Consider the following 55,585-nt stretch of genomic DNA (forward strand, 5'->3'; position numbering starts at 1 on the left):
CGTCCATCTCGCGCTGGCTGCGGCGCTCGTCGGCCTTGCGTTCCTGGGCGCGGTAGCTCGCCGCCAGCTGCTCCAGCACCGCCTTGTCGCGGCTGGCCAGCAGCAGGCGGGCACGTTCGGCCTCCAGCCGCTCGCGGCTGCGGTCCACGTTCCGGCTCTGCTGTTCGACCGCGCTCTCCAGGCGGTCGAGGAAGGCGCGCCGGTTGGCCAGCTGCGCCGGGCTGATCGCGGACATCTGGCTGGCGGCGTACTCGGCGGCGTAGCGCCGCAGCTCCTCCAGCCGCGATTCCTGCAGTTCGTGCGCACGCTGGCGCTCGGCCAGCTCGCGCGCCACGGCATCCTCGTGCTCCTGCGCGCGGCGCAGCAGCGGATCGATGCGGCGGGACTGCATCATGCGGCGTTCTCCTTGTGCAGCAGGTCGGCCAGGGCCTGGCGGCTATGTTCCAGGTCGGCCGAGCGGGCCACGTCCTGGCCGAGGAATTCGACGATCTGCGGCCAGCGCGCCAGGGCCTCGTCCACCAGCGGGTCGTTGCCGCGCTGGTAGGCGCCGATGGCGATCAGGTCGCGGTTGGCGTTGTAGGCGGCGACCAGGCGCTTGAGCGCGCGGATGCGCTCGCGCCAGGTCTCGTCGGCGATGTCCTGGACCACGCGGCTGACCGAGGACTCGACGTCGATGGCCGGGTACAGGCCGGCGTCGGCGATCCGTCGCGACAGCAGGATGTGGCCGTCGAGGATGGCGCGCGCGGCGTCGGCGATCGGGTCCTGCGGGTCGTCGCCTTCGGTCAGCACGGTGTAGAAGGCGGTGATCGAGCCACGGCCCTTGGCGCCGTTGCCGGCGCGCTCGACCAGCGCCGGCAGCTTGGCGAACACGCTCGGCGGGTAACCGCGGGTGGTCGGCGGCTCGCCCACCGACAGGCCGATCTCGCGCTGGGCCTGGGCGAAGCGGGTCAGCGAGTCCATCAGCAGCAGGACGTTCAGGCCCTGGTCGCGGAACCACTCGGCGATGGCGGTGGCGCGGTAGGCGCCATGCAGGCGCGCCAGCGGCGGGCGGTCGGCCGGGGCGGCCACGACCACGGCGCGGCGCAGGCCTTCCTCGCCCAGCGTGCTCTCGACGAAGTCGCGCACTTCGCGGCCGCGTTCGCCGATCAGGCCGACCACGATCACGTCGGCCGCGGTGAAGCGGGTCATCATGCCCAGCAGCGTCGACTTGCCGACGCCGGAACCGGCGAACAGGCCCACGCGCTGGCCGCGGCCGATCGGCAGCAGGGCGTTGATCGCGCGCACGCCCACGTCCAGCGGCTGGGTGATGGGCTCGCGCGCCAGCGGGTTGATCGCGGCGCCGGCCATGCTCACGCTGCCCTCGGCGCGGACCGGGCCCTTGCCGTCCAGCGGCACGCCGTCGGAGTCGATCACCCGGCCAAGCAGGCCTTCGCCCACTTCCACGCCGCCGCGCCGGCGCACCGGCACCACGCGGGCGTTGGGCAGCAGGCCGTGCAGTTCGGCGCTGGGCATCAGCGAGGTGCGGTCGCCGGCAAAGCCGACGACCTCGGCCTCGACCCAGCCGCCGTCGGCCACTTCCACCCGGCAGGTGGCGCCCATCGGCGCCGCGCAGCCGGTGGCTTCCAGGGTCAGGCCCACGGCGCGGCGCAGGATGCCCTCGCGGATCAGGCCGCGGCCGGCGGCCGGGTCCGGGGACAGGGCGCCCAGGCGCATGGCCAGGCGCAGGTTGCGCGCGGACAGCCAGTCGGCCGGCACGGCGCCGCCGAGGGCGGGATTGCGGTCGGGGGCGGGGTTCATGCGCTGGCTCCGGCCTTGTGGATCACGCTTTCCAGCGCGCCGCGCAGGCGCGCCTCCAGGGTGCCGTCGATGCGCACCGCCTCGGCGTGCACGCGCAGGTCGCCGCGGCCCAGGGTCGGGTCGGGCACCAGGCGCGCCTCGGACACCAGCGCCAGCATCGGGGCCAGGGTCTCGATGTCGTCCGGGTGCAGGCGCACCTCGACCTCGCGGCTGGCGCCGCCGACCGCGTCCAGCGCCTCGGACACCAGTTCCGACAGCAGTGCCGGGTCGGCTTCGTAGGCGCGGCCCACCAGGCTGCCGGCGATGCGCACGGCCAGCTCGCCCAGCGCGGCGGTGACTTCGTCCTCGAGGCGGGCGAGGGGGCGGGTGAAGTTGTCGAGGATGCCCTCGATCTGCGCGGTCAGCCGGCGCACCTCGGCCTGGCCCTGGGCGAAGCCGTCCTGGTGCCCCTGGGCGAAGCCGGCCTGGTAGCCCTCTTCGCGCGCTGCGTCCTGGATGGCCTGGATCTCCTCCAGGGTCGGCGGAACCGGCAGCGGCACTTCCTCCACGATCTCCGGCTCCGGTGCCGGGGGCGGTGCGATCTCCAGCTCCGGCGCCATCCAGCGCACGACGGTGCTCATACCAGCTCCTCGCCGCCGCCGCCGCTGAGGTTGATCACGCCCTCATCGGCCAGGCGGCGGACGATGGTCATGATCTCCTTCTGCGCCGCCTCCACGTCGGACAGGCGCACCGGTCCACGCGCCTCCATGTCCTCCAGCAGGATCTCGGCGGCGCGCTGGGACATGTTGCGGGTGATCTTCTCGCGCACCTTGATGTCGGCGCCGCGCAGGGCGATGCCCAGGCGCTCGCCGGAGACCTCGCGCAGCAGGGTCTGCAGCTCGCGGTCGTCCAGCTCGACCAGGTCGTCGAACACGAACATCAGGTCCTGGATGCGCTGGCACAGCTCGTTGTCGACCTTGCCGATCTCGCCGAGGATCGACTGGTCCTGGCCGCCGTCGAGGAAGTTGAGGATGTTGGCCGCGACCTTGACGCCGCCGATGTTGGACGACTTCAGGTTCTGGTTGCCGGCGAACTGTCGCTCCATGATCTCGTTGAGCTCGTTGAGCGCGTTCGGCGGGATGCCGTCGAGGGTGGCGATGCGCAGCAGCACGTCCGAGCGGGCGCGGTCGGGCAGGAACTTCAGCGCCTCGGCGGCCTGGTCCGGGTCCAGGTGGGAAAGCACGATGGCGCAGATCTGCGGGTGCTCGTTGCGCACCAGGTCGGCCACCGCGCGCGGGTCCATCCACTTGAGCGTGTCCAGGCCGGTGGTGTTGCGGCCCAGCAGGATGCGGTCTATCAGGCTGCCGGCCTTGTCCGCGCCCAGCGCCTGGATCAGCACGTTGCGGATGTAGTCGTCCGCGCCCACGCCGAGCGAGGTCTGCCGCTCCAGCGCTTGCTCGAACTGCTCCATCACGTCCATGACCTGCTCGCGGCTGATGCCGCTCATGGTCGCCATCGCCAGGCCGAGCTTCTGCACTTCCTTGGCGCTCATGTGCTTGAGCACCTCGGCCGCGTCGCTCTCGCCCAGCGACAGCAGCAGCACGGCGGCGCGCTGCACGCCGGTCAGTTCGGACTGGAGACTAGGCTGCTTCATTTCCCAACCACTCCTTCACCACCTGGGCGACCCGCTTGGAGTCGGCGCGCACGGCCTCGCGGGCGTTGCGCAGGCGGTCCTCGTAGGCATCGGAGGGCAGCGCCGCCGGCGGCTGCGGGCCCTGCAGGCCGAGCTGGGCCGTGTCCTCGGCCAGCGCGGGCAGGTCCTCGCCGTCCTCGACCAGGGAGACCTCGGTGGTGGCCGGCTCGGCTTCCTCCTCCTTCTTTGGCGCGGGCGGGGCGACGATCTGGCGGATGCTCGGGCGCAGCACGCCGAACAGCAGGGCCAGCACCACCACCGCTCCCACCAGCAGGCGCAGGGCGTCGCGCACGCGCGGGTCCTCCCACCACTTCGGCCCCTCGACCGCCGGCGCGTCGTCGCGCACGAACGGGGCGTTGACCACCGAGACCTGGTCGCCGCGGGCGGCGTCGAAGCCCACCGCCTGGCGCACCAGCTCCTGCAGGCGCGCCAGCTCCTGCTCCGACAGCGGCTGCAGGGCGACCTTGCCGTCCGGGCCGGGGCGCGGCACGTGGTCGACCACCACCGCGGCGGTCACCCGGCGGATGCGGCCGGCCGGCTGGCGGGTGTGCTGCAGGGTGCGGTCCAGCTCGAAGTTGCGGGTGGCGCTGCGCGAGCTGGTGCCGGCGGGCGCGGCCGCGGTGGTGCCGGGCAGCGGGGGGCCGTCGGCCTGCTGCTGGGCGACCGCGCCCGGCGGGGTGTTGCTGGTGGCGCCGGGGATGCCCTGCGGGCCCTCGCCGGCGGTGGTGTTCTCGCTGACCTGCTCGCTGCGCAGCTTCTGCGGCTCGGCGTTGAACAGCTCGCGGGCCTCCTCGGTGACCGAGAAGTCCATGTCCACCGTGACCTCGGCGTTGACCCGGCCGGTGCCGGTCAGCGGCTCCAGCAGCTCGCGGATGCGCTGGTTGAACGAGGTCTCCTGGCGCCGCACCTGCTCGAACTGGGCGGCGCTGAGGGCCGAGGCGCTGTCCTGGCCGTTGCTGCTGAGCAGGCGGCCGTTCTGGTCGACCACGGTCACCCGCTCCGGGGCCAGGTCCGGGATCGAGGAGGCGACCAGGTGGACGATGGCGTCCACTTGGTTGCGCTCGAGCAGGGCGCCGGAGCGCAGTTCCAGCACGACCGAGGCGCTGGCCACCTCGCGCTGGCGGGTGAAGGCCGAGGGCTTGGGGATGGCCAGGTGCACGCGCGCGTCGCGCACCGGGCGCAGGGTGGCGATGGTGCGCACCAGCTCGGTTTCCAGCGCGTGCTGGTAGCGCGCGTTCTCCACGAACTGGCTGACGCCGAAGCCCGGGTCGCGCTCCATCAGTTCGAAGCCCAGGCGGCCGCTCTCGGTCAGGCCGGAGCCGGCCAGCTTCAGGCGCGCGTCGTGCAGGTTGGCCTCCGGCACGGAGATGGCGCCGGTGGCCTGGTCGAGCTTGAACGGGATCTGCGCGGCGCGCAGCAGGTCGGCGGCCTCGGCCGTGGCCTTGGCGTCCAGCCCGGTGTACAGCGGGGTGTACTGCGGCTTCTGCGACCAGAAGAAGACGTACAGGCCGGCCGCCACCGCCAGCGAGATCGCCAGCAGGGTGCCGAGCTTCCGGCCCAGCTGCATCTCCTGCAGCTTGACCACCGCCTGGGCCGCCTTCTCGGTGGCCTGCTCGCGGTTGAAGCTGTCCTTGGAAAGAGTGATCGCCATCGTGTGTCAGTCCCTGGTCACAGCGGCATGTTCATGACGTCCTGGTAGGCCTGCACCAGCCGGTTGCGGACCTCCACCGTGGCGCGGAACGCCACCTGCGACTGCTGCGAGGCCACCATCACCCGGGCCAGGTCGGCGCCCGGCTCGCCGCGCTCGAACGCGGCCTGCAGTTCGCCGGCGCGGGCCTGGGCGGCATTGACCCCCTGCATGGCATTGGCCAGGGTCTGGGTGAAGCTGGGCACGCCGGAAACGCCGGCGGTCCCCGGCGCCTGCATCCCGGCCAGCCCCTGGATCGCGTCGCCGCGGGCCACGTCGCCGGTGCGCGCGGCGGCCTGGCCGAGCTGGCCCTGGTAGGCGCGGATCTGCGACAGGATGGAACTGATCGAGTCGGTCATGGGTTTCCCTGCGGCATGGGCCGGTGTCGTCGCAGGCGATGCAAGCGGTGTGCCACGGCGCCGGCGGGGCCTTGCGCCGGAAAACCGGCCCGGCTGCCGGCGGGGCGGGCGCGGCTGGCCCGGAAAACGCGAACGCCCCGCATCGCGGGGCGCTCCTGCGGGCCGGACGGGCCCGCGCGGGGGGCACGGAGGATCAGCCCATCACCTCGCTGTGCTCCTTCTCGATGCCGTACTTGCGCAGCTTCTCGACCAGGGTGGTGCGGCGCAGGCCGAGCAGCTGTGCGGCGTGGGCCACCACGCCCTGGGTGCGCTCCAGCGCCTCGCGGATCAGCTTCAGCTCGATCCGCGCCATGTGCTCGCGCAGGTCCAGGCCGTCTTCCGGCAGCTCGACCGCGGCAGGTGCCTGTGCGGCCGGCGCGGCCGGCGTGGTGGTGGCAGCGGCAGTGGCGGGCACGATCGCCACCGGCTCGACGCCGGCCGGGACATGGGCGCGGTAGCGGGCCGGCAGGTCCTCCAGGCGCACCAGGCCGCCCGGGTTGAGCACGGCCAGGCGCTCGACCAGGTTGGTGAGCTCGCGCACGTTGCCGGGCCACGGGTAGCCGGCCAGCGCCGCCAGCGCGGCGTCGGCGAAGCGGATCTCGCCGCGGCCGGAGCGGGCCAGCTGCTCGGAGATGGTCTGCACCAGCGCCGGCAGGTCCTCGGCGCGCTCGCGCAGGGCCGGCATCTCGATCGGGAACACGTTGAGCCGGTAGAACAGGTCCTCGCGGAACTGGCCTTCGGCGATGCGGTCCTCGAGGTTGCGGTGGGTGGCGGCGATCACCCGCACGTTGCACTTGATGGTCTGGTTGCCGCCCACCCGCTCGAAGCTGCGCTCCTGCAGCACGCGCAGCAGCTTGACCTGCATCGGCAGGCTCATGTCGCCGATCTCGTCCAGCAGCAGGGTGCCGCCCTCGGCCATCTCGAAGCGGCCCTTGCGCGCGGTCAGCGCGCCGGTGAAGGCGCCCTTCTCGTGGCCGAACAGCTCGCTTTCAAGCAGGTCGGGCGGGATCGCGCCGCAGTTGATGGCCACGAACGGGCCGTCGCGGCGCGCGGACTGCTGGTGGATGGCGCGCGCGCACACCTCCTTGCCGGTGCCGGACTCGCCCAGCACCAGCACCGTGGTATCGAACGGCGCCACCTGCGCGATCATGCGGCGCAGGCGCTGCACCGCGGGGCTGGAACCGGTCGGGCCGTCGCCGTCGCCGGCCGCCTGCTGCTCGGCGTCCAGCCGCTTGAGGCTGGCCCGGCGCAGGCAGGCTTCCAGCTGGGCGTGGCGGATCGGCGATTCCAGCGGCCACACCCCGGCCTCGTGCAAGCCGTGGGCGGCGGCGAAGGCGGCGGTGTCGCCCTCCAGCAGCAGCACCGGCGGCGGCAGCTGGGCGGCGCCCAGCCAGGCGAAGAACGCGCGCGCGGACTCGTCGTCGTCCAGGGTGCCGACCACCACCGCCATCCAGTCGCTCGGGCGCTGGCGGCCGGTGTTGACGTCGGACGGCGAGGCGGCCCAGCGCGGGTTGAGGTCCATGAACTCGAGCAACCCGCACAGGTGCTCGGCACGCGGCCCCTGGCTATCGAGGACGAGGATGCGCGATTCGCTCATGACGCTTGGACTCCGGCTAGGCGCTCCAGGATCGGTACCACTTCCTGGAGGTAGGACAGTTTGCTGACGAAGCCGTCGGCACCGGCGCGGGTGGCGTGCTCGCGGTGCTCGGCGTCGTCGAAATGGGAGGCGATGACGATGAAGGGCGGCTCGTCCTGGGCCTTGATCAGGCGCGTGGCCTGCAGCCCGCCCATCTCGGGCATGGCCAGGTCCATCAGGACCACGTCCGGGCGCAGGGCCTCGGAGCGCTCGATCGCCTCCAGCCCGTTGCCGGCGGTGCCGGCCACCTCGAGCCACTCCAGCTTGCGGAAGTGGCGCAGGACGGCATTGATGAATCCCTCGTGATCGTCGACCAGCAGGACGCGGATCTTGCGCATCGGGCTACTCCGGGGGGGCGGGGGTCAGACGGCGCGCGCCAGCGCGGCGGGGGCGGCGGCGCGGCGGCGCTCGCGCGCGGTGGGGATGGAAAGCTGTTCGCGGTACTTGGCCACGGTACGCCGGGCGATGTGCACGCCCTGGCGCGCCAGCAGCGCAGCGATGGCGTCGTCGGCCAGCGGCCGGCCCGGCGGCTCGGACTCGATCAGGCGCTTCACCATCGCCCGCACCGCGGCGCCGGAGACGTTGGCGCCCTCCAGGCGCACGGCGAAGAACTGCTTGAGCTCGAAGGTGCCGCGCGGGGTCTGGATGTACTTGCCGCTGGTGATGCGCGAGACGGTGGACTCGTGCATGCCGATCTCGTCGGCCACTTCCTTGAGGGTCAGCGGGGCGATCGCTTCCTCGCCGCGGGCAAGGAAGGCGGCCTGGCGCTCGACCAGGACCCGGGTGGTGCGCAGCAGGGTCTCGTAGCGCATGGACAGGCCGCGGGTCAGCCAGCGCGCCTCTTGCAGCAGTTCGCGCATGGCCGCGGCGCCTTCGCCGTCGCCGGCGTGGGCCAGGGCGCGCTCGTAGCCGGCATTGATCGCCACGCGCGGGGCGGTGGCGGGGTTGAGCGCCACCCGCCACTGGCCGTCGGCATGCCAGGCCACCACGTCGGGGACCACGTAGCCGTCCGCCGTCTCCACCGCCTCCTGCAGCGGACGCGGCTGCAGCGACAGGATCAGGCGCACCGCCTCGGCGACATCGGCCTCGTCGGCATCCAGGCGGGCGGCGATGGCGGCATGGTCGTGCGCGGCCAGCGCATCGACGCAGGATTCCAGGATCCGCGCGGCCAGCGGCCGCCCGGGGCAGGGCGCGGGCAGGGCGGCCAGCTGTGCCTGCAGGCACTCGCCGACGTCGCGCGCGGCCAGTCCGGCCGGCTCGCCGTGCAGCAGGCGCTGGCGCACCGCCTCGATGCGCGCGGCGGCCACGTCGAAGCGGGCGGTGGCGCGCAGCAGCAGGGCGGAGTGTTCGCCTTCCAGGTAGCCGGACTCGTCGCAGTGCTCCAGCCAGAAGGCGGCGATCTCCAGCTCGGCTGGCTCCAGTTCCAGGGCCAGGGCCTGCAGCACGCGCACGCAGGGGTCGCTGGAGCCGGGCTCGGCGATCCGCTGCATGCGGTCCTCGCCTTCGCCGCTCCAGCTGGCGCCGGGCACGTCCCACATCGAGGGTTCGGGCAGTTCGTCGAAGGCGGCGGTCTCGACGCCGGCCACCGCAGCCGGCTCGACGTCCCCGGCGGCCGGCGCCTGGGCTTCGGCCTGGGCTTCCTCTTCCAGCTCCAGCAGCGGGTTCAGTTCCAGCGCACGGGTGACCTCCAGTTGCAACTGGAGGGCATTGAGCTGCAGCAGCCGGATCGACTGCAGCAGCTGCGGCGTCAGGTTGAGCTGCTGGCCCAACTGCGCGGACTGGATGGCCTTCATCTTGCTTTTCCCCATTCGGCGCCGGTTTCGTTACGCCGATGTGAAGCATCCTGCCCCGGTTGCGTCGGCGGAAGAATCGGGGGGTGCCTGATTCCTGAGGGGGTAGCCCCTACAGCGTGTAGGGTTTTTACCTACAGCGTCGTTGAAATCCTGACGCAGTGCGCATTTCGGGGACGGTGGCGCCGGAATTTCGCCGCGCCGGAACGGCTCAGCCCAGCTCGTGCTGGTGCTTGACCGCCAGCAGCACCAGTTCGCTGGCGCGGCGGCAGCCCAGGGCCTCCATCATGCGCGCCCGGTGGGTCTCCACCGTCTTGACGCTGATCCCGAGGCTGCTGGCGATTTCCTTGCTGCTGAGGCCGCGGCCGATCTGGGCCAGGATCTGGCGCTGGCGCGGGGGCAGGGCGGCCACGCCCTCGGGGCGGGCCTGGCGCGAGCGCCCCAGCAGCGGGGCGATCATGCGCGAGGAGATGCGCGGGCTGAGGAACACCTCGCCGTTGGCCGCCGCGCGCAGCGCCAGCTCCAGTTCCAGCGGGGCGGCATCCTTGACCACGAAACCGGCGGCGCCGCGGTCCAGGGCGTCGCGCACGTGCAGCGGGTCGTCGTGCATGGACATCATCACCACCCGCGTCTCCGGCACCTTCTCGAGGATCCCGCTGAGGGCCTCCAGGCCGGTGCGCCCTGGCAGGGACAGGTCGAGCAGGACCAGGTCGGGGCGGTGGATCGCGGCCAGGTCGATGGCCTGGTCGGCGTTGGCCGCTTCGGCGACCACGTCCACCCCTTCGAAGGTCTGCAGCAGGCGGCTGAGGCCCGCACGGACCAGGGTGTGGTCGTCAACGATCAGAACTCGCACGGCCTGCTGCCGATCCCCGGGAAAATTCCTGCCACCTTAGCCCATGGGCGTGGGCTTTTGTAGCCATCCGCGACCGCGTTCGCGGTTCAAGCCTAGCGGCGGCGGGCGTCGGCGACCTGGCGGCGGTGCATGCGGAACAGGTGGCGGCCCATGGCCTCCTCCAGTCCCGGGGGCAGGGCGGGGAAGCGCAGCCAGACCCAGCTGGCCTGCGGCCCGCGTGCGGCGGCGCTGACGATCACCGGCAGCTCGACGTCGTCGGGCAGCCAGTCGGCCGGCTGCAGGCGCACGCTGCCGGCCGAGTCCGGCTCCGGCAGGGCGGCGTCGGCCGCCAGCTGCAGGCGCAGCCCGCGCACCGACCAGCGCAGCGGCGTGGGCGGCAACGGCGGATTGGCCTGGCGCACCAGCCGCCCCAGCAGCACCAGTACCAGGTCCAGCTTGGCGTCAAGGCGCTGCGCCAGCAGTGGCAGTTCGCCGCGCTTTTCCTCGGCGTTGTCCTCGGTGCGCAGGTCCTCGACCTGGGCCAGGCCGAGCAGCAGGGCCTCGGCCTGGGCGGTGCGGGCGGGTACGCCGGCCAGGAAGCAGGCCGGCAGGACCGCGTCGCAGGCCAGCACGTCGCCGAACAGGCCGTGTTCGGCGGCCTGGGCATGGGCGGGCCAGGAAGCGTTCATGCGCTGCCTCCGGTCAGGGGGCCGTCGTCGGACAGCATCAGGTGCTGGAGCTGGAGCAGGCCGCGCAGCGTCTGCAACGGCGCCTGCGGGCCCAGCGATTCGATGAGTTCGCGCAGCCGTGTCTCGTGCCCGGCCAGGACCGCGTCGGCGGCGCCGTAGTCGCCCCTGTCCAAGGCCTGGCGCAACGAGGTGAGGTCGTGGAGCAGGGCGGCGAGGCTGGCGGGCATCGTCAGGTCCCGGCGTAGGCGTGCACGGCGCGGTTGGCCTGGCGCTCGCGCCGCATCAGCCCGAGCAGCTCGTCCTGGCGGGCGCGCATCGCGGTGATGACCGCCTGCTGGCGCTGCTGCAGGTCCAGGATCCCCTCGCGCATCGCCGACGCGCCGGGAAGCGCGCAGAACTCGCGGATCGCGCGATCGTAGGCGTCCAGCATCGGCGGCATGGCCTCGATCTCGCCGCGCCCGAGCGCGGCGCCGATCTCGTCCATGGCCCGGTGCAGCCCGGCCAGCCGCGCGGCCGGGCTCATGAGGCCACCGCGGAACGCTGCGCGCGCGGGATGGAATTCCAGGCCGACTCGACCTCGCCCAGCAGGTCCAGCGATTCGGCCAGGGCGGAGCGGTCGTTGTGCAGGTTGGCCTCGGTCAGGCGGCGCACGATGTAGTCGTACAGCGACGACAGGTTGGCCGCCAGCTGGCCACCGGCCTCGTGGTCGAGCGAACCGTTGAGGTGGCCGATGATCGCGCAGGCCTCGCCGATCGCCTTGCCCTTGCGGGCGACATCGCCCTGCTCCAGACAGGCCTGCGCGCGACGGATGCGCTGGCTCGCACCTTCGAACAGCAGCGCGATCAGCTGGTGCGGATCGGCCTCGGCCACGCGGGCGGAGATCTCGGTCCGGCGGTACTGGTCGGCGAAGCTGTGTTTGGAGGCGTACATGATTTGTTCCTCGGTATTGCAGCCTTGCATCTCCTCCAGCGGGGGAGTCGGGGCAGGGCCTGCAGTCCTTATCGACCGGATGGCGTCGCCGCTTTAACCCGACTTGCCGCTGGACAGCAGGTCGTTGAGAGAGCTGGCACTGCCCTGGAGCTGCATGATCATGGTTTCCATGGCAGTGAACTGGGATGTGTACAGGGTGGCCAGGCGTTCCATCCGCACGTCCAGCGTGTCCAGCTGCTCTTCCAGCTGCTTGAGCTGCTTGTTCAGGCCTTCGGTCCGCGCGACCAGCGTTCCTCCGGCGGTGTCCAGGTGGACCTTGAGGAAATCCTGCATGGGCGTGGCATAGGCCGACTCCTTCCCGAACAGGCGCTCCAGCGCCGCCGGGTCCGCGGCATGCGCCTTGTCGAAGGCGTCAGCGCTGAAGCTCATGGTGCCCTCCTTGGAAACCGTGATTCCAAGCGCCTTGAGCTCCAGCATGTTCCCGCTGAACTGGCCACGCAGCTGGGATTGCAGGTTTCTGACCAGGGCGTCGCCGGTGAGCGGCGATGCGCTGCGGGTATTGGCATCGTAGGAGCTGGTGCTCTTCAGCGTGGACATCGTGCTGTTGTAGGCACTGACGTAACCCGCCAGTGCCGTCTTGATGGCGCCGGTGTCGCTGTTGACCGACAGGGTGTGCTGCTTGCCCTCGGAAGCCGAGGCCAGGTTCAAGGTCACGCCCGGGACCAGGCCCTCGACCGTATTGCTGCTGGATACGCGCTCGAAGCCGTCTACCCGTACCAGTGCATCCTGCGCGGGCGTCTTCTCGTGCAGTCCGCCGCCCTCGGAGCTGGTCAGCGCGAGCAGGCTGCCGTCGTCGTTCGTGGCACTGATGGTCAGCGCGCCGGCGCTGCCGGTATTGGTGGCACTGAAGACCAGATGCTCGCCGTCGTCCGCCTTCACCACGCTTGCGACCACGTTCTTCCCGCCGGCCGCGCGGTTCACCGCCGCTGCGATGTCGCTGAGGGTGTGGGTTTCCTCCACATCCACCCGCAGCGGCGCTTCGCCGCCGAAGTCGATCTCCAGGGTGCCGGCACCCACCGTCGCCCCGGGCTCATACCCGGCGGAGGCAAGCTTCTGGGCGGTTGCCAGGCGCACGACTTCGACGCTGTAGCTTCCCGGAACCGCCTTGTCGCTGGCAGTGGCCGTGAAGCCGGCGTCGGTCGGGACGGCGGCCTTGAAGGCCGCGGTGCCGGCGCTCCCGACCACCTTCTGCAGCGCGCCTTGCAGGGCGCTGAGCGCGCTCTTGACCTGTCCTACCGCCGAGAGCTTTGCGCTGGCTGTCGTGCTTGCCGCGGTGATGCGTTTTTCCGTGGGCAGACGGGTCGCCGTCACCAGCTGCGAAACCAGGGACGCGATGTCGAGCCCTGATCCTCCGGTGGAAATCGATGCCATGGTTGCTCCGTGCGGATGTCGGTGGCGTACCTGGGGTTATCGGCTGCCCCGGAACGCGCTTTAGCGCCGGGTCGATGCAAGCTCCGTGCCGACAGGAGCGGATGCAAAAAAGGCCCCTCGTGAGAGGGGCCTTTCCGGTCGGGTCCGGCGGGCCTTACTGGAGCAGGCTCAGCACGCTCTGCGGGACCGACTTGGCCTGGGCCAGCATGGCCGTGCCGGCCTGCTGCAGGATCTGGTTGCGGGTCAGTTCCGCGGTCTCCTTGGCGTAGTCGGTGTCCTGGATGCGGCTGCGGGAAGCCGAAAGGTTCTCCGCGCTGGTATTCAGGTTCGCCACCACCGAGGTGAAGCGATTCTGGATGGCGCCGAGGTCGGCACGGGTGCTGTTGATCGCCTGCAGGGCATTGTCGACGATCGACAGGGCCTGTTGGGCGCCAAGAACGGTATCGATCTTGATGTTTTCAGCGTGGACGGTTTCGATGTCCGCCGCGTCGGCCGGCACGAAGGGGTCGAGGGGCGTCGCGGTGCCCCAGCCAGTCTCCGCATCTTCGTCGGGAGCCGCAGCGCTCAGCTTCACGGAATCGGCATCTAGCGTCACACCGTCCTTGACTGAAGTGAGGCTCAGGCTCCCGTCCTCGGCGACGCTCGCGAAGATGCCCGACTCGCCGATCTTCGCATTCATTGCACTTGCAATTTGCTTCGCCGCTTCTTTGGTATCGGTGCCCTTTTTGATCACGACCTCAATCTCAGCTTCACCAACGGTCCCAGTGACCTTCACGTCGTTGGCGCTTGCGTCGATTTCGCTCAGATCCTGAGTGCCACTGGCAAAGCTTGAGCCGCCCAGCGACTTGATCCTCGCGTCCACTACCTTATCGATCGCAATTGCTTGGCCGGAGTTAGCGCCGACCTGGAACAGTTGGCCGGAGAAGCTGCCGTCCAGCAGCTTGGTGCCGTTGAAATCCGAATGCTTTGCAACGCGATCGATTTCCGACAGAAGCTGCTTTACTTCAGAATTCAGCGCCGCACGATCCGTATCGGAGTTGGTGGCGTTGGCCGACTGCACGGCCAGCTCGCGGATGCGCTGCAGGTTGTTGCCGATCTCGGTCAGCGCGCCTTCGGCGGTCTGCGCCAGCGAGATGCCGTCATTGGCATTGCGGGCAGCGACTTCCAGGCCGCGGATCTGGGTGGTGAAGCGCTGGCTGATCGCCAGGCCGGCCGCGTCGTCCTTGGCGCTGTTGATGCGCAGGCCCGAGGACAGGCGCTGGATGGTCGTCGCCATGCTCGCGCTGCTGGTGCTCAGGTTGCGCTGCGCGTTGAGCGACATCACGTTGGTGTTGATGACTTGTGCCATTTTGAGTCTCCTCTAAGCGATTCATCCCGGCGGACAGGACTGCGTAAGCCTTGGCCGGACCTCCGCAGGGGGGTCATCAATCTGACCGGTGCCGCTGCTGTATTCATTAACGGCGGCAGGGTTCGAAGCTTTAGCGCCGCGCCGGGATTTTTTTCTTATGCGCCATGAACTTGCATGGCCCCAAAGGGCTTCTTTCCGGGCGCGTCCGGCTACGGTATCGATTAACGGCAGCGGCTTCCCCGGCTTTAGGGGGAGGAGCGAAAAAGAAAAACGGCGCGGTTGCCCGCGCCGTTCCGTTTCCAGGGCAGGAGGCCCGCGCGCGCTCAGCGCAGCAGGTTGAACAGCGATAGCCCCTGCATGCGGGTGAACACGGTCTGTGCGGTTTGCAAGGCGGTGCTCTCCAGCTGGAAGCGGGTGATCGCGTCGGCGTAGTCCAGGTCGCGCATGCCCGAGAGGGTGATCTTGAGCGTCACCGCGTTTGCCTCGCGCAGCGCGGCCGAGTCCTCGATCAGCGCCATTTGCGCGCCGCCGGAAGCCCGCACGTCGATCATCGCCTCCGCGGCGCGCGCGATGTCGCGCATCGAGGACTGCAATGCGTTGCGGCGGGCCGCGCGGTCCGCCCCGGTCACCACCGGCGCTTCCAGCGCATCCACCAGCTGCTGCACCGTGGCGAACACATCGCGCGTCCCGGACGGACCGATCTGCAGTTCGTCGCCGTCCGCGGGCTGCCCGCTGATCGAAACGCGCAGGCCACCGAACTCGATGTCCGTCTTCGTCGTCCAGGTCCCCGCGGCGACCGCGTTGCCATTGGCGTCGAACACCTCGTAGCCGTCGTCGCCGGTGAAACGGATCGTGTAGCTCTCGCCGTTCCAGCCGCCGGCGCTGCTGCGGCTGAAGCTCTCCAGCACGCCGGTGCCGGTGTTGGAGGCGGCCATGCCCGCGTCCAGCACGCCGTCGCCAGTGCGGATGCGCATGAACACCTCGCTGCCCGGCAGCGTGTCCTGCACGAAGGTGCCGGGCGCGATCTCGACCTGGCGCTGGGTCTGGTCGCCGTTGTAGGCCACGCCGCCGGCGACGCGGGTGAACGGCGCGACGTCGTCGGCCGCGCCGCCGAACAGGTAGCGGCCGGTGCCATCGTCGCTGTTGGCCAGGCTGATCAGGTTGTCGCGGATCGCGCGCAGCTCGGCGGCGATGGACTTGCGGTCATCGTCCGAAAGCGTGTCGGTGTTGGCCTGAACCGCCAGCTCGTTGATGCGGATCATGTCGTCGCCGATCAGCGCGAGGACGTTCTCCTGCAGGCCCAGGCGGTGGTTCACGGTGTTGGCGTTGAGCCCGAACCGCTCCAGTTCGGCCAGCGAGCGGTCCAGGCCCACGGCGGCGCCCACGCCGACCGGGTCGTCCTTGGCGGTGATGTTTTTCTGCCCGGTCGCGACCTGCTGCTGCAGCTGCGAGAGCTTCTTCTGCCGCGCCAGCATGGTGGCCAGCGACAGGTCGTACATCAGGCTGGTGGAGATGCGCGAATTCATCGGCGGACGGCGCTCAGGATGGACTGGAACAGGTTGTCGGCGGTGGAGATGATCTGCGCGGCGGCCTGGTAGGCCTGCTGCAGGCGCAGCATGTTGGCCGCCTCCTCGTCGAGGTTGACGCCGGCCACCGCGTCGCGCGCGGCCCTGGCGTCGTCGTGGATCACCTGCTGCGCGTCGGCCGCGTACTCGGCCTGGCGCGCGGCCGAGCCGACCATGGTGGTGAGGCCGCCGACCGCGCCGTTGAGGCTGATGGTGCCGCCGCTGACCACGCGCGCGTCGTCCAGGTTGGCCAGGCGGGTGGCATTGCCGTTGTCGCCGCTGCCGGGTGCCGCGCGCGAGATGGTGAACTGGTCGCCGGCCGCCGGGATGCCGTCGAGCACCACGCTCCAGCCGTTGGCGCTGATGCGCTGGCCCGGGGTGAAGGCGAACGGGCCGGCGCCGTCGATGGTGTACTGCCCGGCGTCGAGGAACTCGATGACCGCGTCCTGCAGCAGGGCGGGATCGGAGGCGTCCTCCACGCGCAGGCCCGACAGCGCACCGCTGCCCACGTTGGACAGCGCGGCGTTGCCACGCACCGGCGTGGCGGCGGCAATGCGCGACGGATCGGAGATCGCCACCGAGAGGCCACCCGGCGCGCGCGCGGTCGGCTGCACCAGGAAGCGGTCGCCGATCGCGGCGGTGCCGGAAACCTGCAGCGAGATGCCGGCGACCACGAACGGGTCAGCCGCGGTGCCGCTGCCGGTCATCGGCAAGGCCTCGCCGGTGTCGGCGCGCATCGCGATCCAGCCGGTATCGCCCAGGCGCAGCACCAGGTTCTGGCCGTCGAGCGCGGACACGTCGGCGACCTGGGCCTGGAGGGTGGCGCCGCCGCCGTTGCCGGCGTGCGCGTTGACCTGCGGCGCCGGCACGTCGAAGAAGGCGCCGCCCAGGTTGCCGTACAGGTCCATGCCCGCGGCGTGGCCCTGGTTGAAGGTGGTCGCCATCGCCACCGCGATCCGGCCCAGCTCGGCGGCTGCCGGGTCCAGCACGGTGTTGCGGAACTCCAGCAGGCCGCCCATCCGGCCGCCCAGCACGCGCTGGTCCAGCACGGTCCGAGAACCGCCGCCGTCCAGCGCCAGCTGCAGGCGCTCGGGACGGTAGGGATCGGCCACGGTGGTCAGCTTCGAGGCCTGCACGCCCACCACCAGGGGCTGGCCACCGGCGGTGAACACGTTGATCGCGCCGCCGTCCTGCATGACCGCGGTACCGCCGGTGTAGCCGACCAGTTCGGCCACCAGCTGGTCGCGGCGATCCAGCAGGTCGGGCGCGGCCTTGCTGGCGTCCGAGCCGACCTCGCCGTTGATGCGGGCGATCTCCGCGGCCAGGCGGCTGATCTCGCTGGCGCCGGCCAGCAGGCTGTTGTTGATCTCCGAATCCAGCGAGGCGATGTGGCCGTCGAGCTGGCGGAAGCGGGTGGCCAGGGCGTTGGCCTCGGCCAGCACGTTCTGGCGCTCGGCGGTGGCGGCGGCGTTGGAGGACAGCGCGCTGACCGAGTCGAAGAAGTTGGACCAGGCGCCGGCGAGGTTGGTGGCGCTGTCGGAAAACAGCGCGTCCAGGCGCGAAGTCAGGGCGGAAAGCTGCTGCAGGCGCGCCAGTTCACCACCGCTGTCGAGCAGGCGAGAGGTCGCCAGCTCGTCGGCCATGCGCCGGATGTCGGCGACCTTGGTGCCGCTGCCGACGTAGCCGTAGCCGTAGTCGATCGGCGTGCGCGTGGCGAAGTCGACGCGCTGCCGGGTATAGCCCTCGGTGTTGACGTTGGCGACGTTGTGGCTGACCGTCGAAAGCGCCCGCTGGAACGCGAGCAGGGCGCCGGTGCCGGTGGACAGGACGGACATCGCTTATCTCCTGGTGAAGCCGGCCACGTCGGCCGCGGCCAGCGCGCCGCCGGCCGCGCGCGCGGCCACGCCGGCGATCGCCTGCATGGCGCGGTTGACGGTCGGGCCATTGGCGATGGCGGTGATCTTGGCCGCGTAACCCGGATCGGTGGCATAGCCGGCGTTCTGCAGCGCCTGGGCGAAGCGGCGGACGTCGCCGCCGGCCTGCAGCGCCTTCTGGTAGCGCGGGTTGTTCTTCAGCAAGCGCACGTAGTCGGCGAAGCTCTCGGCCGGGGAGGCGTAGGCACGGAACTGCGCGGTCTCGGTGCGGCGCACGCCGCCGGCGTATTCGTGGGTGCGGGTGGTGGCGCGCTCGCCGCTCCAGCCGTTGGCCTTGATGCCGAACAGGTTGTTGGCGCTGCCGCCGCCATCGCGCTGGATCTGGCGCCGGCCCCAGCCGGTTTCCAGCGCGGCCTGGGCCACCAGGGCGCGCGCGTCCACGCCCAGTTCCCGGGCCGCGGCCTGGGCCTGGTCCCAGATGCTGGCGACGAAGTGCTCGGGGCTGCGCGGCGCGAACTCCGCCGCCGCCCGGGCCGCGGCGCCCGGCGGGAGCATGCCGGTGGTGGCCGCGGCGCCCTCCGGGCCGGCCATCAGGCGGCGGACCAGCGCGTCCAGCGGCGAGCCTTCGCCGGCATCGCCGCCCTCGCGGCCGGCGATCAGGTCCAGGGCCCGATCGGCGCCGGGGGAGAGAACGTCGATCGTCCCGGCGGCACTGGCGTAGGCCTGGGCCGCGGCGGCGGCACGGGTCGGGCCGGGACGGACGTCGATGCGGGTATCCAGCGCCTTGCCGCCGGTGGCGTCGATGCCGCTCTGGCGCGCCAGCTGGCGCGCGATCATCGGCGCCAGCCCCAGGCCCTTGCCGGAAGTCAGCGCCTGCGCCAGCTGCTGGTCGTACATGTCACGGAAGACCTGGTTCTCGTTGGGGAACAACGAGTCGCCGAAGCTGGCGTCGCGCATGCTCTTGACCAGCATCCGCGCGAACTGGCCTTCGAGCTGGCGCGCGGCGTGTTCCACCCGCGCGGCGTCGGGAGCGGACTGGGGCGCCAGTTCCAGCGGGCGGGCGTCGATGCGCATCAGATCACTTCCAGCTCCGCGCGCAGCGCGCCGGCCTGCTTCAGGGCCTCGAGGATGGCGATCAGGTCGCCCGGCGCGGCGCCAACCTCGTTCACCGCGCGCACGATCTCGTCCAGGGTGGTGCCGCCCTCGAAGCGGAACATGCGGCTGCCTTCCTGCGCGCTGCTGATGGAGGAGGTCGGGGCGGCCACGGTGCCGCCGCCGGCGAAGGCGCCGGGCTGGCTCACCTGCACGCCCTCGTTGATGGTCACGGTCAACGCGCCGTGGGTGACCGCCGCCGGCATCACCCGCACCTGCGAACCGATCACCACCGTGCCGGTGCGGGCGTTGACGATGACCTTGGCAGGCGCGGTGCCCGGGGTCAGTTCCAGGTTCTCGATCTGGGAGAGGAAGCTGATGCGCATGCCCGGGTCCGACGGCGCGGACACGGCCACCGTCACCCCGTCCACCGCGCGCGCCACGCCGGGGCCGTACATGCGGTTGATCGCGTCGACCATGCGCGCGACGGTGGTGAAGTCGGTGCGGTGCAGGTTGAGGGTCAGGTCGCCGCCGGCCTCCAGCACGTTGGGCAGGGCGCGCTCGATGGTGGCGCCGTTGGGGATGCGCCCGGTGCTGGGGATGTTGACCGCCACGCGCGAGCCGTCGCGGCCCTGGGCGCCGAAGCCGCCGACCACCAGGTTGCCCTGGGCGATGGCGTAGACCTGGCCGTCGGCGCCCTTCAGTGGCGCCATCAGCAGCGAACCGCCGCGCAGCGACACCGCGTTGCCGATCGAGGACACGGTCACGTCGATGGTCTGGCCGGGCTTGGCGAACGGCGGCAACTCGGCGTGGATCGCCACCGCGGCCACGTTCTTCAGCTGCGGGTTGACGTTGGCCGGCACCTGCACGCCCAGCTCGGCGAGCATGTTCTTCAGGCTCTGCACGGTGAACGGCGCCTGGCTGGTGCGGTCGCCGCTGTTGTCCAGGCCCACCACCAGGCCGTAGCCGACCAAGGCGTTGCTGCGCACGCCGCCGACCTGGGCCAGGTCCTTGATGCGCTCGGCCTGCGCCGGCGCGGCCACCAGGGCCAGCAGCACCAGCGCGCAGGCGAGGGCGCGCAGGCCGGAAATGGGGTTGCGGGACGTTGCCATGGGGCGACCTCAGTACGGGTACAGGCCGGAATTGAAGAAGCGGCTCAGCCAGCCCATCGCGTTGGACTGGGCCAGCGCGCCGCGGCCGCCATAGACGATCCGCGCCTCGCCGACCCGGCTGGAGGGCACGGTGTTGTCGCGCGAGATGTCCTGCGGGCGGACGATGCCCTGGATCTGCACCAGCTCGTCGCCCTGGTTGAGGCGCAGGTTCTTCTGCCCCTGCACGACCAGGTTGCCGTTGGGCAGGCGCTGGATCACGCTCACGGTGACGCTGCCCTGCAGGCGGTTGCTCTGGCTGGACTTGCCCTGGCCGTCGAAGCCGCGCTCGCCGTTGGCCGAGGCCGAGAGGATGTCGCGGCCCTTGAAGCTCACCGGCCCGCCGAACAGCGAGGTCACCCCGGTGGACAGCTCGCTGTCCTTGCTGACCTGGGTGGTGGCGCTGGTCTGCGCGGTGGTGGACTCGACCAGGGTGATGGTCAGCAGGTCGCCGACGTCGCGGGCGATGCGGTCGCCGTACAGCGACAGCCCCTGGCCGCCGGCGTAGATCGCGCCGGGCGTTGGCGCGGCCTGGGCCGGCATGACCGGGACGATCGGCGCCAGCGGCGGGTAGGGGCGCACGTCGCCGGCGGCCGCGCAGCCGCCCAGCAGCAGCACGGCCGGCAGCGCCAGGACGAGGGCGGAACGGGGACGCGGGTTCATGGCGGGACTCCAGCGGCGCTAGCGCGGTCAGACGTTGTTGTTGAGGAAGCCGAGCATCGAGTCGGTGGTGGAGATGGCCTTGGCGTTCATTTCGTACGCGCGCTGGGTCTCGATCATGCTCACCAGCTCCTCGACCACGTTGACGTTGCTACCCTCCAGCGCACCCTGTTCGATCAGGCCCAGGCCATTGAGGCCGGGCGTGCCGTTCTGCGCCGGTCCGGAGGCGGTGGTCTCCACGTACAGGTTCTCGCCGCGTGCCTGCAGGCCGGCGGGATTGATGAAGTCGGTGAGGGTCAGGGCGCCGATCTCCAGCGCCTGGCCGTCGCCGGCCATCTGCACGGTGATCGTGCCGTCGGTGCCGATGGTCATCGACTGCGCGCCCTCGGGGATCTGGATGCCCGGCTGCACCGGGTAGCCGCTGCTGGTCACCAGCTCGCCCTGGGCGTTGACCTGGAAGCTGCCGTCGCGGGTGTAGGCCGAGCTGCCGTCGGGCATCAGCACCTCGAAGAACCCGCGGCCGTTGATCATCACGTCCAGGGCGCGGCCGGTCTGCTGCGGGTTGCCCTGCTGGAAGTCCTTGGCGGTGGACACCACGCGCACGCCGGTGCCCAGCTGCAGGCCGGATGGCAGCTGGGTCTGCGCCGAGGTCGAGCCGCCGGGCTGGCGCACCTGCTGGTACAGCAGGTCCTCGAAGTTGGCGCGGTCGCGCTTGAAGCCGGTGGTGTTGGTGTTGGCCAGGTTGTTGGCCACCACGGACATGCGCGTCTGCTGCGCATCCAGACCGGTCTTGGCGACCCAGAGTGCCTGATTCATGACGCGGAACCTCACGTGACGGATTGACGCCACCCCTGATGCATGGGGCGTGCCAGAACCGCGTCGGAGGCCCGTCGCGCTGGCCGTGGCGGCATGCCGTCCGCGCGCCGGGACGCCGTCGCGGCCGCGGCGGGGCCGCCCGGGCGTGCGCAGGGGCAGGGCACGGAAGCAAAGGAACGGGCGCCTTGCCGACGGGGCGGGAGGCGCCCGGATGTCCCTCCGGCGGAGGGCACCGGCAGGGGACCGGAACGGCCGTCAGCCGCCCAGGCGCAGCATGGTGTTGGCCGAGCGCGCGTTCTCGTCGCCGGTCTTGATGACCTTCACCTGCATCTCGAACTGGCGCTGGATCTGGATCATCTGCACCAGCGCGCCGGCGGCGTCGACGTTGCTTTCCTCGATTACGCCGGTGGTGAGCACGGTGCCGGGTGCCTGCTGCAGCGGCTGCTGCGGGGCGATGTTGCGCATCAGGCCGTCCAGGCCGCGCTGCAGCTGCTCCGGTCGCGCCTCGACCACCTTCAGACGCCCCAGCACCGCCATGGTGTCGGCGCCTTCGCCCAGCGGGATGATGGACACGGTGCCGTCCTGGCCGATCTCCAGCGCCTGGTGCGGGGGCAGGGCGATCGGGTTGCCGTCCTGGTCCAGCACCGGATGGCCGCCGGCGGTCACCAGCTGCCCGTTCGGGGTCAGCGACAGGTTGCCGGCGCGGGTGTAGGCCTCGCCGCCGCCCGGCGCCTGCACCGCCAGCCAGCGGTCGGCGTGCAGCGACACGTCCAGCGGATTGCCGGTGACGCGCTGCGCGCCGACGCTGGAATTGAACCCCTGGTCCACGTGCAGCGCCGCCACCCGCGACGGATACCCGGCACCGCGCACCGGGAAGGCCTCGGTATTGGCCAGCACCGCCTTGAACCCGGCGGTATCGGCATTGGCCAGGTTGTGGCTGACCGTGCCCTGCGCCTGCAGCGAGGCGCGGGCGCCGGTCATCGCGATGTAGAGCGCTTTGTCCATGGGCGGGCCGTGATTCGTGATTCGTGATTGGAAAGAGCCGGCTGACCGGAATAGTGATGGTGGTTGGAGGAGAGCGTTGGCCTCCTCCAACCACCAATCACCAATCACGAATTACCGGATGTTGATGACCGTCTGGGTGGCCTGGTCCTGGGTCGAGATCATCTGCGCGTTGGCCTGGAAGTTGCGCTGCGCGGTGATCATGTTGACCAGCTGCTCGGTCAGGTCCACGGTCGAGGCCTCCAGCGCGCCGGACTGGATGCGGCCGAAGTCCGACGAATCCGGGGTGCCGCTGCGTGGCGTGCCCGAGGAGTAGGTCGCCGCCCACATGTTGTTGCCGACCGCCTGCAGGCCCTGCGGGTTGACGAAGTTGGTCAGCACGATCTGGCCCAGCGGCACGTCCTCGCCGTTGGAGTAGCGGGCATAGACCACGCCGTCCTCGGACACGTCGATCTCGGTCAGCTTGCCGGAGGGCACGCCGTCCTGGTTGACGCTGCGCAGGGCGAAGTTGCTGCCGTACTGGGTGCTCCCGCTGATGTCCAGGCTCAGCTCCAGGGTGCCGGCGCCGGTGCCCGGCGCGTAGGGATCCATGGCGACGCGGCCGTCGGCCGGGGACACCAGGGCGCCGTTGGAATCGAACTGCAGCGTGGTCGGCGCGCCGACCGGGTTGCCGTCGATGTAGTTGTAGACCTGCCACTCGTTCGGGTTGGCGGTCTTGACGAAGTACGAGGCCTGCACGTGCGGCACGCCCAGCGAGTCGTACACGGTGACGCCGCCGCTGCCGGCGTTGTAGCTGTTGGCATCGGACGGGTCGAACGGCTGCACGGTCGGCTCGGTGGCCGCGCCGGGCAGGGTGACCATCAGCTCGACCAGGCTGCTCTGGCGCGGCGGGCTGTCGGTGGTGGCCAGCTTCAGGTCGGTGGTGCGGCCGACGTCGAAGCCGCCGCTGGCGTTGGGCGCGTACACCTGCAGTCGCGCGCCGTCCGGGGTGATCACGTAGCCGCTGCTGTCGGGCTGGAAGTTGCCGGCGCGGGTGTAGAGGGTGTCGCCATTCTTGACCACGGTGAAGAAGCCTTCGCCGTCGATGGCGAAGTCCAGGCTGCGGCCGGTCGGGTCGATGTTGCCCTGCGCGAACTGCTGGGCGATGTTGCTGACCTTCACGCCCGAGCCGATCGCGTTCCGCGCCAGGCCGTAGCTGGTGGTGGAGAACAGGTCGGCGAACTCGGCACGCGAGGTCTTGAAGCCGACGGTGCTGGCGTTGGCGATGTTGTTCGAGGTGACGTTGAGGTCGGCGTTGGCCGCGTTGATGCCGGACAGCGAGGTGGTGAAGCTCATGGCGGACTCCTGCGGAATTCGGGTGGTGCGGCTCAGCTGATGCGGAGCACGTAGTCGAGCGGGACGGTGCCCAGGCCCGGGAGGTCGAGGAACAGGCCATCGCTGCCGGCGGTGACGCTGTCGACCTTGCCGCGGACGTAGGTGTCCAGCGCCTTGGTGCTGCCGTCGTTGGCGGTGTACTTGGCGGTGATCCCGTAGCTGCCGGCGGGCGCGCGCTCGCCGAGGTGGTTGGTGCCGTCCCAGGCGAAGGCAACCTCGCCGGCGCGGTTGGCCGGGACGCTGAACTCCTTGACCGTGCGCCCGGTGGCGTCGGTGACGGTGAACTGCACCGTGCCGGCGTCGGGCGCGGCGACCGCACCGCTGGCGCCGCCGGATTCGCCCAGCGCGACCTTCGCCGACGGCACCAGCACCTCGCGCCCGACCAGGGCGGCGCCGCGCAGCAGCTGGTCGCTGCTCAGCGCCGACGAGAACGCCTTGACCTGGGTATTGAGGGTCTCGATGCCCTGCACGGTGGAGAACTGCGCCAGCTGCCCCAGGAACTGGCTGTTCTCCATCGGGTTCAGCGGGTCCTGGTGCTTGAGCTGCTCGGTCATCAGGCGCAGGAAGTCGGCCTGGCCCAGCGAGTCGCTCTTGGCGCCGTTGCCGGTCGCGGCCGGGGCCAGCCCGAGGCTGGAATAGATGTCGCTGGCGATCGCGCTCATGCGGTATGTCCTCAGCGGCCCATGGTGAGGGTGGCGATGGCCAGCTCCTTGGCCGTGTTGATGACCTCCACGCCGGCCTGGTAGCTGCGCGAGGCGGAGATCAGGTTGACCATCTGCGCCACCGGGTCCACGTCCGGGGCGAACACGTAGCCGTCGGCGTCGGCCAGCGGGTGGCCGGGCTCGTAGCGGCGCACGGGCGGGGCCTCGCTCTGCGCGATCTCGCGCACGCGCACGCCGGTCAGGGCCGGGTCCGAACCGCTGGCCTGCGCCTGGAACACCGGCTCCAGCGGCTTGTAGACCGCCTCCGGCGAGCCGGCCACCGAGTCGGCATTGGCCAGGTTGGAGGCGATGGTGCTCAGCCGCACCGACTGCGCGTGCAGCCCGGAGCCGGCGACGTCGAAGATCGGGAGGTTGCTCATGCTCGGACTCCTGTTACTGGCCGGTGATCGCGGTGAGCAGGGTGCGCACCTTGCCCTCGACGAAGCTCAGCGAGGCGCGGTACTCCAGCGCGGCGCGGCCGTAGGCGGCGCGCTCCATGTCCGGGTCGACGGTGTTGCCGTCGAGGCTGGGCTGGGAGGCCCGGCGGGTGTACTGGAACGGGGCCGCGCCGGTGGCGATGGCGTCCTGGATGTGGCGTTCGTGGGTCGCCGCGGGCACGCCAGGCCCGCCGGCGGCGCGCCCTTCGCGGGCGCGGGTCGCGGCGTCCAGGGCGGCGTTGAAGTCCAGGTCCTGGGCCTTGTAGCCGGGGGTGTCGGCATTGGCCAGGTTGCTGGCGATCAGCTTCATCCGCTGCTCGCGCAGGGGCAGGGCGTCGGCGTGGACACCCATATAGGAAGAGATCGGGTTGAACATGGCGACTCCATCGCGGAAGGTCGCCAGTGCTCAGGCAAGGCGCGTGCCAGAACGCGCCGGAAGTCCGTTGCCGGGGCCGCGCGGGCGCCGGCCGGAGGGGCTCAGGCCGTCTCGGCGGCGACCTGGCGCAGGCGCGTCAGCACGTGGTCGGCCAGCTCGTGGGGGCTGTACTTGGCGACGAAGGCATTGGCGCCCACGCGCTCGACCATGGCGTTGTTGAACACGCCCGACAGCGAGGTGTGCAGCAGCACGTACAGCCCCGCCAGGCCCGGGTTGCGCCGGATTTCCGTCGTCAGGGTGTAGCCGTCCATCGCCGGCATCTCGATGTCGGAGATGATCATCGCGTAGCGCTTGCACGGGTCCTCGCCGCTGGAGAGCACCTGCAGGAGGTGTTCCAGCGCCTGGCGGCCGTCGGACAGCAGGGTGACCCCGACCCCCAGCTGGTCCAGCACGCTGCGGATCTGCTGCCGCGCCACGCGCGAGTCGTCCACCACCAGCACCTGCATCGGCGGGGCGTCGGCGGGCAGGGCCATCTCCGGCTCCAGGGTGGCGTCCATCCGCGCCTGGGTGATGTCGGCCAGCACGCTCTCCACGTCCAGCACCTGGATCAGCTCGCCCTGGAAGCGCGTCACCGCGGTCAGGTAGGTGCTGTCGGCGCCCAGGTCCGGCGGCGGATGGATGTCCTCCACCGCGATGTTCACGATCCGCTCCACGTCGCTGACCAGGAAGCCCTGCACCGAGCGGTTGAACTCGGTGACCACCAGGTACTGGGTGCCTTCGTCGCCGGGCGCCAGCCGCTCCGGGTGGCCGATCGCCAGGCCCAGGTCCAGCACCGGCACCGAGCGGCCGCGCACGTCGGCCGCGCCGGCGAACTGCGGCGGCAGGCCCGGGAGCTGGAACAGCGGCGGCCGCCGCAGCACCTCCTGGACCTTGAACACGTTGACGCCAAAAAGCTGGCGCCCGCCCAGGCGGAACAACAACAGCGCCAGGCGGTTGTGGCCGGCCAGCCGGGTACGCTGGTCGATGCGGTTGAGCAGGTTGTGGGTCATGCCCGCGGTATCGGCCGCGGGCGGCGACGCTTGAGCCGGGCGTCTGGCACGCCGCTTGCAGGAGCCGGGCAGATTCCCCGCGACCGAAGGCCTGCATGCTCCGCCCGCGTCGATTCCTCGCACTCCTGCTCGCCTGGCCGGTGGCCTGGGCGTCGGCCACCGCGTACCAGCCGGTGGACTCGATCCGCGAGGCCGCGCTCGCCGCGGTGGGCGGTGAGGGCGAGGCCAGCCTGGACCCGGCGCTGCGCATGCCCGCCTGCGCGGCGCCGCTACAGGGCCGGCAGTCCACGGCGTCCACCGTGGAGGTGTCCTGCCCGGGCGGCTGGCGGCTTTACGTGCCGGTCCGCCAGCGCCGCAGCCAGCAGGTGGTGGTGCTGGCGCGCGGCGTGTCCGCCGGCGAGACCCTGGCCGCCGACGCCCTGTCCACCGCCCAGCGCGACGCCTCGCGCCTGGCCGGCACCCCGCTGTCGGACCCGGCCCAGGCCGTGGGCCAGGTGGCACGCCGCGCCATGGCCGCCGGCACCGTGCTGGGCGCCGGCGACCTGGCCGCGCCGCGGATCGTGCGCCGCGGCGACCAGGTCGCCCTGGTCTCGCGCCGCGGCGGGGTGGAGGTCCGGGTGGCCGGCCGCGCCCTCGGCGACGCCGGGGTGGACGAGCGGGTCAGCGTGGAAAACCTTTCTTCCCGGCGTATCCTGCAGGGGCGCGTGGTCCCCGGCGGGGATGTGCTGGTCACTCCCTGAACGCCGGCACGAAATCCGTGCTCCAGCTCTAAAGTTCCCGCCGACGCATGCCGATACCCAGCGCGTACCCCGCCCAAGGACTCATTCCCATGAGCCAGAAGATCGAAGGCAGCCTCCCGCCGCAGGCCGTGCGCAGCACGGTCCAGGTCGGCCGTACTGCCGCCGCCGGCGCCGACCGTTCGGAGCCGGTGGAAGCCACCCGCGCCGGCGACAGCCTGCGCCTGACCGGCGAAGCCGCCAGCCTGCAGGCCCTGCAGCGCGAGCTGGCCGTCGCCCCCGCGGTCGACGCCGCGCGCGTGGCCGAAGTGCGCCAGGCGCTGGAGTCCGGCAGCTACCGGATCGATCCGGCGAAGATCGCCGATCGCATGCTCGAGATGGACCGCCTGCTCGGCTGATCCCGATGACCGCCCCGGCCGCCACCGACGCCGCCCTCGACCGCCTGGCCGCCGCGCTGGCCGACGAGCGCCGCGCGTTGCTGGACCACGACGTGGAGCTGCTGATGCGCTCCACCGCCGAGAAGCTGGCGGCCCTGCGCGAGCTGGAGGAAGCCTTGCCCCAGGGCCAGGCCGAGCGCCTGGCCGAGCTGGCCGAAGCCAACCGCCGCAACGGTGCGCTGCTGGCGCGCCGCCGGCGCGAGGTGAACTGGGCGCTGCGCCACCTGGGCCGCGCCGAGAGCGCCCCGGCCTACGACGCCCACGGCCAGGCCCAGCAGCTGCGCGCCAGCCGCGACCTCGCGGTCGCCTGACCCGGCGCGCTCCCCGCCGCTAGAATCCGGTGTTTCACCGGAGCCGCGCCGCGCGCCATGCCATATCGAAACCGCGAAGGCCTGATGCCTTCCCCCGCGATCCTCGACCGCCTGGGCGACAGCCTGCAGGAAGGCGTGCTGCTGTTCAGCGGATCCGGGACCCTGGCCTATGCCAATCCCGCCGCCTCGGCCCTGTGCCAGGACTGCCCGCCGGGCGGGACCGACGGCAGCCTGACCCTGGAGGCGCTGCTGCCGCGCGACGCGCTGCCGCAGGCGCGCGCGGAAGGGCGCTGGAGCGGGCACCTGTCCTTCGGCAAGGACTCGATCCTGCTGGTGCACGCGTATTACTGCCCGGACGAGGGCGGCTGGTACCTGGTGCTGCTGACCGACCTGCGCAAGGTGCAGGTGTACGAACAGGACCTGCTGCGCCGCCACGCCGAGTTGAACGTGCGCCTGACCGCGGCCCAGGCCAAGCTGCTGCAGGCCGAGAAGCTGGCCTCGATCGGCCAGCTGGCGGCCGGCGTCGCCCACGAGATCAACAACCCGATCGGCTACGTGCACTCCAACCTGGGCAGCCTGCAGGAATACCTGCACAGCCTGTTCGCGCTGATCGACGCCTACGAGCGCGCCCTGCGCTCGCCAGACCCGCGCGCGATGCTGGCCGAGATCGACCAGACCCGCTCGCGCCTGGACATCGACTTCATCGCCCGCGACCTGCCGCAGCTGATGACCGAGTCGCGCGAGGGGATCGAGCGGGTGACCCGGATCGTCAAGGACCTCAAGGACTTCTCGCGCTCCGAGCGCGACGAGTCGTGGAAGCTGGTGGACCTGCACGCCGGCCTGGAGTCCACCCTCAACATCATCTGGAACGAGCTCAAGTACCACGCCACCCTGGAGAAGGACTACGGCCAGCTGCCCCCGGTGGAGTGCCTGCCCTCGGAGCTCAACCAGGTGTTCATGAACATCCTGATCAACGCCGGCCAGGCCATCGGCGAGCGCGGCACCATCCGCATCTCCACCGGCCACGCCGGCGACGAGGCGTGGGTGGAGATCGCCGACAGCGGCCCGGGCATCCCGCCGGAGGTGATGCAGCGCATCTTCGACCCGTTCTTCACCACCAAGCCGGTGGGCAAGGGGACCGGGCTGGGCCTGTCGATCTCCTACGGCATCGTCGCCAAGCACCACGGCCGCATCGACGTGGACAGCCAGCCCGGGCAGGGTTCGAAGTTCCGGATCGTACTGCCGGTGCGGCAGCCGCGCGCGGCCGCCTGAGGCGGCAGCCGCTCAGGGGCCTTCCGGGCGCAGCGGCTGGCGCTCGGCGTGGGTCCGGAACGCCTGGCGGATGTGCTCGCGCAGCTCGTCGTCGTTCCAGGGCTTGGTCAGGAAGCGGTAGATCGCGCCGCGGTTGATCGCCTCGGTCACCGTGGCCAGGTCGGTGTAGCCGGACAGCACCATGCGCACCGTGTCCGGGTACAGGGTCTTCACCCGGCCCAGGAACTCGGTGCCGCTCATGTCGCTCATGCGCTGGTCCGAGAGGATCACCTGGACCTCGTTGGTGGCCAGCAGGTCGAACGCGTCGCGCACGTTGCCGGCGGCCAGGATGCGGTAGCCGTCGCGGCGGAACAGGCGCACCAGCGAGCGCAGCACGTTCTCCTCGTCGTCCACCAGCAGCAGGGTCTGGTCCTGCTTGGTCGAGGCGAACAGCTCCGGGCGCATGTAGCGCCGCCGCAGGACCATGCCCGCCGACTCGGCCGGCATCGGCTCGCCGAACAGGTAGCCCTGGAACAGGTCGCAGTCGCTGCGCCGCAGGTAGCCCAGCTGGGCCTCGCTCTCCACGCCGTTGGCGATCACCTTCATGTTGAGCTGGTGGCCCATGGCGATGATCGCGCGCACGATCGCCGTCTCGCGCTCGCCGGCCGGCGCGCTGCGGATGAAGCTGCGGTCGATCTTGAGCATGTCCACCGGGTAGCGGACCAGCGCGCTGAGGCTGGAGTCGCCGGTGCCGAAGCTGTCCAGGGCCAGGCGCACGCCCTCGCGGCGCAGCGCCGCCAGCCCGTCGTACACCGGCGCCACGCTGGCGGCCAGGGTGCTCTCGTTGATCTCGACCAGCAGGCTCTCGGCCGGCAGCCCGGCCTGGCGCAGCATCGCCAGTACCTCGTCGACGAAGGCCGGGCGCAGCAGCTGCAGGGTGGAGACGTTGACCGCCACGAACAGGTCGTCGAAGCCGGCGTCGCGCCAGGCGCGGGCCTGGTTGATGGCGTTGCGCAGCACCCAGTCGCCGATTTGCACGATCACGCCCAGGCGCTCGGCCACCGGCATGAAGCGCTCGGGCACCAGCAGGCCCAGGGTGGGGGACTGCCAGCGCAGCAGCGCCTCCATGCCGACCACGCGGCCGTCGCGGGCGCTGATCTCCGGCTGGAAGCGCAGGCGCAGTTCGCCGTTTGGCACCGCGTCGATGATCTGGCGCGCGATCAGGCTTTCGTTGTGCACCGTCTGCAGGCTGGCGCCGCCGTACATCTGGATGCGCTCGCCGACGTGGCTGGCCTGGCGCGCGGCGATCTCGGCCAGGTGCAGCAGGCCGTCGGCGTCGGTGGCGTGCTGCGGGCAGATCGCGACCCCGGCCTTGGTGCTCAGGAACAGGGTGTAGGGCAGCACGCTCAGCGGCGCCTCGGCCTCGACCAGCAGTTCCTCGGCCAGCTGCTCCGGCGCCGGCATCCCCGGCTGCAGCGGCACCACCGCCACGAACTCGTCGCTGCCGTGGTGCCAGACGTGGCCGCGGCCCTGCAGCAGGGCGTGCAGGCGCCGGCCCAGCTCGGCCAGCGCCTGGTCGCCCACCTCGAAGCTCATGTTCTCGTTGACCGAGGCGAAGTGGTCGATGTCCAGGTGCAGGGCCATCAGCGGCGGGCCGCCGTTGCGCGCCTGCGCGACCAGTTCCTGCAGCACCGGGTGGCCGGCGCCCAGGCGGCCGGGCGCGGGAAGTTCGTGGATGGCGGGAGACGTAGGCAGCACGCGTCCTCAACCCCGCGCGGCGTAGGGCAGCAGCAGCTCGATGCGGGTGCCCGTGCCCGGCGCGCTGTGGATGCTCAGGCGCCCTCCCGCGCTCTGCGCGCGCTCGCGCATGATCACCAGGCCCAGGCCGCCGGCCTGGGCCTGGTCGAAGCCGCGGCCATCGTCGCGGATGTGCAGGCGCAAGGACTCCTCGTCGCCGGACAGGGCCAGGATGACGTGGCTGGCGCCGGCATGGCGCAGGATGTTGGTCAACCCTTCCTGGGCGATGCGGAAGCACGCCTGCTCGACCTCGCGCTCCGGGCGCCGCGGCAGCGGCGCCACGTCCAGCGCCAGCACCACCGGCTGGTTGCGGAACAGGCTGCCGGCGTGCCAGCGCAGCGCCGCTTCCAGGCCCAGCGCGTCCAGCTGCGGCGGGCGCAGCAGCATGGACAGGTTGCGCAGCTTGTCCAGGGTGGCGTCGGCGGTGGCGACCACCTCCTGCAGGTCCTCGCGCCGCCGCTCCGCGTCCTCCTCGGCCATGGCCGCGTGCACCGACAGCTTGATCGCGGTGATCGCCTGGCCGACGTCGTCGTGCAGCTCGCGCGAGATCGCGCGGCGCTCGTCCTCCTGGGCCGAGAACAGCCGCCCGGCCATCGCCTGCAGCTCGCGGTTGACCCCGGCCAGGGCGTCGCGCATGCGCTCCGGCTCGCTGAGGTCGCGCACCAGCAGCAGCTGGCAGTCCTGGCCGCCGTAACGGGCCGCGGCGCGCGACAGCGCCACCCGGAACGGCTCGCCGCCGTTGCGGCGCATGCGTGGCGAGGACTCGGCCAGTTCGCCGCGCAGCCAGCCGCGCAGCGCCGGCAGGTCGGCCGGCTCGACCAGGCCCGCCAGCGGTTCGCCGATCAGCGCCTCCGGGGCGCGGCCGAACAGCCCGGCGCAGGCCGGGTTGGCGTAGAACACCCGCTCCTCGCGCAGGATCATCAGCCCGTCGGGCAGGATCCGGACCAGCTCGCGGAACTGCTGCTCGCGCTCGCCGAGCAGGCGCCGGGTCTGCTGCTCCTCGGTCACGTCCTGCACCGTGCCGCGCAGGATCGCGTGGCCCTGTTCCTCCCGGCGGCGGCCGCGCAGGTGCAGCAGGCGCTCCTGGCCGCCGGCACCGAGCACCGGCAGCAGCAGGTCCAGGTGGGGCAGGGCGCCGGAGGCCAGCTCCTCGAGCATGCGCTCCAGGCGCGCGTGGCTGGCCGCGTCGGCGCCGACCAGGACCTCGGTCAGCCGGCGGTCCGGTCCCGGCGGATGCGCGGTGAGCTGGCGCATGACCGGGCAGAAGCGGGTGGCGCCGGTGGCCAGGTCCAGCTCCCAGGAGCCCAGCCGCGCCAGCTGCTGCGCCTCCAGCAGCCGCAGCCGCGCCTGTTCCTCGGCGGGGCGGTCGAGCAGCACGACCAGCCGCCGCGGCGCGCCGCCGGGCGAGGGCGGCAGGTCGGTGCTGCGCAGTTCCACGTGGCGGACGCGGCCGTCGCGCGCGGTGAAGCTGGCCAGCTTCACGTGCGGCTTGCCGGGATTCTGGCGCACCTCGGCCACCGCCGCGGCCAGCTCCTCGCGGTCGCGCCACAACCTGCCGACCGCCATGCCGCGCAGGTGCTCGCGCGGCCAGCCGAGGAAATCGGCGGCCGCCGGGTTGGCATCCACGATCTCCAGCGACTGCATGTCGCAGCTGAACATCGGGTTGGGGTTGGCCTCGAACATCTCGCGGCGGCGGTTTTCCGACGCGCGCGCGCGGTCGGCCGCGCGCAGCAGCCGGTGCAGCAGGCGATAGGTGAGGACGTACAGCAGCGCCGCGCTGATGCCAACGGTGATGGCGCCCTTCCACGACTGCAGCCGGGTGAGGGCCGCCGTGTCGGTGGCCAGCAGGGCGAGCGCGCGGTCGCTGAAGAGGATCCACAGGATCCCGAACACCAGGTACAGCAACGGGATGCGCATCGCGAGCGCACGTGCGCGGACCTTGGCGTCCGCCACGTCCTCGGCTGGCCCGGGCACCCCGGACCGGTCGTGCTGTGCCATCGGCTTGCCCCGGAACGAGAGGCGCAAGCATACCAGCGCCGGCGCCCGTGCCGGGCTCAACTACGCCGCGCCGATGCCGTTAACGGCATGACCGCCCCGGGAGCCCCCCCGGGGGAGTTTGGAGAGAGCAGGGCGTGGATTCCGGCGCAATTGCCAGCCTGTTGCAACACCCGATCGAAAGTGCCCTGCTGGTGCTCGACGCCGAGGGCCGTCCGATCGCCGCCAACCCGGCGGCCCAGGCCATGGCCCTGCCCGATGCCGCGGCCCGCTATGCCCCGCTGCTGCAGGACCTGCGCGCCAGCCTGGCCGCCGGCGAGCGCCAGGCCGTGGCCTGCAGCCTGCCGGGCCCGGACCGGCGCCTGGACGGCTGGCTGCGCGCCGTGCGCGGCCCCGACGGCCAAGCCATCGCCTACACCCTGAGCATCCCCGACCCGGAAGGCGCCAGCCGCTGGCAGGTGGCGCTGGACAGCGCCGGCCACGGGCTGTGGGACTGGGACATCGGCGCCAACCGCATCTTCCGCTCCGAGACCTGGCGGGCCATGCTCGGCTTCACCGCCGAGGACGTGCTCGACAGCAGCCTGGAATCGGCGCTGGCGATGGTCCACCCGGAGGACGTGGAGCGCCTGCGCCAGACCCTGCGCGCGCACCTGGACGGCCGCACCGACGCCTACACCTGCGAACACCGCGTGCGCCACTGCAATGGCAGCTGGCGCTGGGTCCGCGACAGCGGCCGGGTGGTGGCCTGGAGCGCCGACGGCCGCCCGCTGCGGATGATCGGCACGCATACCGCGATCGACGAACAGAAGCAGCTGGAGGAACGGCTGCGCGGGCAGCAGGCGCTGCTGGAGGAAATCCAGCGCCTGGCCGGGATCACCTCCTGGTCGTGGAGTCCGGCCACCGACAGCGGCTGGTGGCCGCGCGAGTTCTACCGCCTGCTGGGCCACCCGCCGCGCGATCGCGACAGCGCCCGCGCCTGGCTGCGGCGGATGCCGCGCGAGGCTTCGGCCGCGCTGCGGCGTGCCTGGCAGCGCATGCGCCGCGACGGCCAGCCGGTGCGCTTCGTGCTGGAGCTCACCGATGCCCAGGGCCAGCCGCTGCACCTGCAGGCCTGGGCGCGCCCGCAACTGGACGCGGCCGGGCACATCGAGCGCGTGCTGGGCCAGTTCCAGGACGTGACCGCGCAGCGCCACGCCGATGCGCTGCTGCGCTGGCGCACCGAGCTGCTGGACCGGGTTTCCGCGCTCGGCCACATCGGCGGCTGCGAGATCGAGTGCGCCACCCGCCGGGTGCAGTGGACCGACGAGTGCTACCGCATCCACGGCCTGCCACCGGGCCCGATCACCCTGGACGACGCCCTGGCCCTGTACACCCGCGACTCGCGCGACGCCTTCGAGGCGGCGCTGGCGCGGCTGGCCGGCGGCGGCCCGGCCGAACGCCTGGAACTGTGCTTCTACCGCCCCGGCGGCCAGCGCGTCTGGGTCGAGGTGACCCTGGAGCTGGACCGCCGCGAAGGCCTGTCGGAGCGCTTCGTCGCCCTGTTCCGCGACATCAGCCGCGAGCGCGAGACCAGCGAGCGGATCGAGCTGCTCTCGCACTACGACCTGCTTACCGGCCTGCCCAACCGTTTCCTGCTGCGGGTCCAGGCCGAGGAGGCGATCGAGGACGCGCTGGCCACCGGCGCGACCCCGCTGGCCCTGCTGCTGCTGGACCTGGACGGTTTCAAGAACATCAACGACACCTTCGGCTACGCCGCCGGCGACGCCATGCTCAAGGCGGTGGCCGGGCGCCTGCACGCGACGCTGTCGCAGCACGACCTGTTCGGCCGCCTCGGCGGCGACGAGTTCATGGTCATGCTGCGCGCCGATGCCGCCCGCGCCGAGGCCGTCGGCATGAAGCTGATCGCGGCGCTGTCCGAGCCGCTGCCGTTCGCCGGCGAACTGCTCAAGGCCGGCGCCAGCGTGGGCGTGGCGGTGCTCGGCGGCGACGGCAACGCCTTCGACGAGCTGCTGCGCGCCGCGCACGCGGCCCTGCGCGTGGCCCGCGAGCGCGGCCGCAACTCGCTGCAGATGCACGATGCCGAGATCCAGCGCCAGACCCGGCGCCGGCTGGAGATCGAGCACACCCTGCGCGGCGCGCTGGAGCGCGAGGAATTCTCGCTGGTCTACCAGCCGCAGATCAGCATCAACGACCGCCACGCGCCGGGCATCGAGGCGCTGGTGCGCTGGCACCGGCCGGGCGGCACCTGCCACCCGGGCGAGTTCATCCCGATCGCCGAGCAGTGCGGCGAGATCGTGCGCCTGGGCGAGTGGGTCATCGCCGAGGCCTGCCGCCAGGCCGTGGCCTGGCACGCGGCCGGCCTGGACTTCGGCCGCATCGCGGTCAACGTCTCCGGCGTGCAGCTGCGCGACCGCGGCTTCGCCGAACGCGTGGTGGCGCTGTGCCAGCGCGCCGGCTGGCCCCCGGCGCGGCTGGAGCTGGAGCTGACCGAGTCCGCCCTGATCCTGGACAGCGAGAGCCTGCGCCATTGCTTCAAGGTGTTCGAACGCCACGGCATCCAGCTGGCGGTGGACGACTTTGGCACCGGTTTCTCCAACCTGCACTACCTCAACCGCTTCCCCGTGCAGCGGCTGAAGATCGACCGCAGCTTCGTCAGCGGCATGCTGCACGACGCCAATGCCGGCGGCGTCACCCAGGCCATCATCCACCTCGGCCACGCGCTGGGCATGCGGGTGGTGGCCGAGGGCGTGGAATCCATGCAGGAGCAGGATCAGCTGCGGCAATGGGGTTGCGACGAGGTCCAGGGATACGTGCACACCCGGCCGCTGCCGCCGCGTGAACTGGCGCAGTGGCTGCGCCAGGCCAGCGAGGCCGGCGTGATCGAGTGGTCGCGGCCGGTGGCGCTCAAGTAGGGGCGCCGATCCGGATCCCGGCACCACGGACGCCGGCGCTTGCCGGCGTCGTGCTTTCCGCCGCCGCCAGCCCCGTGCCTTCGTTGTCCCGGCACGGCTCCGCCATCGTGTGGTCCGGGCAAGGCCGCACCCGGGAACCCCGCAATGCGAAGTGGGCCCCAAGGCAGCCCGGCGGTGAGCCTGCAGCGCGTGGCGACGCGCCACCCCCACCAGTGCGCGGGCGCCGCAGCAGCGCGGTGCCTGCTGGAGCGCGGCGACGCCTGGGCTGCCACGGCCCCGCGCCATTATTGAAGTACGACGCACCGGTCCGCGACGCGTAGCGCGGACAAGGCCGCATCAGGGAATCGGGGCCAGTCGCGCGTGGCGGGTCGTCGATCCGGGAGCGCCAGGCATGTCCGGGCGCAGGCTGCGATCGTCCCGGGGCGTCGCCGCCGGTCGAGAACACGAGCCTTGGGGAACCTGGCCGTGCGGGCGGGAAGGGAAGCCGGTCGCGCGCCGCGACCGGGAACACGGGCCGGGATCAGGCCGCCGGGGAGGGTAGCCCGGGCACGCCCAGGTCCCAGTCCACGCAGGCCAGCAGCGGGTCGGTGGCCGTGGCAGGGGAGCCGATCGCAGCGGCGAGGGCCAGTTCCTGCAGGGCCATGGCCTCCAGCCGGGCCATCAGGGCCGTGCTGCGCGCGGCCGCGTTTTCCGGGGCCTGCACGGCAGCAGGCCCCGGTGCGGAGCCGGGGCCTGCCGGGTTGGTGCGGGTGCCGGAGGGGCTCAGAACAGCTCCACCGTGCCGGCGCCCATGCTCTGCTGGGTAACCGGCTTGTGCGGCGGCTGCTCCCACTCGCCGCGCAGTTCGCGCAGGCGCTGGCCCAGCTTCTGCAGGGCGCGGATCAGCTCGACGTCGTCGCTGCCGTTGTTGCGCTGGAGCAGCTCCTGCAGGGCCATGGCCTCGCGGTTGATCGTGTCCAGGCGGTCCAGGTGGATGTGCGCGCCGCCCAGGGCCTGGGTGGCGATGTCCTCGAACTGCAGGGCGCGCACCGCCTCGGCCACCGAGCCGTCGATGGCGCGGCCGCAGTCGGAGATCTCGCGCATGCCCTCGCTCAGCGAGGCATTGATCGCGGCCACGTTCTGCAGCATTTGCGCGGCTTCGGCGCGGGCCTCGCGGGAGCGGTCCAGGTCGCGCGAGGCCATCTGGGTCACGGTCTCGCGCACCTTGGCGATGGCGTCCTTGGAACTGTGCGCCAGCTTGCGGATCTGCTCGTTGAAGGTGGTCGAGCGCTCGGACAGGTTGCGCACCTCGTCGGCGACCACCGCGAAGCCGCGGCCGGCCTCGCCGGCGCGGGCCGCCTCGATCGCCGCGTTCAGCGCCAGCAGGTTGGTCTGGTCGGCGATCGACTTGACGTCCTCCAGCAGGGCGAAGATGCCGTCCAGGTGCTGGGCCATCTGGTCGATGTGCTGCACCGTGGTCGTGCTCTGGCCGGCGACCTGCTCCAGCGCCTCCACCAGCTGCTCCATGCGCGAGCTGGCGTGCTGGGCGAAGCGGGCCACGTCGACCCCGCCGTTGCCGTCCTGGTCGGCGATCAGCCGGGCCATGGCCTGGCTCTGCTGGCGCGACTTGCGGTTCATCGCGTCGAAGCTGCCGCCGAGGCCGGCGACCGCCTGGCGGATCAGCTCGCGGGCGCGGTCGATCTCGCTGCGCGAGCCTTCGATCTCCTTGCCGACGAAGTTGCGCAGCTCACCCAGCAGCTGCTCCTGTTCGCGAATCACGCGCGCATGTTCCCGCGACGGTCCGGAAGAGGCGGAGCCACGCAGCAGCAGCCAGGCGGCGAAGCCGAACCAGGCGAGCGTCTGGGTGGTCAGGATCGCCCAGCGCACCGGAGCCGGCCAGTCGAAACCGATCGCGATGGGAGCCAGGAGGGTCAGCACCAGCGGTGCGGCCATGCGGAAGAGCAAACGGGAATCCATGGGTGATCTCTGCGGAACCTCGTTCGCAGTATCGGCCGTAGACCCCTTGCCTTTAGCCGCCGCGCCCCTTGCCAGTGCGAACTGGTGCTCAGTTGCGATGCATGCGCACCGCTTCGGCCATGGCCTTGCGCGCGAACAGGAAGTGCCACTGGCTGCCGCCGAGCTGGCGCCACAGCCGCGCCGAGCGCACCGCCGCCAGCAGCAGGGCGCGGATCTCCGAGACCACGCCGGGCTGGCCGAGGTAGTGCGGGTTGCCCTGGACCATGATCCGCGGCCGCAGGTGGCTGATGGTGTCCGCGTACAGGGCACCAAGCGCGGACAGGACCTCCGGGTGGGTGCTGCCCAGTTCCTCGGCGCGCGCGGCCAGGCCGGCGATGCCGTTGCCCACCGCCTGCATGGTCGCCGGCTCGCCGGAGAAGCGGCGCTCCAGCTGGACCGTGGCCAGGGCCAGGCGCGGCAGCAGCGGGTCGTCGGCGCGGTTGGCCAGGTAGGCGTCGAGCAGGCGCAGGCCCGGGGCCAGCGCCGGCACGCCGCCGTAGACGTCGGCGGCGGAAGGGGCGTCGATCCGGAACACGCTGTCCAGGACGGGCTGGGCGGCGCCGGTGTCGCTGTGGCCGGTCTCGGCGATGCGCCGCACCTGCTGCAGGGACTGGGCCAGGCCGGCCAGCGCCAGCACGCGATCGCTATGGGGATTTTCCATGGCCGGTATTCTAGCTGGCGACCACAGCCGCCCGCCCGGCATCGCCCGGCACCCGGGCATCGGTGGAAGCGATCACCGCGCCCCCCAGGCAGGCCGGGCCGTCGTACAGCACCAGCGACTGCCCCGGGGTCGCCGCCCGCTGCGGGCGGAGGAAACGCACCGACAGGCTGCCGTCGTCCAGCACCCGCACCCGGCACGGCTCTTCCTGCTGGCGGTAGCGGACCTGGGCGCTGCACTCGAACTCCGACGCCGGCGCCGCGCCCTCGATCCAGTGCATGGCCTCGGTGCGGATGGTGCTGGACATCAGCCAGGGGCTGTCGCGGTCCTGGTCCACGTACAGGATGTTGGCGGCCACGTCCTTGCCGACCACGTACCAGGGCGCGGCCGGGCGGCCGCGCACGCCACCGATGGCCAGGCCCTCGCGCTGGCCCAGGGTGAAGTAGAACACCCCCGGGTGGGTGCCGATCCGCACCCCCTGCGGGTCGCGGATCTCGCCCGGCTGCGCCGGCAGGTAGCGGCCGAGGAACTGGCGGAAGTCGCGCTCGCCGATGAAGCAGATGCCGGTGGAATCCTTCTTGGCGTGGGTCGGCAGCCCGGCCTCGCGTGCGATCGCGCGCACCTGCGCCTTGGGCAGGTGGCCGATCGGGAACAGGGTGGCCGCCAGCTGTTCCTGCCCCAGCTGGTGCAGGAAGTAGCTCTGGTCCTTGTCGCGGTCGGCGCCGCGCAGCAGCCGCCAGCGTCCGCCCTCGTGCACGACCTGGGCGTAGTGGCCGGTGGCGATGCGCTCGGCCCCCAGGTCGCGCGCCGCGTCGAGGAAGTGCTTGAACTTGACCTCGCGGTTGCACAGCACGTCCGGGTTGGGCGTGCGCCCGGCGGCGTACTCGGCCAGGAAGTGCTCGAACACCCCGGCCCAGTACTCCTTCGAGAAGTCGCGGAAATGGAACGGGATGCCGAGGCGGCCGCACACCGCCACCGCATCGCGGCGGTCCTCCTCGGCGCGGCACTCGCCGCTGCCGTCGTCGTCCCAGTTCTGCATGAACAGCCCGGCCAACGGCTCGCCGGCGCGGGCCAGCAGCAGCGCGGCCACCGAGGAATCGACGCCGCCGGACACGCCGACGACAGTGCGCGGCGGCGTGCTCACAGCTGCCGCACCAGGTCCAGTGGCTGGCGCCGCCCGGCCAGCCAGTCGGCGGCCACCTGCCAGACCAGCGGGCTGCGGTGGCGGGCGGATTCGGCCAGCAGTTCGTCCGGCGCCAGCCACACGGCGCGCTCGATGCCTTCATCGAGAGTCCGCTCCGGGTGGTGGAGCAGGGCGGTGCCGGCGAAGGCGAAGCGCAGGTAGTCGCTGCCGTCCGGGGCCTTCCACTGGTAGCAGCCGATGAAGGCGTCCAGGCGGATGTCCCAACCGGTTTCCTCCAGGGCCTCGCGCACGGCGGCCTCGGCCAGGCTCTCGCCCGGCTCCAGGTGCCCGGCCGGCTGGTTCAGCACCAGGCGGCCGTCGATCCGCTCCTCGACCAGCAGCAGCCGCCCTTCGCGGGCGACCACGCTGGCCACGGTGACGTGGGGATGCCAGGCCATCAGTAGTCGTCGCTCCCGTCGCCCAGTTCCAGCTCCATCAGGTCGGCGGCGGCCGCGGCGTAGGCGATGACGTCGTCCAGGGCCTGCGCGCCGGCGTCGGCCGGCAGCTGGATCACCAGTACCGCGTAGTCGCCCTGGCGCACCCAGCCACCGAGCTTCTGCCCGGCCGAGGCCTCCAGCAGGCGGTTGGCCACCGCCACCGGGAACGCGCCCGCGGCCGACCAGGCCGGCGACCACACCTCACGCACGCGGAGGCTGCCGAAGGTCTCCACCGGCGAACGCACGATGACCACCTGGGAGCGTTCGTCCTCCAGCCCGAGGACCAGGCGGAAGTCGCCGTCCTCGTCCACCTCGTAGGCGTGGCCGAGCTGGTCGAGCATGCGCGCGACCGCGCGGTCGGGGCCCGCGGCCGCGGCGGACAGGGGCAGGGCCAGCGCCAGCAGCGCGGCGGCTAGGCGGGGAAGGGCGCTCATGCGGGCATCCGGGGGGAAGGATCGGGGAATTGTCCGGCAGCCGCGGCGGCCGCGTCCATCCGCCGCGCCTTTGGGGTCGCGTGGCGCGCCGGAACGTATAATCCCGTACATGTCGAGCAACCCCCGCCACGATCACGAACACGGCACCCTGGTCGATACCGGCCGGCCTGAAGTCGCGCCGCCGCCGATGTACCAGGTGATCCTGCTGAACGACGACTACACCCCCATGGACTTCGTCGTGGCCGTGCTGCAGCAGTTCTTCGGCATGGACCTGGAGCGCGCCACCCAGGTGATGCTCCACGTCCACACCCGGGGACGTGGCGTCTGCGGTGTCTTCACGCGCGAAGTGGCCGAATCCAAGGTAGCCCAGGTCAACGAGTTCTCCCGCATGAACCAGCACCCGCTGTTGTGCACGATGGAGAAGGCCTGACCCGCGGGATGCCCCGCCCGGGCGCCGGCCTGCCGCCGGCTGAACACGGCGTTGCGCCGGCACGCTGGAATTGCCGGTGGCAGGCCGCATATTGTTGGCAAACCGCCGGAGCGAGCCATGTTCAGCAAAGACCTCGAACAGACCATCGGCCAGTGCTACAAGCGGGCGCGCGAAGCCCGTCATGAGTTCATGACGGTCGAGCACCTGCTGCTGGCCCTGCTCGACAACCCCTCGGCCCAGGCCGTGCTGCGGGCGTGCGGTGCCGACTTCGAACGCCTGCGGGTGGACCTGGAGCAGGCCATCGAGGCTTCCGTCTCCCGCCTGGCCGACGACGACGGCCGCGACACCCAGCCCACCCTGGGCTTCCAGCGCGTGCTGCAGCGGGCCGTCTACCACGTGCAGTCCTCGGGCAAGAAGGAGGTCACCGGCGCCAACGTGCTGGTGGCGATCTTCGGCGAGAAGGACTCGCACGCGGTCTACTTCCTCACCCAGCAGGACGTGACCCGGCTGGACGTGGTCAATTACCTGTCGCACGGCATCGCCAAGCTGGGCGACGAGCCCGAGCCGGGCGCCGCCTCCCCGGACGGGGAAGGGCGCGCCGAGGGCGGCGAGGGCGAGGGCAAGACCGACGTCCTCACCGAGTACGCCACCAACCTCAACGAGCAGGCCCGGGCCGGCAAGATCGACCCGCTGGTCGGCCGCGCCGACGAGATCGAGCGCACCATCCAGGTGCTGTGCCGCCGCCGCAAGAACAACCCGCTGTACGTGGGCGAGGCCGGCGTGGGCAAGACCGCCATCGCCGAGGGCCTGGCCAAGCGCATCGTCGACGGCGAGGTGCCGGAGGTGCTGGCCGACGCGGTGATCTACTCGCTGGACCTGGGCGCCCTGGTGGCCGGGACCAAGTACCGCGGCGACTTCGAGAAGCGCCTGAAGGGCGTGCTGGCCGCGGTCAAGAAGATCCCCGGCGCGATCCTGTTCATCGACGAGATCCACACCATCATCGGCGCCGGCTCCGCCTCCGGCGGCACCATGGATGCCTCGAACCTGATCAAGCCCGCGCTGGCCTCCGGCGAGCTGCGCTGCATCGGTTCGACCACCTTCCAGGAATACCGCGGCATCTTCGAGAAGGACCGGGCGCTGGCCCGCCGCTTCCAGAAGATCGACATCGTCGAGCCGACGGTGGGCGAGGCCTACGAGATCCTGCAGGGACTGAAGGCCAAGTACGAGGCCCACCACGGCGTGACCTACGCCGACGAGGCGATCCAGGCCGCGGTGGACCTGTCGGTCAAGCACATCGGCGACCGCCTGCTGCCGGACAAGGCCATCGACGTGATCGACGAGGCCGGCGCCCGCCAGCGCCTGCTGCCGGAAGGCGCGCGCAAGGAGCTGATCGACGTCGAGGAAATCGAGACCATCGTCGCCAAGATGGCGCGGATCCCGGCCAAGCAGGTCAGCGCCACCGACAAGGACGTGCTCCAGCACCTGGAGCGCAACCTGAAGATGGTGATCTTCGGCCAGGACCCGGCCATCGAGACCCTGGCCTCGGCGATCAAGCTGGCGCGCAGCGGCCTGGGCACCCCGGACAAGCCGATCGGCAACTTCCTGTTCGCCGGCCCCACCGGCGTGGGCAAGACCGAGGTGACCCGCCAGCTGGCCCTGCAGCTGGGCATCGAGCTGGTGCGCTTCGACATGTCCGAGTACATGGAGCCGCACTCGGTCTCGCGCCTGATCGGCGCGCCCCCGGGCTACGTAGGCTTCGACCAGGGCGGCCTGCTGACCGAGAAGATCGTCAAGACGCCGCACTGCGTGCTGCTGCTGGACGAGGTGGAGAAGGCCCACCCGGACATCTTCAACATCCTGCTGCAGGTCATGGACCGCGGCGTGCTGACCGACACCAACGGGCGCGAGGCCAACTTCAAGAACGTGGTGATCGTGATGACCACCAACGCCGGCGCGGCCCAGGCCTCGCGGCGCTCGATCGGCTTCACCCGCCAGGACCACTCCACCGACGCGATGGAAGTGATCCGCCGCACCTTCAGCCCGGAGTTCCGCAACCGCCTGGACGCGGTGGTGCAGTTCCAGCCGCTGGCCTTCGAGCACATCCTGCGGGTGGTGGACAAGTTCCTGATCGAGCTGGAGATGCAGCTCAACGAGAAGCGGGTGGCCATGACCGCCTCGCCGAACGCGCGCGAGTGGCTGGCCCAGCACGGCTTCGACCCGCTGATGGGCGCCCGCCCGATGGCGCGCGTGATCCAGGACCGGATCAAGCGCCCGCTGGCCGACGAGCTGCTGTTCGGCAAGCTGGTCAACGGCGGCCGCGTCCACATCGACGTGGTCGACGGCGAGCTGGTGGTCGAGGCCCAGTCCGAACCGGAGAAGCTGCTGCCGGCGACGGTCTGAGCCGAGCCGGCTTACCCGGGCACGGCCGCCAGGCCGGCCATTCCGCGGCCCAGGGCGCGCGGGATGGCCGGCCTTGTCGCTTCCGGGTGCCGGCACGCGGCGGCGACCGGCCGGCTCACTCGCGGCTGTCCGCCACCTGCTCCAGCACAGGCTCGATACGCTGCACCCGCGCCACCTCGCAGGTACCGCGGTCGGTATGCAGGGCCGAACCGCGCTGGCACAGCAGGTGCTGCGCGCCGTTGCGTTCGATCAGGCCGACGCGCGCGGCGGGCAGGGCGGAACAGTCGCGCTGCAGGGTGACCTGGTACTGCGCCCGGCCGTCGCGCAGGAGGAACTGGCGGGCGTTGCCCTGGCGGGTGATCTGCTGGTCCTGGCCAAGGTGGACGCAGCCGGGCTGTTCGGCCGGGGCGCCGCTGCCAGCCTGCGCCAGGGAGGCGGCGCACAGGAGCACGAGCGGCAGGAGGACGGTACGGGCAAGGGGCTTCATGGCACTGCTCGGAAGACGGCCCGGATTGGACCGCATTCCACGCTAGTGCCGCGCCGCCGCCGCGGAATCTGCCTGAGGTGACACCGACCTCCGGCCACCCCTGGCGACACGCCGCGCAATGCCTGGGCGCAACCGGCGCACGAAAAAAGGCGGCCTTGCGGCCGCCTTTGCCGTGAGCGGGGCCATGCGTGCCGCCAGGCACGCCGCGGGGCTCACTTCATGCGATAGGTGATGCGGCCCTTGGTCAGGTCGTAGGGCGTCATCTCGACCTTGACGCGGTCGCCGGTCAGGATGCGGATGTAGTTCTTGCGCATGCGACCGGAGATGTGGGCGATGATCTCGTGCCCATTCTCCAGGCGTACCCGGAAGGTGGTATTGGGCAGCGTCTCGATGACAGTGCCTTCGAACTCGATGGAATCGTCTTTCGACATGCGTTTCCGATTTGCGCGAGCAGGGCGTTAAAGGCGACAATTTTACGCGGAAAGCCGTTGCGGCGCAAAACAGCCGGTTCAGCCAGCCAGCGCGGAGGCCGGCAGCAGGCCGAAGGCGGTGGTCCAGCTGCCGACCATGCCGGGCAGGGCGGTCAGCCGCGACAGCTCGGCCTGGAACCGCGGGCGCGGCCAGCGCTCGCCGCCCAGGGAGACCAGGTGCGGGTTCTCCACCTGTGCGTCCAGCAGCGGCCAGCCCCAGCCGCACAGGCGGTGGGCCAGGGCGGCCAGGGCCACCTTGGAGCCGCCGGAGCAGGCGCTGAACATGCTCTCACCGTAGAACATCCGCCCCACCGCCACTCCGTACAGGCCACCGACCAGGCGGCCACCGGCATCGACCACCTCGATCGAGTGCGCATGCCCCAGCCGGTGCAGGCGGGCGTAGGCGGCGCGCATCTCCGGCAGGATCCAGGTGCCGTCGTGGCCCCGGCGGGGGGTCTCGGCACAGGCCGCCAGCACCGCGTCGAACGCGGTGTCGGCCCGCACCTGCCAGGCGCTGTGGCGCAGCTGGCGGCGGAAGCGGGTGGACAGGCGTACCCCGTCGGTACGGAACACCATGCGCGGATCCGGGCTCCACCACAGGATCGGCTGCCCTTCCGAGTACCAGGGGAAGATGCCCTGGGCATAGGCCGCCAGCAGCCGTTCCGGCGAGAGGTCGCCACCGATGGCCAGCAGCCCGTCCGGCTCGCGCAGGGCCTGGTCCACCGGCGGGAATGGATCGTCCGGGCCGAGCAGGCGGGGGAAGCGCGCCATGGCCATGCTCAGCCGCCCTCCGCCGTGCGGAACGGCCCGTGCCTGCCCAGGCTGCGCGCATACCGCTCCACCGTCTGGCGCTCCTCGGCGCACCAGGTGGCCAGCGCCTCCCGGAACGCGGGATGGGCGATGTAGTGGCGGCTGTGCACGAACGCCGGCAGGAAGCCGCGCGCCAGCTTGTGCTCGCCCTGCGCGCCCGGCTCGAACCGGGCCAGGCCCTGCTCCAGGCAGTACTCGATGCCTTGGTAGTAGCAGGTCTCGAAGTGCAGGCCCGGCAGGCGCAGGTGGCTGCCCCAGTAGCGTCCGTAGAGGGTGTCGCCGCCGCGCAGGCAGAGCGCCCCGGCAACCGGCGATCCATCCAGATAGGCAAGAATTATCAGCATGTTGCGCGGCATTGTTCGCGCAAGATGTCCGATGAAGTCCCGGGTCAGCGCGGGCGCGTTGCCGTATTCGGCGAAGGTCTGCAGGTAGAAGCCGTGGATCGCATCCAGTTCGTCGGGCCCGGCCTCGTCGCCATGCAGGCGCCGGAACGTGATCCCGGAGTGGGCTACCTTGCCACGCTCCTGGCGGATGTTCTTGCGGTGGCGATGGTCCATGTCCGCCAGGTAGTCGTCGAACCGGCGCCAGTGCCCCGGGTTGCGCCAGTGGTACTGGACGTCGGTGCGCTCCAGCCAGGCCGCATCGAAGGCCCCGGACTCGGCCGGCAGGTGGAAATTGACGTGGGCCGAGGACAGCCCTTCGTCCTCGACCAGCGCGCACATCGCCCGTACCAGGGCCCCGCGCACGGCCGGGTCGCGCGCCAGCAGGCGCGGCCCGGTGACCGGCGAGTAGGGCACGGCGCACAGCCACTTGGGGTAGTAGTCCAGGCCGTGCCCGGCATAGGCGCGGGCCCAGGCATGGTCGAACACGAACTCGCCGTGCGAGTTGGTCTTCAGATAGCCGGGCGCGGCCGCCACCAGGGTATCGCCGTCCCACAGGGTGAGATGGCGCGGCGTCCAGCCCCATCCGGGGCGCAGGCAGCCGTGGCGTTCCAGGCCTTCGAGGAAGGCGTGGGCCACGAAGGGATTGCCGCCGTCGTGCAAGGCATCCCACTGCCTGGCCGGGACCCGGGCCAGGCCATCAAGCCAGCGCGTGCGCAGCCCGGCGCTCATGGACGCGCCATCCCGCGACCGCGGCGGCGCGCGCCGGCCAGGACGCCACCGGGATAGCAGCGTCCGGCCTTCATCGGTCGCCTCAGGCGCCCTTGTCCAGGAAGCGCTCGGCGTCCAGCGCGGCCATGCAGCCGAAGCCGGCCGAGGTGATCGCCTGGCGGTAGTGCTGGTCGGCCACGTCGCCGGCGGCAAACACGCCTTCCACCGAGGTGGCGGTGACGTTGCCTCCCAGGCCCGAGCGGATGGTGATGTAGCCGTTGTCCATGGCCAGCTGGCCTTCGAACAGGCCGGTGTTGGGCTGGTGGCCGATGGCCACGAAGAAGCCGTGGGCGGCGATCTGGCGGGTGCTGCCGTCCAGGGTGGACTTGACCCGCACGCCGGTCACGCCGGCGTCGTCGCCCAGCACCTCGTCCACCACGTGGTGCCAGACCGGCTCGATCTTGCCGGCCTCGACCTTGGCGAACAGCTTGTCCTGCATGATCTTTTCCGCGCGCAGGGTATCGCGGCGGTGGACCAGGTAGACCTTGCGGGCGATGTTGGACAGGTACAACGCCTCCTCGACCGCGGTGTTGCCGCCGCCGACCACGACCACGTCCTGGTCGCGGTAGAAGAAGCCGTCGCAGGTGGCGCAGGCGGACACGCCACGGCCCTTGTACTTCTCCTCGGAGGGGATGCCCAGGTACTTGGCGGTGGCGCCGGTGGCGATGATCAGGGCGTCGCAAGTGTAGGTGCCGCTGTCGCCGACCAGGGTGAACGGACGCCTGGACAGGTCGGCGGTGTGGATGTGGTCGAACACCACCTCGGTGTCGAAGCGCTCGGCATGCGCCTGCATCCGCGCCATCAGGTCCGGGCCCATCAGGCCGTGGGCGTCGCCGGGCCAGTTGTCGACCTCGGTGGTCGTCATCAGCTGCCCGCCCTGCTGCAGGCCGGTGATCACCACCGGCTTGAGGTTGGCGCGGGCGGCGTAGACGGCGGCGGTCCAGCCGGCCGGGCCGGAACCGAGGATGAGCAGGCGCGAGTGCTTGGGAGCGGTCATGTATAGTCGTTCGGGGAAAGAAGGGGACCCTTCGCAGGGCCGCGCATAGAGTGGCGGCCGGGCACATGCGAATCAAGGCGAACGGTTGCCGGGCTGCGGCCGGCGGCCGCTGGCGCGATGGCGTGCGATTTCCTGTGACTGGCCCGGCAGATTCGTTTAAGATCAATGCCTAACGCAGGATTCCTGCAGCCAGTTCAAGTTTGCGGAGCGACGTGGCCAAGGCATTGACGGAACGCAGCAAGTCCACCCGCGGCAAGTCGCGCGAAGCCGGCGTGGCCAGTCCCGCGCGGCAGCGCCTGTGGCGGGACCTGGCATTGATCGTGATCGCGCCGGCGCTGCTGTACCTGCTGGCCTGCCTGTTCACCTATTCGCCGACCGACCCGGGCTGGTCGCATAGCGGCAGCGTGGTCGCGCCGGTGCAGAACCTCGGCGGCCGCGCGGGCGCGTGGATCGCCGACGTGCTGCTGTTCCTGTTCGGCTATGCCGCGTTCCTGGTGCCGGTGGCGCTGGGCGCGGTGGCGTGGATCGCACTGTTCGGCCTGGGCGAGGAGGACGAGCTGGGGCCGGCGCTGCGCCTGGTCGGCACCTTCGGTTTCCTGTTCGGCGCCACCGGCATGCTGCACGTGCGCCTGATCGGCGTGTACGCCCAGGACGTGGCGCGCGCCGGCGGCGTGATCGGCCAGGCCCTGGGCAAGACCCTGCAGGCCGGCTTCGGCCCGCTGGGCGCCAACCTGTTCCTGATCGTGCTGCTGCTGGTTTCGGTGACCCTGGCCACCGGTCTGTCGTGGTTCTGGGTGATGGAGAAGATCGGCGCCGGGGTGCTGGCGCTGCCGGAACTGTTGCGCCGCAAGACCCAGCAGGCCGAGGAGTGGAAGCGCACCCGCGAGCTGCGCGAGGAGCGCCAGGAGGTCCGCAAGAGCGAGGCCCAGCGCCAGGCGAAGCGCGAGCCGGTGCGGATCGAACCGCCGGCGCCGCCGGTGGTGGAGAAGAGCGAGCGCGCCAAGCGCGAGACCCAGATCCCGCTGTTCCAGGGCGCCGGCGGTACCCCGGACGGCCTGCCGCCGCTGTCGCTGCTGGACGATCCCAAGCCGCAGGCCAAGGGTTATTCCGAGGAGACCCTGGAGGTCCTGTCGCGGCAGATCGAGTTCAAGCTCAAGGACTTCCGCATCGACGTGCAGGTGGTCGGCGCCTATCCGGGCCCGGTGATCACCCGCTTCGAGCTGGAGCCGGCCCCGGGCGTGAAGGTCAGCCAGATCAGTTCGCTGGACAAGGACATCGCCCGCGGCCTGTCGGTGAAGTCGGTGCGCGTGGTCGACGTGATCCCGGGCAAGTCGGTGATCGGCCTGGAGATCCCCAACACCAGCCGGGAGATGATCTTCCTCTCCGAGCTGCTGCGCTCGAAGGAATACGACAAGTCGCCCAGCGTGCTGACCCTGGCCCTGGGCAAGGACATCGCCGGCCGTCCGACCGTGGCCGACCTGGCGCGCATGCCGCACCTGCTGGTGGCCGGCACCACCGGCTCGGGCAAGTCGGTGGCGGTCAACGCCATGGTGCTGAGCCTGCTGTACAAGGCCACGCCCAAGGAACTGCGGGTCCTGATGATCGACCCGAAGATGCTCGAGCTGAGCGTCTACCAGGACATTCCGCACCTGCTGGCGCCGGTGGTCACCGACATGAAGGAGGCCGCCAACGGCCTGCGCTGGTGCGTGGCGGAGATGGAGCGCCGCTACAAGCTGATGAGCGCAGTGGGCGTGCGCAACCTGGCCGGCTTCAACAAGAAGGTCAAGGACGCGATCGACGCCGGCCAGCCGCTGATGGACCCGCTGTTCAAGCCGAACCCGGAGCTGGGCGAAGCGCCGCGCCCGCTGGAGCCGCTGCCGTTCATCGTCATCTTCATCGACGAATTCGCCGACATGATGATGATCGTCGGCAAGAAGGTGGAGGAGCTGATCGCCCGCCTGGCGCAGAAGGCGCGTGCCGCCGGCATCCACCTGATCCTGGCCACCCAGCGCCCGTCGGTGGACGTGATCACCGGCCTGATCAAGGCCAACATCCCGACCCGCATCGCCTTCCAGGTCTCCAGCAAGATCGACTCGCGCACCATCCTCGACCAGTCCGGCGCCGAGACCCTGCTGGGCCACGGCGACATGCTCTACCTGCCGCCGGGCACGGGCATGCCCGAGCGCGTGCACGGCGCCTTCGTCAGCGACGACGAGGTGCACCGCGTGGTCGAGCACCTCAAGGCCAGCGGCAAGGCCGAGTACATCGACGGCGTGCTGGACGAGGTGCAGACCCTGGGCGACGGCGTGGTGATTGGCGCCACCGGCCTGCCGGAGAGCAGCGGCGGCGGCGGGGACGAATCCGACCCGCTGTACGACGAGGCCGTGCGCATCGTCACCGAGACCCGCCGCGCCTCGATTTCCGGCGTGCAGCGCCGGCTGAAGATCGGCTACAACCGCGCCGCGCGCCTGATCGAGGCGATGGAGGCCGCCGGCGTGGTCAGCGCGCCGGAACACAACGGCGACCGCAGCGTCCTGGCCCCGCCGCCGCCGCGCGATTGAGGCCGTCGGCCGCCGGTCCGATGCTTTCGGCCAGGCCGCCAGCCGCCCAGGGCCCGGGTACCGGACTGGCGCCGCCATCCAGGGGGCAGGCAATACTCCCGGCCTCGCCTCCTTGTTCAGCTTCGCGGCGTCACACTTCCGCCCACCCCGATACGAAACACTGCTGCCATGTCCAATCGCTTCCGCTTCGGTCTCGGACTCCTCGCCCTGGTCCTGGTTTCCGGCCCGGCCCTCGCCGGCGCCCGCGACGAGCTGGTGCGCTTCACCAGCGGCCTCAAGGGCCTGGAGGGGCGCTTCGAGCAGCAGGTGTTCGACGCCAACGGCCGCAGCAAGGAGCGCAGCAGCGGCATGGTCGCCGTGTCGGCGCCGCGCCTGTTCCGCTGGGAGTACCAGAAGCCGTTCGAGCAGCTGATCGTGGCCGACGGCCAGAAGGTCTGGATGTACGAGCCGGACCTGCAGCAGGCCACGGTCAAGCCGCAGGGCGAGGAAGAGCGCAACAGCCCGCTGGTGGCGCTGTTCGAACCGTCGCGGCTGGAACGCCAGTTCGACGTCAGCGAGGAAGCCGTGCCCAGCGAGGGCCTGGAATGGCTGACCCTGACTCCGAAGGTCGACACCGAGGCCAGCTTCCAGATGGCGCGCCTGGGCTTCGGCCCGCAGGGCCTGGCGCGCATGCAGGTGGTCGACCTGGTCGGGCAGAAGACCGAACTGCGCTTCAGCGGCTGGAAGCGCAACCCGTCCTTCGCTGCCGGCACCTTCAGGTTCACTCCGGCCAAGGGCGTGGACGTGGTCGGCCACTGAGCCAGCGGCCGGCGACCCAATCCGCCGGCCTTGCCAGGCTGCGCGGCCCCGGCACGGGGCCCCGGCGCTCTATCATGGGCGCATGAGCCGCACCCGTCGCACCGCCGCCGCCGAGCAGGACCTGCTGGCGCCCACACCGGAAACGCCCGCCGATCCCGCCCGCCAGGAGGCCATGCGCCCGCTGGCCGAGCGCATGCGGCCGCGCAGCCTGGACGAGATGGTCGGCCAGCGCCGGCTGCTCGCGCGCGGCTCGGCCCTGCGCCGCGCGGTGGAGGCGGGCAGGGTGCATTCGATGATCCTGTGGGGGCCGCCGGGCTGCGGCAAGACCACCCTGTCCCTGTTGCTGGCCCAGTATGCCGACGCCGAGTTCCGCGCCATCTCGGCGGTCCTGTCCGGCCTGCCCGAGGTGCGCCAGGTGCTGGCCGAGGCCGGCCAGCGCTTCGACGCCGGGCGCCGCACCGTGCTGTTCGTGGACGAGGTGCACCGCTTCAACAAGACCCAGCAGGACGCGTTCCTGCCGCACATCGAGCGCGGCAGCATCGTGTTCGTCGGCGCCACCACCGAGAATCCCTCGTTCGAGCTCAACTCCGCGCTGCTGTCGCGCTGCCGCGTGCACGTGATGGAGGCAGTCTCGGCCGAGGACATCGTCGCCGCGCTCAGGCGCGCACTGGAGGACGGCGAGCGCGGCCTCGGCGGCCAGGGGATCGAGGTGGAGGAGGGCGCCCTGCGCGAGATCGCCGCGGCCGCCGACGGCGACGTGCGCCGCGCCCTGACCCTGCTGGAGATCGCCGCCGAACTGGCCGCCGACGAGGGCGGGCGCATCACCGAATCGACCCTGCTGCAGGTGCTGGCCGACCGCACCCGCCGCTTCGACAAGGGCGGCGAGCAGTTCTACGACCAGATCTCGGCGCTGCACAAGTCGGTGCGCAGCTCCAATCCCGACGCGGCGGTGTACTGGCTGGCGCGTATGCTCGACGGCGGCTGCGATCCGGCGTACCTGGCCCGGCGCCTGACCCGCATGGCGGTGGAGGACATCGGCTTGGCCGATCCGCGCGCCCTGCAGATGGCCATCGATGCCTGGGACACCTTCGAACGCCTCGGCCGCCCGGAGGGCGACCTGGCCCTGGCCCAGGTCGCGATCTACCTGGCCAGCACCGCCAAGTCCAACGCGGCTTACGCCGCGTACAACGCCGCCAAGGCCGATGTCCACCAGTACGGCACGGCCGAGGTGCCCATGCACCTGCGCAACGCGCCGACGAAGCTGATGAAGCAGCTGGGCTACAACAAGGGCTACCAGTACGACCACGACGCCGAGGGCGGCGTTGCCCTCGACCAGACCGGCTTCCCGGACGTGATGGGCGAGCGCGTGTACTACCGCCCGGTGGAGCGCGGCCTGGAGATCAAGCTCAAGGAGAAGCTGGACCGCCTGCGCGAGGCGCGCGAGGAGGCGCGGCGGCGGCGCGGCAAGCCGGAAGCGGGGAAGGGCGGCTGAGCCGCCGCGCCGCAGCCTGCCAGCCGGCTACCCTCTTCGCCCGCGGACATCCTCCCGTCGCAACCAGGGGACGAGCACGTCCGACCGGCAGAAGGGCGTTGCCCGCAGGTGGTGTCCGGCCGCGGCCTGGCGGGTGTATATCTTCGCCAGTCCGTGGCGGCCACCGGACCGGCCGCCGGACACCAGGGGAGGCAAGGGAATGCACAGGATCCTGATTACCGCCGCGCTGGCATGGCTGCCGGCCAGCGGCGCATCCGCCCAGCAGATCCATAAATGCGTGGCTGCCGACGGCGGCGTCAGCTACCAGTCCGCGCCATGCGGCGAGGGCCAGCAGCCGGCCCGCACCTGGGACCACGGCCAGTACGCGCCGCCTGCGCCCATGCAGTTGCCGGCGGCGCGCGACAGCCGCAGTGCGCGCGAAACCGGGCGGCGAGGCTACGCGACGGCTTCCCGGCGCATCGGCACATCCACCGCCGCGGACGACCGCTGCGAGGCCGCGCGCCGCCACCGCGATTCGGTGCTGCGGAACGAGCGCGTTGGCCAGCGTTCCATCGAGCTGCGCCGCCGGCTCGACCAGCTGGTGGCCGACGCCTGTGGGAAATAGCGGCAAGCCCCGGATTGCCTGCCCGGCCGGGCCAGGCAGGGCGCCCCTCCCGCCGCCCGGGGGAGGGAAGCAACATCGTGCCCGACGCGGACCGGGATCGCGCCACGCTGCCCCGCCGGCACTCCGTTCCGGACAGGCCCCGGCCTACTTCCCGGCCTGCTGGCGGCTGGCCGCCGCCAGCGCCAGGAACATGAAGTTCTCCGCGCCGCCACCGATCACGTATTCGCGCTGCTGCCAGAAGTACGGCCAGATCTTCAGCTCCGGCAGGTCGGGCCGGATCAGCGCGGTGCCGGAGATCACGCCGCCGGGGATGTAGCTCCAGTCGGCGCGGTTGGTGCCGTAGGCGACGGTGGCCGAGTTCGCGCCCACGCCCGAGGCGAAGGATTCGGTGACCTTGCCGGGGTGCACGCCCAGCACGAAGTTCAGCGCGTCCATCTGCAGGGCGTCGCTGGTGTGCTGCGGCCAGCCCTTGCGGAAGTAGTACTGGTCCACGCCAAAGCGCTGGATGTCCCAGCCGGCGCCCCAGATGTACGGGACGTAGGGGACGCGGTAGGGCGTCCTGGTCGCATCGTCCGCCAGCTTGGCCTGGTGCGCCGCGACCGCGGCGTCGACCTCGCGCAGGAAGTCGGCATCCCTGACCAGGGGCAGGGCGACCGCCAGCGAGGGGCCGGTCTTGTCGATCGCCTCCACGATCTGCGGCTTCAGCGCAACCAGCTTCTCCACGTAGGCCGGATCGCCGGTGCTTACCGCCAGCTCGGACAGCGCCGCCACCTTCGCACCGATGCTGGTCGCCCGGTCCAGCGCCCTGGCCGTGAGATCGATCGCCGCGTCCAGCGCTTCCTTGGCCATGGCCGGATTCGAGGGCTCCAGCACCCGCGCCGCCACCGCCAGGCCCGAGGCCGTCTCCAGCTCGCGGTTGGGGTTGTCCTCGGTGAACACCCAGCGGTCGTCCTGCAGCGAGGAGGTGGTCCCGGTGCGGGCACCGGCGGGCAGGGCAGGGTCGTAGGCGAGGTTGTCGGTCTGCGTGGTGACGTCGCCCAGCAGCACGTACTGCTCCAACGTGGGCTCGATCACGCCGCGGTAGGTACGGCCCAGGGCGCGGTAGCCGGCCAGCACGTTGAGCAGGCCGTGCTCGATCTGCTGGATGGCGTCGTTCACCCCGTCCGGGCGCAGCAACCGGGTTTCCTTGCGCGCCTGGTCGATGGTGGTGGCGTCGTGGTCCAGGCCGAACTCCTCGACCATCTGCGCCAGCAGCTTGATCGTGCCCATCTGGCTTTCGATGCGCAGGTCGTAGTCGCCGGCGTCGTGCCAGCCACCCACCGCCATGCCGGGAATGCGGTCACCGGGCTTGAAGCGGGTGAGGGTGTCCGGGCGCTGTTCGTAGCCGTCGAAGTGCACGCCGGGGCTTGCCATGCGCGCATCGTCCATGTGGTCCAGGCCGTGCCAGGTGCGGTAGTTCTCCGTGACCCGCATGTGGCACATCTGCGCCGGCAGGAAGTACTCCAGCGTCGGCTGCCAGACGCCGCGGTCGAACACATCATCGTCGATGCGGAAGACGTGGGTGGACTTGCCGCGGTAGGACAGCTGGTAGCTGCCGGGCTCGCGGACCTCGCTCAGGTCGGCGGTCAGGTAGTGGTAGCGCAGGAACTTGCCCCAGGGCCTGGGCGTGTAGCGCGCCACTTCCCGCGGACCATCCTCGCCGATCCGGTACAGCACCAGCGGGTCGGCCTTGCGGTCGCGCGGATCCTGCTCGATGACCACGGTCTTGGCCTGGTGCGGGCGGTAGCCGACCTGCGAAACCTGCACCACCGGCTCGTAGCGCCACTGCGGGTCGACGTTGGGCGTCACCACCCAGGTCACCGCGTCGCGGGTGGCCCCCGGGCGGGTCACCTCGCGCACGATGTACCAGCCGTTGTTCATGTTGCCGCGGCCGTCGATCAGGTCCAGGCGGCCGCTGCGGCTCTCGATCTTCAGCCGCTGCAGAGGGTTTTCCGGCGCCACCACCAGGGTGCGGCCGCTGGCCAGCGGCGCGGTGATCGTATGTCCCTCGACCACCGCCACCGGCCCGTTGGCCTGGCGCGGGAAGGTGCCGGACTTGCCGTCCATCAGGAACGACTTGCCGAACAGGTCGCCCGGGAACAGTTCGAAGTTGAACCCGACCTTGCCTTCCCATTCGGCCGGCAGCGGCTGGTCCAGGTGCACCGAGACCTGGAACGAATGCCCGTCCAGCGGCGTCACCGCCACCTTGTAGCTGAAGTGCAGGTCGGGATACTCGATCGGGTTGAAGCCCTTGCGGTCCTTGCCCGGGTCCGGATAGCGCAGGGTCTGGACCAGGCTGCCGGTAGCCGGATCGAAGCTGGCCTTGCCGTCGCCGGCCGGGACCGGCGACCACTGGCCGGGCGAAGGCTCCAGGCGCAGGTCGCCATTGGCAGCAACGCGCTCGCCATGCTGGATCACGGTCACGCCGGTCTGGTGCCCATCCGGGTAGATGTCGGCAAACACGGTGACGTTGAGCCCAGGCGCCTCGAAGTAGCCTTGCTCGTTGAGCTTCAGGCTGGAAGCCGCCTCGGCCTGGAACGCGAGCACGACCGCGACGGCCAGCCCGAACCTGCGCTTGTGGTGCATGGAGTCTCCCCGGAATGCGATGAGGACCGGCCGGACCGGCAACCGGGGCAGAAGGTAGCGATAACGGGCAGGAAGGGCTCGCTGCAGTGTGTCATGCGGCGCCTCGCATTAGAACATAATGTGCATTATGCGAAATAAGGGAAGGGTCTTCGCGGGGCTGTCATCCGGCTGCTGGCGGCGCCCTTCCTTGGTTTTCCGCTGCTGCGGCCCGCCGCCAGGCACCACCGCCATCGCTGCCAAGGCGGCCTATCTTCCCGGAACCGTCAGCAGTAAGCCCCGGCGCGACCATAAAGCGGGAGGCGACGTTGG

Annotated in this window: 53 protein-coding genes; 11 read left to right on the top strand and 42 right to left on the bottom strand. The window is 71.3% G+C overall.

Going from position 1 to position 55,585, the window contains the following annotated elements; all coding sequences use genetic code 11:
- The 28 genes from fliJ to B351_RS0110055 form a co-directional block, all read right to left on the bottom strand.
- On the bottom strand, window positions 1–394 hold a 394-nt coding region (gene fliJ, locus B351_RS0109920; protein WP_019398884.1), incomplete at its 3' end, for a flagellar export protein FliJ.
- Window positions 391–1,797, bottom strand: coding sequence for a flagellar protein export ATPase FliI (gene fliI / locus B351_RS0109925; protein WP_019398885.1), 1,407 nt, complete (start codon window positions 1,795–1,797; stop codon window positions 391–393). The genes fliI and fliJ, both read right to left, overlap by 4 nt.
- On the bottom strand, window positions 1,794–2,417 hold the full coding sequence (locus B351_RS0109930) for a FliH/SctL family protein (protein WP_019398886.1): 624 nt from the start codon (window positions 2,415–2,417) through the stop codon (window positions 1,794–1,796). Before B351_RS0109930 ends, fliI begins: the two co-directional genes overlap by 4 nt.
- Entirely contained in the window at window positions 2,414–3,403 is a 990-nt protein-coding gene (gene fliG / locus B351_RS0109935) for a flagellar motor switch protein FliG (RefSeq protein WP_026010577.1), read from the bottom strand. The genes B351_RS0109930 and fliG overlap by 4 nt, the downstream gene beginning before the upstream one ends.
- A 13-nt stretch (window positions 3,404–3,416) precedes the next feature.
- The gene (fliF, locus tag B351_RS0109940) at window positions 3,417–5,120 is read right to left on the bottom strand and encodes a flagellar basal-body MS-ring/collar protein FliF (protein ID WP_019398888.1); all 1,704 of its coding nucleotides are present in this window, start codon (window positions 5,118–5,120) and stop codon (window positions 3,417–3,419) included.
- Between the two features lie 17 nt (window positions 5,121–5,137).
- Entirely contained in the window at window positions 5,138–5,515 is a 378-nt protein-coding gene (gene fliE / locus B351_RS0109945) for a flagellar hook-basal body complex protein FliE (protein ID WP_019398889.1), read from the bottom strand.
- Window positions 5,516–5,708: 193 nt separating this feature from the next.
- Complete coding sequence (locus B351_RS0109950; protein WP_019398890.1) at window positions 5,709–7,151, bottom strand: sigma-54 dependent transcriptional regulator; 1,443 nt, start codon at window positions 7,149–7,151, stop codon at window positions 5,709–5,711.
- Complete coding sequence (locus tag B351_RS0109955) at window positions 7,148–7,528, bottom strand: response regulator transcription factor (protein ID WP_019398891.1); 381 nt, start codon at window positions 7,526–7,528, stop codon at window positions 7,148–7,150. Before B351_RS0109955 ends, B351_RS0109950 begins: the two co-directional genes overlap by 4 nt.
- 24 nt (window positions 7,529–7,552) lie before the next feature.
- Complete coding sequence (gene rpoN, locus B351_RS0109960) at window positions 7,553–8,983, bottom strand: RNA polymerase factor sigma-54 (RefSeq protein WP_019398892.1); 1,431 nt, start codon at window positions 8,981–8,983, stop codon at window positions 7,553–7,555.
- Between the two features lie 208 nt (window positions 8,984–9,191).
- The gene (locus tag B351_RS0109965) at window positions 9,192–9,833 is read right to left on the bottom strand and encodes a response regulator transcription factor (protein ID WP_019398893.1); all 642 of its coding nucleotides are present in this window, start codon (window positions 9,831–9,833) and stop codon (window positions 9,192–9,194) included.
- A 92-nt stretch (window positions 9,834–9,925) separates the two neighbouring features.
- Window positions 9,926–10,501: a PilZ domain-containing protein gene (locus tag B351_RS0109970; RefSeq protein WP_019398894.1), complete on the bottom strand. Its 576-nt coding sequence runs from the start codon at window positions 10,499–10,501 to the stop codon at window positions 9,926–9,928.
- Window positions 10,498–10,728: a hypothetical protein gene (locus tag B351_RS0109975; protein ID WP_019398895.1), complete on the bottom strand. Its 231-nt coding sequence runs from the start codon at window positions 10,726–10,728 to the stop codon at window positions 10,498–10,500. The genes B351_RS0109970 and B351_RS0109975 overlap by 4 nt, the downstream gene beginning before the upstream one ends.
- Before the next feature lie 2 nt (window positions 10,729–10,730).
- On the bottom strand, window positions 10,731–11,024 hold the full coding sequence (locus B351_RS0109980) for a hypothetical protein (protein ID WP_019398896.1): 294 nt from the start codon (window positions 11,022–11,024) through the stop codon (window positions 10,731–10,733).
- The gene (gene fliS / locus B351_RS0109985) at window positions 11,021–11,431 is read right to left on the bottom strand and encodes a flagellar export chaperone FliS (RefSeq protein ID WP_019398897.1); all 411 of its coding nucleotides are present in this window, start codon (window positions 11,429–11,431) and stop codon (window positions 11,021–11,023) included. The genes B351_RS0109980 and fliS overlap by 4 nt, the downstream gene beginning before the upstream one ends.
- A gap of 93 nt (window positions 11,432–11,524) precedes the next feature.
- The gene (gene fliD / locus B351_RS0109990) at window positions 11,525–12,862 is read right to left on the bottom strand and encodes a flagellar filament capping protein FliD (RefSeq protein WP_026010578.1); all 1,338 of its coding nucleotides are present in this window, start codon (window positions 12,860–12,862) and stop codon (window positions 11,525–11,527) included.
- A 154-nt stretch (window positions 12,863–13,016) separates the two neighbouring features.
- Entirely contained in the window at window positions 13,017–14,210 is a 1,194-nt protein-coding gene (locus B351_RS0109995; protein WP_019398899.1) for a flagellin, read from the bottom strand.
- A 323-nt stretch (window positions 14,211–14,533) separates the two neighbouring features.
- Entirely contained in the window at window positions 14,534–15,736 is a 1,203-nt protein-coding gene (flgL, locus tag B351_RS0110000) for a flagellar hook-associated protein FlgL (RefSeq protein ID WP_019398900.1), read from the bottom strand.
- Window positions 15,733–17,610 carry a flagellar hook-associated protein FlgK gene (gene flgK, locus B351_RS0110005; RefSeq protein ID WP_019398901.1) on the bottom strand — a complete coding sequence of 626 codons (1,878 nt, stop codon included), beginning with the start codon at window positions 17,608–17,610 and terminating at the stop codon, window positions 15,733–15,735. The genes flgL and flgK overlap by 4 nt, the downstream gene beginning before the upstream one ends.
- Window positions 17,611–17,613: 3 nt before the next feature.
- Window positions 17,614–18,723: a flagellar assembly peptidoglycan hydrolase FlgJ gene (gene flgJ / locus B351_RS0110010; protein ID WP_019398902.1), complete on the bottom strand. Its 1,110-nt coding sequence runs from the start codon at window positions 18,721–18,723 to the stop codon at window positions 17,614–17,616.
- The gene (locus B351_RS0110015; RefSeq protein WP_019398903.1) at window positions 18,723–19,853 is read right to left on the bottom strand and encodes a flagellar basal body P-ring protein FlgI; all 1,131 of its coding nucleotides are present in this window, start codon (window positions 19,851–19,853) and stop codon (window positions 18,723–18,725) included. The genes flgJ and B351_RS0110015 overlap by 1 nt, the downstream gene beginning before the upstream one ends.
- 9 nt (window positions 19,854–19,862) lie before the next feature.
- Window positions 19,863–20,552, bottom strand: a complete 690-nt coding sequence (flgH, locus tag B351_RS0110020) for a flagellar basal body L-ring protein FlgH (RefSeq protein ID WP_019398904.1) — start codon at window positions 20,550–20,552, stop codon at window positions 19,863–19,865.
- 27 nt (window positions 20,553–20,579) lie between these two features.
- Complete coding sequence (gene flgG, locus B351_RS0110025) at window positions 20,580–21,365, bottom strand: flagellar basal-body rod protein FlgG (RefSeq protein WP_019398905.1); 786 nt, start codon at window positions 21,363–21,365, stop codon at window positions 20,580–20,582.
- A gap of 255 nt (window positions 21,366–21,620) precedes the next feature.
- Window positions 21,621–22,370 (bottom strand): flagellar basal body rod protein FlgF, encoded by a 750-nt coding sequence (locus B351_RS0110030; protein WP_019398906.1) that lies wholly within the window; start codon window positions 22,368–22,370, stop codon window positions 21,621–21,623.
- A gap of 111 nt (window positions 22,371–22,481) precedes the next feature.
- Window positions 22,482–23,702 carry a flagellar hook protein FlgE gene (flgE, locus tag B351_RS0110035; protein ID WP_019398907.1) on the bottom strand — a complete coding sequence of 407 codons (1,221 nt, stop codon included), beginning with the start codon at window positions 23,700–23,702 and terminating at the stop codon, window positions 22,482–22,484.
- 32 nt (window positions 23,703–23,734) lie between these two features.
- Window positions 23,735–24,403: a flagellar hook capping FlgD N-terminal domain-containing protein gene (locus B351_RS0110040; protein ID WP_019398908.1), complete on the bottom strand. Its 669-nt coding sequence runs from the start codon at window positions 24,401–24,403 to the stop codon at window positions 23,735–23,737.
- A gap of 11 nt (window positions 24,404–24,414) precedes the next feature.
- Entirely contained in the window at window positions 24,415–24,822 is a 408-nt protein-coding gene (gene flgC, locus B351_RS0110045) for a flagellar basal body rod protein FlgC (protein WP_019398909.1), read from the bottom strand.
- Between the two features lie 13 nt (window positions 24,823–24,835).
- Window positions 24,836–25,255 carry a flagellar basal body rod protein FlgB gene (gene flgB / locus B351_RS0110050; RefSeq protein WP_019398910.1) on the bottom strand — a complete coding sequence of 140 codons (420 nt, stop codon included), beginning with the start codon at window positions 25,253–25,255 and terminating at the stop codon, window positions 24,836–24,838.
- 101 nt (window positions 25,256–25,356) lie between these two features.
- Window positions 25,357–26,304 (bottom strand): chemotaxis protein CheV, encoded by a 948-nt coding sequence (locus B351_RS0110055; protein ID WP_019398911.1) that lies wholly within the window; start codon window positions 26,302–26,304, stop codon window positions 25,357–25,359.
- Between the two features lie 95 nt (window positions 26,305–26,399).
- Here B351_RS0110055 and flgA point away from each other — a divergent pair, with 95 nt between their 5' ends.
- The 4 genes from flgA to B351_RS0110075 all read left to right on the top strand — a co-directional run bounded on the left by flgA (window position 26,400) and on the right by B351_RS0110075 (window position 29,061).
- Complete coding sequence (flgA, locus tag B351_RS0110060) at window positions 26,400–27,044, top strand: flagellar basal body P-ring formation chaperone FlgA (RefSeq protein ID WP_026010580.1); 645 nt, start codon at window positions 26,400–26,402, stop codon at window positions 27,042–27,044.
- An 89-nt stretch (window positions 27,045–27,133) separates the two neighbouring features.
- Window positions 27,134–27,439, top strand: coding sequence for a flagellar biosynthesis anti-sigma factor FlgM (flgM, locus tag B351_RS0110065; RefSeq protein ID WP_019398913.1), 306 nt, complete (start codon window positions 27,134–27,136; stop codon window positions 27,437–27,439).
- A gap of 5 nt (window positions 27,440–27,444) precedes the next feature.
- Window positions 27,445–27,789: a flagella protein gene (locus tag B351_RS0110070; protein WP_019398914.1), complete on the top strand. Its 345-nt coding sequence runs from the start codon at window positions 27,445–27,447 to the stop codon at window positions 27,787–27,789.
- A gap of 84 nt (window positions 27,790–27,873) precedes the next feature.
- Window positions 27,874–29,061, top strand: a complete 1,188-nt coding sequence (locus B351_RS0110075; protein ID WP_019398915.1) for an ATP-binding protein — start codon at window positions 27,874–27,876, stop codon at window positions 29,059–29,061.
- A gap of 12 nt (window positions 29,062–29,073) precedes the next feature.
- Here B351_RS0110075 and B351_RS0110080 read toward each other — a convergent pair whose 3' ends face one another.
- The gene (locus tag B351_RS0110080; protein ID WP_050992184.1) at window positions 29,074–30,798 is read right to left on the bottom strand and encodes an EAL domain-containing protein; all 1,725 of its coding nucleotides are present in this window, start codon (window positions 30,796–30,798) and stop codon (window positions 29,074–29,076) included.
- A 6-nt stretch (window positions 30,799–30,804) separates the two neighbouring features.
- Window positions 30,805–32,835: a PAS domain S-box protein gene (locus B351_RS0110085; RefSeq protein ID WP_019398917.1), complete on the bottom strand. Its 2,031-nt coding sequence runs from the start codon at window positions 32,833–32,835 to the stop codon at window positions 30,805–30,807.
- 134 nt (window positions 32,836–32,969) lie between these two features.
- On the opposite strand from B351_RS0110085, the gene B351_RS0110090 reads away from it, so the two are divergent.
- On the top strand, window positions 32,970–35,744 hold the full coding sequence (locus tag B351_RS0110090; protein ID WP_026010583.1) for a bifunctional diguanylate cyclase/phosphodiesterase: 2,775 nt from the start codon (window positions 32,970–32,972) through the stop codon (window positions 35,742–35,744).
- A gap of 520 nt (window positions 35,745–36,264) precedes the next feature.
- On the opposite strand, the gene B351_RS0110095 is transcribed toward B351_RS0110090, so the two are convergent.
- From B351_RS0110095 to B351_RS0110120, 6 genes are all read right to left on the bottom strand, one after another.
- Window positions 36,265–36,447, bottom strand: a complete 183-nt coding sequence (locus tag B351_RS0110095) for a hypothetical protein (RefSeq protein ID WP_019398919.1) — start codon at window positions 36,445–36,447, stop codon at window positions 36,265–36,267.
- 59 nt (window positions 36,448–36,506) lie between these two features.
- Entirely contained in the window at window positions 36,507–37,700 is a 1,194-nt protein-coding gene (locus B351_RS0110100) for a methyl-accepting chemotaxis protein (protein ID WP_026010584.1), read from the bottom strand.
- An 88-nt stretch (window positions 37,701–37,788) separates the two neighbouring features.
- A complete protein-coding gene (hflD, locus tag B351_RS0110105) occupies window positions 37,789–38,400 on the bottom strand; it encodes a high frequency lysogenization protein HflD (RefSeq protein ID WP_026010585.1) in 612 nt (203 codons plus the stop codon).
- A 10-nt stretch (window positions 38,401–38,410) separates the two neighbouring features.
- Window positions 38,411–39,541: a tRNA 2-thiouridine(34) synthase MnmA gene (gene mnmA, locus B351_RS0110110; RefSeq protein ID WP_019398922.1), complete on the bottom strand. Its 1,131-nt coding sequence runs from the start codon at window positions 39,539–39,541 to the stop codon at window positions 38,411–38,413.
- Complete coding sequence (locus tag B351_RS0110115; protein ID WP_019398923.1) at window positions 39,538–39,978, bottom strand: NUDIX hydrolase; 441 nt, start codon at window positions 39,976–39,978, stop codon at window positions 39,538–39,540. Before B351_RS0110115 ends, mnmA begins: the two co-directional genes overlap by 4 nt.
- The gene (locus B351_RS0110120) at window positions 39,978–40,451 is read right to left on the bottom strand and encodes a hypothetical protein (protein WP_019398924.1); all 474 of its coding nucleotides are present in this window, start codon (window positions 40,449–40,451) and stop codon (window positions 39,978–39,980) included. The genes B351_RS0110115 and B351_RS0110120 overlap by 1 nt, the downstream gene beginning before the upstream one ends.
- A gap of 109 nt (window positions 40,452–40,560) precedes the next feature.
- On the opposite strand from B351_RS0110120, the gene clpS reads away from it, so the two are divergent.
- Together clpS and clpA are read left to right on the top strand one after the other, a co-directional pair.
- Entirely contained in the window at window positions 40,561–40,881 is a 321-nt protein-coding gene (clpS, locus tag B351_RS0110125; protein ID WP_019398925.1) for an ATP-dependent Clp protease adapter ClpS, read from the top strand.
- A 117-nt stretch (window positions 40,882–40,998) separates the two neighbouring features.
- Window positions 40,999–43,281 (top strand): ATP-dependent Clp protease ATP-binding subunit ClpA, encoded by a 2,283-nt coding sequence (clpA, locus tag B351_RS0110130; protein ID WP_019398926.1) that lies wholly within the window; start codon window positions 40,999–41,001, stop codon window positions 43,279–43,281.
- 115 nt (window positions 43,282–43,396) lie between these two features.
- On the opposite strand, the gene B351_RS16600 is transcribed toward clpA, so the two are convergent.
- From B351_RS16600 to trxB, 5 genes are all read right to left on the bottom strand, one after another.
- Window positions 43,397–43,768 (bottom strand): hypothetical protein, encoded by a 372-nt coding sequence (locus B351_RS16600; RefSeq protein ID WP_019398927.1) that lies wholly within the window; start codon window positions 43,766–43,768, stop codon window positions 43,397–43,399.
- 212 nt (window positions 43,769–43,980) lie between these two features.
- Window positions 43,981–44,199, bottom strand: a complete 219-nt coding sequence (gene infA, locus B351_RS0110140) for a translation initiation factor IF-1 (protein ID WP_013535213.1) — start codon at window positions 44,197–44,199, stop codon at window positions 43,981–43,983.
- A gap of 78 nt (window positions 44,200–44,277) precedes the next feature.
- A complete protein-coding gene (gene aat, locus B351_RS0110145) occupies window positions 44,278–45,009 on the bottom strand; it encodes a leucyl/phenylalanyl-tRNA--protein transferase (protein ID WP_026010586.1) in 732 nt (243 codons plus the stop codon).
- Between the two features lie 8 nt (window positions 45,010–45,017).
- Complete coding sequence (locus tag B351_RS0110150; RefSeq protein ID WP_019398929.1) at window positions 45,018–46,160, bottom strand: GNAT family N-acetyltransferase; 1,143 nt, start codon at window positions 46,158–46,160, stop codon at window positions 45,018–45,020.
- An 82-nt stretch (window positions 46,161–46,242) separates the two neighbouring features.
- A complete protein-coding gene (gene trxB, locus B351_RS0110155; RefSeq protein ID WP_019398930.1) occupies window positions 46,243–47,196 on the bottom strand; it encodes a thioredoxin-disulfide reductase in 954 nt (317 codons plus the stop codon).
- 212 nt (window positions 47,197–47,408) lie between these two features.
- Here trxB and B351_RS0110160 point away from each other — a divergent pair, with 212 nt between their 5' ends.
- From B351_RS0110160 to B351_RS0110175, 4 genes are all read left to right on the top strand, one after another.
- Window positions 47,409–49,757 (top strand): DNA translocase FtsK, encoded by a 2,349-nt coding sequence (locus tag B351_RS0110160; protein WP_026010587.1) that lies wholly within the window; start codon window positions 47,409–47,411, stop codon window positions 49,755–49,757.
- Window positions 49,758–49,925: 168 nt separating this feature from the next.
- The gene (gene lolA, locus B351_RS0110165; protein ID WP_019398932.1) at window positions 49,926–50,555 is read left to right on the top strand and encodes an outer membrane lipoprotein chaperone LolA; all 630 of its coding nucleotides are present in this window, start codon (window positions 49,926–49,928) and stop codon (window positions 50,553–50,555) included.
- An 82-nt stretch (window positions 50,556–50,637) separates the two neighbouring features.
- The gene (locus tag B351_RS0110170) at window positions 50,638–52,047 is read left to right on the top strand and encodes a replication-associated recombination protein A (protein WP_019398933.1); all 1,410 of its coding nucleotides are present in this window, start codon (window positions 50,638–50,640) and stop codon (window positions 52,045–52,047) included.
- 199 nt (window positions 52,048–52,246) lie between these two features.
- Window positions 52,247–52,651, top strand: coding sequence for a DUF4124 domain-containing protein (locus B351_RS0110175; RefSeq protein WP_019398934.1), 405 nt, complete (start codon window positions 52,247–52,249; stop codon window positions 52,649–52,651).
- Between the two features lie 144 nt (window positions 52,652–52,795).
- Here B351_RS0110175 and B351_RS0110180 read toward each other — a convergent pair whose 3' ends face one another.
- The gene (locus B351_RS0110180) at window positions 52,796–55,276 is read right to left on the bottom strand and encodes a glycoside hydrolase family 9 protein (RefSeq protein ID WP_019398935.1); all 2,481 of its coding nucleotides are present in this window, start codon (window positions 55,274–55,276) and stop codon (window positions 52,796–52,798) included.
- Window positions 55,277–55,585: the final 309 nt, after the last annotated feature.

Source organism: Pseudoxanthomonas sp. GW2 (genome assembly GCF_000283075.1).
Classification (GTDB): Bacteria; Pseudomonadota; Gammaproteobacteria; order Xanthomonadales; family Xanthomonadaceae; genus Pseudoxanthomonas.

What these genes read in the sequence shown, in the direction of transcription:
- fliI (WP_019398885.1), bottom strand. Translation starts at nt 1,797, where the DNA reads ATGAACCCCGCCCCCGACCGCAATCCCGCCCTCGGCGGCGCCGTGCCG.
- B351_RS0109930 (WP_019398886.1), bottom strand. Translation starts at nt 2,417, where the DNA reads ATGAGCACCGTCGTGCGCTGGATGGCGCCGGAGCTGGAGATCGCACCG.
- fliF (WP_019398888.1), bottom strand. Translation starts at nt 5,120, where the DNA reads ATGGCGATCACTCTTTCCAAGGACAGCTTCAACCGCGAGCAGGCCACC.
- fliE (WP_019398889.1), bottom strand. Translation starts at nt 5,515, where the DNA reads ATGACCGACTCGATCAGTTCCATCCTGTCGCAGATCCGCGCCTACCAG.
- B351_RS0109950 (WP_019398890.1), bottom strand. Translation starts at nt 7,151, where the DNA reads ATGAGCGAATCGCGCATCCTCGTCCTCGATAGCCAGGGGCCGCGTGCC.
- B351_RS0109955 (WP_019398891.1), bottom strand. Translation starts at nt 7,528, where the DNA reads ATGCGCAAGATCCGCGTCCTGCTGGTCGACGATCACGAGGGATTCATC.
- rpoN (WP_019398892.1), bottom strand. Translation starts at nt 8,983, where the DNA reads ATGAAGGCCATCCAGTCCGCGCAGTTGGGCCAGCAGCTCAACCTGACG.
- B351_RS0109970 (WP_019398894.1), bottom strand. Translation starts at nt 10,501, where the DNA reads ATGAACGCTTCCTGGCCCGCCCATGCCCAGGCCGCCGAACACGGCCTG.
- B351_RS0109975 (WP_019398895.1), bottom strand. Translation starts at nt 10,728, where the DNA reads ATGCCCGCCAGCCTCGCCGCCCTGCTCCACGACCTCACCTCGTTGCGC.
- B351_RS0109980 (WP_019398896.1), bottom strand. Translation starts at nt 11,024, where the DNA reads ATGAGCCCGGCCGCGCGGCTGGCCGGGCTGCACCGGGCCATGGACGAG.
- fliS (WP_019398897.1), bottom strand. Translation starts at nt 11,431, where the DNA reads ATGTACGCCTCCAAACACAGCTTCGCCGACCAGTACCGCCGGACCGAG.
- fliD (WP_026010578.1), bottom strand. Translation starts at nt 12,862, where the DNA reads ATGGCATCGATTTCCACCGGAGGATCAGGGCTCGACATCGCGTCCCTG.
- B351_RS0109995 (WP_019398899.1), bottom strand. Translation starts at nt 14,210, where the DNA reads ATGGCACAAGTCATCAACACCAACGTGATGTCGCTCAACGCGCAGCGC.
- flgL (WP_019398900.1), bottom strand. Translation starts at nt 15,736, where the DNA reads ATGAATTCGCGCATCTCCACCAGCCTGATGTACGACCTGTCGCTGGCC.
- flgK (WP_019398901.1), bottom strand. Translation starts at nt 17,610, where the DNA reads ATGTCCGTCCTGTCCACCGGCACCGGCGCCCTGCTCGCGTTCCAGCGG.
- flgJ (WP_019398902.1), bottom strand. Translation starts at nt 18,723, where the DNA reads ATGCGCATCGACGCCCGCCCGCTGGAACTGGCGCCCCAGTCCGCTCCC.
- B351_RS0110015 (WP_019398903.1), bottom strand. Translation starts at nt 19,853, where the DNA reads ATGGCAACGTCCCGCAACCCCATTTCCGGCCTGCGCGCCCTCGCCTGC.
- flgH (WP_019398904.1), bottom strand. Translation starts at nt 20,552, where the DNA reads ATGAACCCGCGTCCCCGTTCCGCCCTCGTCCTGGCGCTGCCGGCCGTG.
- flgG (WP_019398905.1), bottom strand. Translation starts at nt 21,365, where the DNA reads ATGAATCAGGCACTCTGGGTCGCCAAGACCGGTCTGGATGCGCAGCAG.
- B351_RS0110030 (WP_019398906.1), bottom strand. Translation starts at nt 22,370, where the DNA reads ATGGACAAAGCGCTCTACATCGCGATGACCGGCGCCCGCGCCTCGCTG.
- flgE (WP_019398907.1), bottom strand. Translation starts at nt 23,702, where the DNA reads ATGAGCTTCACCACCTCGCTGTCCGGCATCAACGCGGCCAACGCCGAC.
- B351_RS0110040 (WP_019398908.1), bottom strand. Translation starts at nt 24,403, where the DNA reads ATGAGCGCGATCGCCAGCGACATCTATTCCAGCCTCGGGCTGGCCCCG.
- flgC (WP_019398909.1), bottom strand. Translation starts at nt 24,822, where the DNA reads ATGAGCAACCTCCCGATCTTCGACGTCGCCGGCTCCGGGCTGCACGCG.
- flgB (WP_019398910.1), bottom strand. Translation starts at nt 25,255, where the DNA reads ATGTTCAACCCGATCTCTTCCTATATGGGTGTCCACGCCGACGCCCTG.
- B351_RS0110055 (WP_019398911.1), bottom strand. Translation starts at nt 26,304, where the DNA reads ATGACCCACAACCTGCTCAACCGCATCGACCAGCGTACCCGGCTGGCC.
- flgA (WP_026010580.1), top strand. Translation starts at nt 26,400, where the DNA reads ATGCTCCGCCCGCGTCGATTCCTCGCACTCCTGCTCGCCTGGCCGGTG.
- flgM (WP_019398913.1), top strand. Translation starts at nt 27,134, where the DNA reads ATGAGCCAGAAGATCGAAGGCAGCCTCCCGCCGCAGGCCGTGCGCAGC.
- B351_RS0110070 (WP_019398914.1), top strand. Translation starts at nt 27,445, where the DNA reads ATGACCGCCCCGGCCGCCACCGACGCCGCCCTCGACCGCCTGGCCGCC.
- B351_RS0110075 (WP_019398915.1), top strand. Translation starts at nt 27,874, where the DNA reads ATGCCTTCCCCCGCGATCCTCGACCGCCTGGGCGACAGCCTGCAGGAA.
- B351_RS0110085 (WP_019398917.1), bottom strand. Translation starts at nt 32,835, where the DNA reads ATGGCACAGCACGACCGGTCCGGGGTGCCCGGGCCAGCCGAGGACGTG.
- B351_RS0110100 (WP_026010584.1), bottom strand. Translation starts at nt 37,700, where the DNA reads ATGGATTCCCGTTTGCTCTTCCGCATGGCCGCACCGCTGGTGCTGACC.
- hflD (WP_026010585.1), bottom strand. Translation starts at nt 38,400, where the DNA reads ATGGAAAATCCCCATAGCGATCGCGTGCTGGCGCTGGCCGGCCTGGCC.
- B351_RS0110115 (WP_019398923.1), bottom strand. Translation starts at nt 39,978, where the DNA reads ATGGCCTGGCATCCCCACGTCACCGTGGCCAGCGTGGTCGCCCGCGAA.
- B351_RS0110120 (WP_019398924.1), bottom strand. Translation starts at nt 40,451, where the DNA reads ATGAGCGCCCTTCCCCGCCTAGCCGCCGCGCTGCTGGCGCTGGCCCTG.
- clpS (WP_019398925.1), top strand. Translation starts at nt 40,561, where the DNA reads ATGTCGAGCAACCCCCGCCACGATCACGAACACGGCACCCTGGTCGAT.
- clpA (WP_019398926.1), top strand. Translation starts at nt 40,999, where the DNA reads ATGTTCAGCAAAGACCTCGAACAGACCATCGGCCAGTGCTACAAGCGG.
- B351_RS16600 (WP_019398927.1), bottom strand. Translation starts at nt 43,768, where the DNA reads ATGAAGCCCCTTGCCCGTACCGTCCTCCTGCCGCTCGTGCTCCTGTGC.
- infA (WP_013535213.1), bottom strand. Translation starts at nt 44,199, where the DNA reads ATGTCGAAAGACGATTCCATCGAGTTCGAAGGCACTGTCATCGAGACG.
- aat (WP_026010586.1), bottom strand. Translation starts at nt 45,009, where the DNA reads ATGGCGCGCTTCCCCCGCCTGCTCGGCCCGGACGATCCATTCCCGCCG.
- B351_RS0110150 (WP_019398929.1), bottom strand. Translation starts at nt 46,160, where the DNA reads ATGAGCGCCGGGCTGCGCACGCGCTGGCTTGATGGCCTGGCCCGGGTC.
- trxB (WP_019398930.1), bottom strand. Translation starts at nt 47,196, where the DNA reads ATGACCGCTCCCAAGCACTCGCGCCTGCTCATCCTCGGTTCCGGCCCG.
- lolA (WP_019398932.1), top strand. Translation starts at nt 49,926, where the DNA reads ATGTCCAATCGCTTCCGCTTCGGTCTCGGACTCCTCGCCCTGGTCCTG.
- B351_RS0110170 (WP_019398933.1), top strand. Translation starts at nt 50,638, where the DNA reads ATGAGCCGCACCCGTCGCACCGCCGCCGCCGAGCAGGACCTGCTGGCG.
- B351_RS0110175 (WP_019398934.1), top strand. Translation starts at nt 52,247, where the DNA reads ATGCACAGGATCCTGATTACCGCCGCGCTGGCATGGCTGCCGGCCAGC.
- B351_RS0110180 (WP_019398935.1), bottom strand. Translation starts at nt 55,276, where the DNA reads ATGCACCACAAGCGCAGGTTCGGGCTGGCCGTCGCGGTCGTGCTCGCG.